Source organism: Methylobacterium sp. P3_A11, assembly GCF_056403155.1.
In genome coordinates this window covers 1-47,099 of the sequence record NZ_JBFUGA010000041.1, presented here as the reverse complement: position 1 = coordinate 47,099, position 47,099 = coordinate 1, and the positions used below count along the sequence as shown (strand labels likewise).

Sequence of the window (47,099 nt, the reverse complement as noted above, 5' to 3'; positions counted from 1 at the left end):
TGGACCAATGGCCAGGTCGAGCGCATGAACCGGACCCTCAAGGACGCGACCGTCAAGCGCTACCACTACGACAGCCACGACCAACTGCGGGAACACCTCGCCGCTTTCCTGGATGCCTACAACTTCGCCCGGCGGCTCAAGACCCTACGCGGCCTCACGCCATACGAAGCGACCTGCCGAGCCTGGGCAGACGACCCAGGCCGGTTCAGATACGACCCAACCCATCTCACCTCGGGACTGAACACCTAGAAGCTTGTTCGGTCCTGATACTGGCCCAACGCCTCAGGTCCGAACGATACGACCTCAGCGCTTAACGGCCTTTGGCTCGTTTCGGCGAACAGCTGAGGACGAGACCGGTCCAACAGCTGCTTCCATCCGTCGTTGCCTTTAATAATTAACCGGTCTATTTCTAAATCATGAAGTCCGAATCGGTATCAGCAGTCACGGCACGGAAGAGGGGGCGCCCGCCGCGGCTGGAGCCGGCCTACGGAATGTCGCGAGAGGCCTTGATCCGAGCCGGCGTCGCACTGCTGTCGGAGAAGGGGTACTCAGCCACCGGCCTCGAAGAGGTCCTACGCAGCGCCGGTGTGCCGAAGGGTTCGTTCTACCACTACTTCGCGAGCAAAGATGTCTTCGGTGCCGAGCTCGTCGACGCGTACGCGAACTATTTCGCGCGCAAGCTCGACCGCTGGTTGCTCGACGAAAGGACGGCCCCACTTCAGCGCCTGAGGAACTTCGTCGCCGACGCGCGTGTCGGTATGGCGCGCTACGAGTTCCGCCGCGGCTGCGTCGTCGGCAATCTCGGGCAAGAGATGAGCGCCCTACCGGAGTCTTTCCGGGACCGCCTGCATGGGGTTCTGCTGGACTGGCAGACGCGGACTGAGCGCTGTCTCAGAGATGCCCAGGCCGCCGGTGAGATCGCCGCGGACGCCGATTGCACGGCACTGGCAGCCTTCTTCTGGATCGGCTGGGAGGGCGCGGTCCTCCGCGCAAAACTTGAGCGCAACCCTGAGCCCCTCGACCTCTTCGCCAACCTGTTCCTGACCTGTCTGGCGCGCTGAGCGCCACCCGCGGAGTGCACCGGATGTTCAAGGCGATTGTGATCGAAAAGGATGAGGCGGGCTACCGCGCCGGCTTGCGCGAGATCGACGAGGCGCACCTGCCCGATAGCGACGTCACCGTCGATGTTGCCTACTCGACGCTGAACTACAAGGACGGACTCGCGATCACCGGCAAGGGCCAGGTGGTGCGCAAGTTCCCGCTGGCGCCGGGCATCGACCTCGCTGGCACCGTCCGCGAGTCTCGACATCCCGATTACAAGACGGGTGATCAAGTCATCCTCAACGGCTGGGGTGTCGGCGAGGCCCACTGGGGCGGGCTGGCACAGGTCGCGCGCCTAAAGGGCGACTGGCTGGTCCCGCTGCCCGAGGCGTTCACTCCGCGCCAAGCGATGTCCATCGGCACCGCCGGCTACACTGCGATGCTGTGCGTGATCGCGCTCGAACGCCACGGCGTAAGCCCGGACAAGGGCGAGGTCGTCGTCACCGGCGCGGCCGGCGGCGTCGGCAGCACCGCGGTCGCCCTCCTGTCGCGGCTCGGCTACACCGTCGTGGCGGTAAGCGGACGCTCGGAGGAGGCCAGCTACCTGCGCGGACTCGGCGCAGCTGAGGTGGTCGACCGGGCGGCGTTCTCGCAGCCGGGCAAGCCGCTCGCCCGGGAGCGCTGGGCGGGGGCTGTCGACGTGGTCGGCAGCCACACCCTCGCGAACGTCTGTGCTGCCACGAAGTACCGTGGCGTCGTCACGGCCTGCGGTCTCGCTCAGGGCATGGATCTGCCGGCGAGTGTGGCCCCGTTCATCCTGCGTGGTGTCAGCCTGATCGGCATCGACAGCGTGATGTGCCCGCGGCCTGAGCGGCTTGAAGCCTGGGGCCGGCTTGCCCGTGACCTGGACCCGGTCAAGCTCGACGCAATTACGAACGAAATCGGCCTGTCGGATGTCGTAGCCACGGCAGAGCGCCTGATGGCCGGCCAGGTGCGCGGCCGTGTGGTCGTCGACGTCAACCGCTAAAGGTCTCGATCCGACCCGGCAGTTCGACTGCTGGCGCATGTAACAAGAGCACGAGGAAAATCTGAATACAATGACTTGACGACAAGCGCGGCGCCGCCGCCGGACTGACAAAAACAATCGCAGTCCGCTCATAACAATGGAGGAACGACCATGAAGGGTGTATTCGCGCTGGCGATGCTGTTCAGCGGCACGGCTGCTGCGCACGCCGATCCTCTGCCGACCTTTCGCATCGGCGTGCTGAACGACCAGTCCGGCCTCTACGCCGACATCGCCGGCCCCGGATCGGTCGATGCCGCACGCATGGCGGTTGAAGACTTCAAGCCGGAGAACAAGGGCTTCCGTGTCGAGGTTCTATCGGCCGACCACCAGAACAAGCCCGATATCGGTGCGGCTATCGTGCGGCGCTGGTTTGACGTAGACCATGTCGACGCCATTGTCGACGTGCCGACATCGTCGGTTGCGCTTGCCGTCTCGAACATCGCGAGCGAGAGGAATAAGGCCTTTCTCATCGCCAGCGCTGGCAGCTCGGACCTGACCGGCAAGAACTGCACCCGCACGAACGTCCACTGGACCTACGACACCTGGGCGCTCGGCAACAGCACGGCCCGCGCGGTGATCAAGCAAGGCGGAAGATCTTGGTATTTTCTCACGACGGACTATGCGTTCGGCCACGCCCTTGAGCGCGATGCCACCGAGGCCGTGACGAAGGCCGGCGGCAAGTCCCTCGGCCACGTCCTCGCGCCCTTCCAGAGCACCGACTACTCCTCCTACCTTGTCCAAGCCCAGGGCAGCGGCGCGCAGGTCGTCGCGCTCGCCAATTCTGGCGGCGACACGATCAACGCCATCAAGCAGGCCTCGGAGTTCGGCCTCACCGAGGGCGGGCAGAAGCTCGTCGCACTCCTGGCCTTCATCTCCGACATCCATTCGATCGGCCTGAAGGTCGCTCAAGGTCTGACCCTGACCGAGGCGTTCTACTGGGACCTCAACGACGGCACCCGCGCCTGGGCAAAGCGGTTCGCAGCTCGCAATGGTGGCCGCTACCCGACCATGAACCAAGCCGGCACCTACGCCTCGACGCTCCACTGGATGAAGGCCATCGCCGCCATCGACAAGGACAAGGCGCATCACGGCACCGAGGTCGTCACGCAGATGAAGGCGATGCCGACCGAGGACGCGTTATTCGGGCACGGCTCGATCCGCGCCGACGGGCGCACCATCCACGACCTCTACCTGTTCCAAGTGAAGAGCCCGGCGGAGTCGAGGGGCGCGTACGATTACTATAAGCTTCTCGACACCATCCCCGGCGAGCAGGCCTTCCGGCCCATGGCCGACGGGGGCTGCCCCCTCGTGGCCAACACAGCCGCGAAGTGAGGTGGCCTGGCCATGGCGCTCCCTGACGCGGTCGAGGGCGCTGACGTCGCCGCCAAGCGGACGGCGATGGCGCTGCTGCTTCTCAGTGAGGTTGCGGCAATGGCGACGTGGTTCGCCACCACCGCCTCGATCGGCGCGATCCGCACGCACTGGACGTTGAGCCCCTTCCAGGAGGCTCTGCTCACCAACAGCGTCCAGGCCGGGTTCGTCGCCGGTACCCTAGTCAGCGCGCTGTTGGGGCTAGCGGACCGGTTCGACCTGCGCCGGCTGTTCTGCGGGTGCGCCGTGGTAGCGGGCCTCGCCAACTTGGCGATGCTGGCCTTCGAGCCTACTTCGCCGGTGGTGCCGCTGCTACGCTTCGTGACCGGGGCCTGCATGGCCGGCGTCTACCCGGTCGGCATGAAGATCGCCGCGACCTGGGCGGTGGGCGACCTGGGGCTGCTGATCGGCCTGCTGGTGGCCGCGCTCACCCTCGGCTCGGCGCTCCCGCATCTCGTGGCGGCATTCGGCCAGCTCGACTGGCACCTGCCGGTGCTCGGCGCGGCGCTGGGGGCGCTCCTGTCTGCTGCCCTGATCCGCTTCGTGCGCCTCGGGCCGCTGCGGTCGGAGGCGCCACCCCTGCGTCTGGAGAACGCGCTGGAAGCGTGGCGCAACCGCGGCGTGCGCCTGGCCAACCTCGGCTATCTCGGCCACATGTGGGAACTCTACGCCATGTGGGCCTGGATCGGTGCCTTCATGGCTGCGAGCTTCCGGGAACGCTACGGCAATGCGCCCCCGTTCCCCCCAGAACTCGCCGCCTTCGCTGTGGTCGCCGCCGGAGCTTTTGGTGCCATGCTCGGCGGCTGGGCGGCGGACCGGTTCGGACGCACCCTGGTCACCGGAGCCTCGATGCTCGCCAGCGGCTGCTGCGCCATCGCGGTCGGCTTCCTGTTCGGCGGCCCCGCCTGGGCGGTGCTGTCGGTAGGCGTGCTCTGGGGAGTAGCCGTGATCGCAGACTCGGCGCAGTTCTCCGCTGCGGTGAGCGAACTCAGCGATCGCCGGCTGATCGGCACGATGCTGACCGTCCAAACCTGTGTCGGTTTCCTGCTGACGCTCGTCAGCATCCAACTCATCGCCTTCGCGGGGACCTATTTCGGCTGGCGCTTCGCCTTCGCACTGCTCGCTATCGGGCCATTCCTGGGGCTCGCCTCGATGCTGCGGCTGCGGCGCCTGCCCGAGGCCAAGCGACTGGCGGGAGGACGCAAGTGACAGCGAGGAGAAAGCCGCCTGTGACCTTCACGACGATCACCTACGAGACGCTCGCGCCCGTGGCCCGCATCACGCTGAACCGACCGGAGCGCACCAATGCGATCAGCGCGACCATGCTCGACGAACTCGCGCAGGCGATGGACGCGGCCGAGGCCGACGCGGCGGTGCGCGCCGTGATCGTGCGCGGGGCCGGTACGGCCTTCTCCTCGGGCTTCGACCTCAAGGATCAGATGGCACTCCGCCCCGAAGGCGTGAGCCAGTGGCGCCCGATCCTGCGCAAGGACTTCGACGTGCCGATGCGTTTCTGGCACTGCCCGAAGCCGACCATCGCGGCGGTGCGCGGCCCGTGCCTTGCGGGCGCCTGCGAGCTGGCACTGGCCTGCGACCTGACCGTGGCGGCCGAGGACGCCTTCTTCGGCGAGCCGGAACTCAAGTTCGGGGCCGGAATCGTGGTGATGATCCTGCCCTGGATCGTCGGGCCGAAGGCCGCCAAGGAGATCATCCTCACGGGCGAGGACCGCATCCCGGCGCGGCGCGCCTACGAGATCGGGATGGTCAACCGGGTGGTGCCCGCCGCCGATCTCGACGACAGCGCCCTACACCTCGCCCGGCACATCGCCGCGATCGACCCGAACCTCGTTAAGGAGACGAAGCGGGCGATCAACCGCTCCATCGAGGCGCGCGGCATGCTGGAGGCCTTGGAGATGGCCCTCGACATCGACCTGCTGATCGAGGGCGAAGGGTCGCCGGACAAACGGGCCTTCATGGACATCGCCCGATCTCAAGGTCTCAAGGCGGCGCTGGAGTGGCGGGACAGCCGCTTCCCGGGAGCCAGGTCATGACCGGGGCGCTCGCGACGATCATGCGCGAGGGGCTCGCCCACCCAGGCAACCGAGTGGACGAGGCCTTCGGCCCCGGGATGTCGGGGCACGAGCTCGACGCGCACGCGGACCTCGTGGCGGGATTGCTGCGCGAGGCAGGCGTGCGTCCGCATGAGCCCGTGCATGTGAGCATCGGCAACCGAGCCCTTGATCTCGGGACGCTGCTCGGCGTCTGGCGGATAGGGGCTGTCGCAGTGCCCGTGCATCGGACCGCCGCGCCGCTCACCCGCGCGGCGGTCGAGCGGGCGACGCGCGCCCGCTTCTTGGTCGATGGGCTCACCCTAGATACGATCGTGGACGAGGCGCCGCCTGAGCGGCCACTTCTGAACGGGGCTGCGCTCGTAGTGTTCACCTCGGGCAGCACCGGAGCACCGAAGGGCGTGGTGCTCGGGCACGATGCCCTGGCGCGCAAGCTCGCGGTCCTCGATCGGTTGCTGGACTTCAGTCCGGACGATGTGGTCGTGGTGCCGCTCCAGTTGACGTTCATCTTCGGCATCTGGGCGAGCCTCCTTGCGATCCGCTCTGGGGCAACCCTCGTCCTCGTCCCGAAATTCACTCGCGCGACGCTCGCGGGCCAACTCGCCGCGCAGGCGACCGTGCTCGCCGCGGTGCCGACCATGCTGCGGGCCTTGCTTGCCGATGGTGCTCCGCCGGGTCCTAAGCTCCGTGCGGTGCTGACCGGGGGCGAGGCGCTCAGCCCGTCCCTGGCCCAAGCGGCCTGCGGCAGCTGGCCGGACGCCGAGCTCATCGACCTCTACGGATCGACCGAGACCGGCTCCTGCGATTTCTGCCACTGGCCGCGGGATGCCGCGGTGGCCGGGTCCATCGGTGTCCCGACAGAGGGCGTGTCGTTCCGCATAGTTCGAGACGACGGCACGCTGGCCCCTCCCGGCGCGGTGGGCGAGCTGCAGATTTGCACCGTGTGCGGCATGCTGGGCTACCTCGACAATGCCGAGCTGACCCAAGCCTCATTCGAGGCAAGTCACTTCAGAACGGGAGATCTCGCACGTCTGCGACCGGACGGTCAGGTTGAGCTCGTCGGACGCTCGAAGGAGATCATCTCGCGTGGCGGCAACAAGATCTCGCCGCTGGAGATCGAGAACGCCCTCTGCGCGCATCCGGACGTCGCTGCAACCTTGTGCGCCGGCGTACCCGACGAACGTCTCGGCGAGGCGATCCACGCCGTAGTCGTGCTGAAGCCCGGGCTCGCGTTGACGGTGGACGAGCTTAGGCGCTGGGCGTTGGCTAACCTCGAACGCTACAAGGTGCCGGACGTGATCGTCTTCAGCGACGTGCTGCCATGTGGCGCGACCGGTAAGGCGAGCCGTGCGATGGTCAGTACGATCACACAGGTGTCCACCGACACTTCGACAGCGAGCATGCATCGCGCGCTGCCGGGGCTTTGAGCATCAGGTACTTAATCCCGTTCAGATCCGAACTCAAAACGGAGGAAACGATGCCGGCCCAGCATGCTCCCTCGCCCCCGGCTGAAGACGAAGCCTGCCCCTGTCGCGACGGCATGTTCGCCACCCGCGGCGCCGACCGACGCCGGTTTCTCGTCGCCGCGGGTTCCGGCGTCGCCGCAGCACTTGCGGCGGGTCGGACTATGGCCGACGACGGAGTCCCAGCCGGCGCCCGCCATTTTGATGTGCCCAGTGACCCGACCAAAGAGCAGGGCCGCCCCGTCGCTGCGGACGGCGGCTATGGATCACGCTCACAGTTCGAGAAGGCTGTACGGGTACGCTACCCAACGCCCAACGAGAACACGTCCTGGTCATTGACCCCACTCGCCGCGCTGGTCGGCAACATCACGCCCTCCGGGCTACACTTTGAGCGGCACCACGGCGGCATCCCCTCCATCGATCCCAAGCGCCACAGCCTCGTCGTCCACGGTATGGTTGGCACCCCGAAGCGGTTCAGCATGGACGACCTCCAGCGCCTGCCATCGGTGACGCGCAAGCACTTCATCGAATGCTCCGGCAACGGCTTGACCGAATGGAAGAAGCCGACGCTCAAGACGGTTCAGGGCACGCACGGGCTGCTCAGCACGTCGGAGTGGACCGGCGTGCTCTTCTCGACCCTGGCCCGCGAGGTCGGCCTGCAAGAGGGAGGAGGCTGGGTTCTCGCCGAGGGYGCGGACGCCGCCGTGATGACCCGGTCCATCCCCCTGGAGAAGCTCCTCAAGGACGGGATCATCGCCTATGGCCAGAACGGCGAGGCGATCCGCCCCGAACAGGGCTACCCGGTCCGTCTGCTGCTGCCCGGCTACGAGGGCAACACCCACATCAAGTGGCTGCGGCGACTAGAGGTCAGCGACAAGCCCTTCATGACGCGGGAGGAAACCTCCAAGTACACGGACCTGATGGCGGACGGCCGTGCACGGCAATTCTCGCTCGACATGGACGCGAAGTCAGTCATCACGTTCCCATCCGGCGACATGCGTCTGCCCGGTCCCGGAGTCTACAACGTCACCGGCTTCGCTTGGTCCGGACGCGGGCGCGTACAATCGGTGGACGTATCGATCGACGCGGGCAAAACCTGGTATCCGGCCTACCTTGGCTCGGCGCCTGAGCCGATGTGCACGGTGCGCTTCACCTTCCCTTGGACCTGGGACGGCACGCCCGCCGTGCTGCAAAGCCGGTGCGTGGACGAGACCGGCTACTTTCAGCCGACGCGCCAGCAACTGCTCGCCATCCGCGGCGACCACGGGCCATCCGCCTCGATCTACCACCTGAATGCGATCCAGAGCTGGGCCGTCGCGAGCACCGGGGAGGTCAGCAATGTCCATGCGTGAGCGCGTGCGCGGCCTTGAACCGACGACGTCAGTTCTACTCGGCCTTATGCTTCTCGCGACGCCTGCGGCGTCCCAGACGGCGGCCGATACCCGCCTCGGCGTCGGCAAGCCGGTCACCGAAGCCGAGCTTGGGGCCTACTTTTCGATCCCGCCGAGCGGGAAGGGTTTGCCGCCGGGTCACGGCAATGCTCAGGAAGGCGCCACGGTCTTCCAGGAACAGTGCGCCGCCTGTCACGGTGAGAAGCTCCAGGGCAACATGGCGCCCGGCATCGGCGCCGATCGATTGGTCGGCGGTCGCGGCAGTCTTGCGTCGGATAATCCGATCAAGACGACTGAGAGCTACTGGCCGTACGCCACGACGCTGTTCGACTACGTCAAGCGCGCGATGCCGTTCAATGCGCCGGGCTCGCTCACGGACGACCAAGTCTACGCGGTCGTCGCGTACATCTTGTCGGAAGGACACGTCATCACGCCCGACGAGAATTTGGATGCGACCAGCCTACCCAAGGTGCAGATGCCCAACCGCGGCGGGTTCATCCCCGATCCTCGGCCAGAACTTAGTCTCTATCGATAGCGTATCATCGCGCGTTGGCCCTCATTCGGGATGGCGTCATAAAACGTAAAATCCTGCCTGCGATGTCTGCGCACAGGAAGCCAATATGCGCACGGTAGTGTCTGGGTTGGGCGCAAAGCCGAAGGTCCGGTTTCCGGCCGAAACTTGAGCTCCGCTGCCGGTGCAACCGCACCTTGCCGCATAACATCAGCCCGAACTCGTACGGACATGTGCCCGGCGGGGTCGTCGCTCACCTCGCGAGGGAGGCCGTTAGTCAGCGGCCAAGCGTTGGTTCGTGGACCGGTTGGGGGGATACATGGGCGAGTTCAATGTCGTGTTGCCCTCGTCCTGCCAGGCGTGATCCGGCGCTCGTTCATTGTYTCGAACAAGGGCGACCACCGCCGGCGAGGGCTCTCCACAGGATGACCCGCTAGAGCTCTCCGCCGGAACCCGCTCTCGCCGGCCTGATCTTTACTTGGCCGGCACCAACTCGGCTCTGGTAGGCCAGTTGTCGAGCAGGTCGATGATAGCGGTCTCACCGTCCTCCTTGTGCAAGGTAGACGGATCGATGTTTGTGATCCCAAGCTTCTGAAAAAAGATGCTGTTTCTCATCTTTGCGTCGGCTAGCAGCTTCGGATAGGAGATGATCTCTACAACCGCATCAGGATTGTTGAGATATCCGACAAGCCCCTGGCCATCCGGTGTTTCATGGAACCGATAACCTTCGATGGCCTCACGAAGAGAGTCCGTGATGTCTGCAATGATGTAGCAGTGAAATGTTGCGTTCTTCAGTCGTGGCGAGAGTTGTCGGCCCTTGGTGTCCTTCAAAGACGTTGATGTCTTAAAATTTTTAATATAGCCCATAATTTGCTTAAGCGGGTTCTCTTCGCCATCGTAGTCGTCTCTTGAAGGGCGCTTGAATTCTACCAATACCACCGTGTTGGCGGCTTCCTGCTCCCGCCAAGCGAAGCAGGTATCGTAGAAAAATGCGATATCAGGCCGGTCAAGGGATTTATTGTCCGTATAAGACTTTAACGGACGGTCAGATGCAAAGTGCGCGAAAAACGCCAAGCGGTCGTCGATGAGCCAGAGTTTATGGTCACCGATCTCGATGCTGGCCGAGTCGGTGCGCATCGGCACGATGAGCTTGTGCACTGCCTCTTCGAGGTAGTGCTTGGTTGTGCCCTCTTGAAATTGAGCGTAGCGGTCTAAGATGTCGATCACGCTTTTCCTCAGCAGAACGTACTCCGCGAGTACACTTTTCTGCTGGTCCTGCACAAAGTCCTGATAAGCCTCTACTTTCCGACCAAGTTCCTCGGTGAAGCTCGGACCTGCCTTAGTGACCTCTTCTATTTGCTTGAACTCGTGGTTGGTCTTCCGAAATCTGTGACGGCACATTTCCACGTAGACGGCCTCCCTGGAGGTAACGCCAGGAGCTAGCTTATTGATGAAATCTTCCATCTCGCCGTGCAAGTATAGAAATTGAGGATATTCCTCGATCACCTGCTGCACGAGCTGGTGCTTCTTCTCCTTTAATCGACTTACGTATGTGTCGAGGTAGACCATGACCGACGCCTGAAGCGCGCGCCGGATGTCGCGGTTCTCCGCACTGTCAAAGCTGAGGCCAGTTCGTTCCTGGTTGACGTGGGCGTCGAGGTGGGCGCCCGATACGCACCCGATGTAAACCTCGTTGCCATCGAGGGATTTAAGGCCAATCGCATCGTCGATGACCGTCTCCTCGACCGCTCGATCGTTGGCGGTTAGGAACAGCCAGTTGTAGGCCTTCTTGTTCGTGTCGGGCCGGACCGATTTCGCGGCGCGGATGTGACGGATCGTGAGGTCAATCGAGGCGTCCTCTCCGAGCGGGATGGTCACGCGCTGCTCGGCCGTGTTCCGAACGAGGTCGCCGAATGCCGCCTTCAAATCCACGGTCTCGATCCCATCCGCCATCTTGATGGACGGGGCGAGATCCGCTGCCAGGAGCTGCATGAAATGCCCGATCATACGTTGACGCAGCGTAGGTGCGTCGACCGGGCACTTCGTGCCGTCAGCAGTGTCGTAGGTCCGCAGCGAGATCCGAGTGCCTGGTCCGGTCGGGAATGGCTCGATCCCGGTCTTCAGCAAGACCTGCTCGTCCTCCCTGAGCACGAAGTCGAAGGCTCGCACGGCAAGTGCACCGGAGTTGTCCAAGTAAGTGCTCTCGACCTTGATGTCTCGGAATACTTTGAGCCATCCGAGCCGGCCAACGCCTTCGCCACCTCGATGGAGTTTGTGTTGCGAGTCGGGCCGCAAGAACGACGCGTAGTTCTCGTCGTTCAAGCCGATCCCATTATCCTCTATCACGAATCCGATGACGGGAGAGTCGGGCTTCTTTGGGTCTTCCCGCAAGACCTCGACCTGAATGGAACCTTGTGTCTTCGCCTTGTCGCGGTGCCGATCGTCGATTGCATGCAGCCCGTTAGATACGGCTTCGAAGAGCGGCATGAGGGCAGAAATAGCGGAGGGCTTGAGCGACAGGCGCTTAACGCGGCCAATTAGGTCGGTTGCTAGCGTTGGCATTCTCGGTCCCTGGCCGTCGCGGGAACGAGTGGTGCTATGCGTAGCCGTGCCCGCACGGGCCGGCAATCGCCTGTGCGGGGCACATCAACAAGGTTGAAGGTATCGATGGTCCGATAGATGCAGTGCATCGCCGAGGTTAAGTTTATCATCGACGGCATGACGTAGAATGCATCATGGGCACGGTAGCACACTGGCGTAACAGCCACGAGCCCTCCGCTCGGCGTTCGATGACGTCGAAGACCCCGCACAAATTGATCATCCTTTCTGTGCCAGCCCTCGGAGCCGCCATTGTTCCTGCAAAATGGGATGTCCGGTACTAGGCGTTGAGCTGGTGTCCACTTATGGCGCGAAGCCGAACGCCCGCTTCTCACTGCTCAATCGCGGCAGTTCAACGCCATGCTCGTGCCGGCCCGATTCTCTGCGCACGCCCTCCGAGTTCGCTTGCCCAATCGTCCGTCAAGTGACTCGGCATGAGTTCGGCACTCATTGCGCCGAGCTGGACCCCGGCAATAGGCCACGGCGGAGCCGGAGCAGCTTCTCGGCAGCATGGGGAACGGCGAGGAACGCCATGGGGAACATGGGGAACACCTCGGCCGCTCAGAGGACGATATATCGCAGAAGGTGCAATGGGTTAGTTGGAGCGGGCGATCGGGATCGAACCGACGACATTCAGCTTGGGAAGCTGACGTTCTACCACTGAACTACGCCCGCCGACATGGCCGGCACGGAAATGGCTTGCTCCGGATACCGAACTCCGAATGCGCTCCGTGCGCTCATGTACGGCTACGATCTAGCAGCCCGAGGACGATGGCGTCAAACGGATCCTGGCCGGTCAAAGGTGCGCTCGGACGTATCGGTGAGGAGCAATCGCCGGCACGCCGAAGATTGCCGGCGCCTACCGGCCGCGCTGCCCACGACGAGGCGCAACGGCCCGCGGGTGCGGAGCGTTGTCGGCGTTTGGTCGAGGCAGCACCTTCCGACGAACGCGACCCGTCCCATGCCGGAGTCGCTAATTCTGAGGCGATCGTCCTGGGGGCCACGACGGGCTCCGGTCGAGACTACCGTCCGTGCGCCCGCGCGGCCTCAGGCGACGCGGGAGAGGCTGCCGGACTGCGATCCGAGCGTGCCGCGCGCCGAATCGTAGGCGCGGTTGCGTAGGGCCGTCTCGCTCGGCAACTGCTCGATCACGTTCCCAGACGACGGGTCGAGCACCTGGAAGACGATCGTGCTGGTGTCCCGGTCCTGGATGTAGCGCGCCTTTCCGCCATTCGACCCGATATCGAGCTTCACCGCGGGTTCGAGGGGCGCAGCATTCGCAAGAGGTCCTGGCGCCTCCTGCGACACGGCGGGGGCGGACGTCGCTCCGAGGGCATCGAGTCCCTGAGGCCCCGGCGTCGTGGTGGTCAACGGTCGGATCTCCATCCCCGGTCTCCTGCGATCCTGTGATCGGAGGATTGAGGCGGTTCGGGGCCTAACCGTCGGTTAACGCCGGAGACCGGTCCACCGGAGGCCGATCGGCGTTCGGGGATGCGATGAAGATCGCGTTAGCGCGCGCCCACAAATGTCCCGCATCGTTCCGGTGCGGGATCGGGCAGCGCCGCCCGGGTGGCACACGAAAAACCCGCGCCCGGTGGCGGGCAGCAGGTTCGGATCGATCGGTGTCGCGCGGCGCGGCGGTCCGGCGGTTGCCGGCCCCTTCGGATCGGGAAGGAGCCGGCTTTCCTGGCGGTCGTGTTGTCGTATCAGCCGGCGGCGTCGACGTAGAGTTTCCCGCCCTCCGCCAGGAATTCCTGCGACTTCGCCCGCATGCCGGCCTCGGCCTCGGCCTTCGACATCGCGGGCGACGCGCCCACGACCTCGCCGGCCTCCTCCATCGCCAGCACCTCGGCGCGCAGGTCCTGCGTGATCTTCATCGAGCAGAACTTCGGCCCGCACATCGAGCAGAAATGCGCGACCTTGTGAGCGTCCTTCGGCAAGGTCTCGTCGTGGTAGCGCCGGGCCGTGTCCGGATCGAGCCCTAAGTTGAACTGGTCCTCCCAGCGGAAGTCGAACCGGGCGCGGCTGAGCGCGTCGTCCCGGAGCTGCGCGGCGGGATGCCCCTTGGCGAGGTCGGCGGCGTGGGCGGCGATCTTGTAGGTGATGACGCCGGTCTTCACGTCGTCCCGGTCCGGAAGGCCGAGATGCTCCTTCGGCGTGACGTAGCAGAGCATCGCGGTGCCGAACCAGCCGATCATCGCGGCGCCGATGCCCGAGGTGATGTGGTCGTAGCCCGGCGCGATGTCGGTGGTCAGCGGGCCGAGGGTGTAGAACGGCGCCTCGCCGCACTCCTTCAGCTGCTTCTCCATGTTGACCTTGATCTTGTGCATCGGCACGTGGCCGGGGCCTTCGATCATCACCTGACAACCCTTGTCCCAGGCGATCTTGGTGAGCTCGCCCAGCGTCTCCAGCTCGCCGAACTGCGCGGCGTCGTTGGCGTCGGCGATCGAGCCCGGGCGCAGGCCGTCGCCCAGCGAGAACGAGACGTCGTAGGCCCGCATGATGTCGCAGATCTCGTCGAACCGCTCGTAGAGGAACGATTCCCGGTGCCCGGCGAGGCACCAGCGGGCCATGATCGAGCCGCCGCGCGAGACAATGCCTGTGACCCGCCGGGCGGTCAGGGGCACGTGGGCGAGGCGCACGCCGGCATGGATGGTGAAGTAGTCGATGCCCTGCTCGGCCTGCTCGATCAGCGTGTCCTTGAAGACCTCCCAGTCGAGCTTGAGCGGGTCGCCGCCGACCTTCTCCAGCGCCTGGTAGATCGGCACTGTCCCGATCGGGACCGGGCTGTTGCGGATGATCCACGAGCGGATGTTGTGGATGTTGCGGCCGGTCGACAGGTCCATGACCGTGTCGGCGCCCCAGCGGATCGACCAGACGAGCTTCTCGACCTCGTCGGCGGCCGAGGATGTCACGGCCGAGTTGCCGATGTTGGCGTTGATCTTGACCAGGAAGTTCCGGCCGATCGCCATCGGCTCCAGCTCGGTGTGGTTGATGTTGGCCGGGATGATCGCCCGGCCACGGGCGATCTCGTCGCGCACGAATTCCGGGGTGATGAACGGCGGGACCGAGGCCCCGAAGCTCTGGCCGTCCGCGAGCGCGGCCTCGGCGCCCGCGAGCATCGCCTCGCGGCAGACGTTCTCGCGATGGGCGACGTAGATCATCTCCTCGGTGATGATTCCCGCGCGGGCGAACTCGTACTGGGTCACCATCTGGCCCGGGGCCGCCTTGCGGATGGTCCGCTCGGCGGGGCAGGGGGCCACGAGCTTGTCGCCCGCGAAGCCGTTATCCTCGGGCTTCACCGCCCGCGGCGCGACGGCCGCGTAGCCGCGCGCCGCGATCCAGGGCTCGCGCACGCTGGGGAGGCCGGCATTGAGGTCGATGCGGGCGTCGGTCTCGGTGTAGGGGCCCGACGGGTCGTAGACCCGCACCGGCTCCTCCTTCGGATCGGAGAGGACGATCTCGCGGTAGGGGACGCGGATGTCCGGCCGTCCGGCCGGGTTCGCGTAGGCCTTGCGCGATCCGGTCACCGGACCCGTGGTCACGGTCTCGGGGCTGCCTTTCACGTCCTTGGGGAGAACGGGTGCGTTCATCGTGGGCCTCTCCTGGCTCTGGAGCGGTCCGGTCCACGCGATGGCCGAGATGAGATCCGGTCGCGCCACGCGCGGCCGCAGGTTCCCGTCCCTCCGCCGGTATGAGCCGGATCAGGTTCAAGGGTCAGGGCAATGCGCCCAATCTCAGCCCCCTGCGGGGCTCCCCTCGGAACGTTTCCAGACTCGGTCCCGCGCCCGCCTTTGTCAATGCATCCCCGGTTGCCTTAGACAACACATCAGGAAAACCCTTCGTCCGACCCCGCGCGCGCCCGGAATTTTCCACCCCGCATGCGTCTTCTCGCCGGTCTCTTGCTCACCGAGCTCTTGTTCGGCGGCCTCGCATGTGCCGTCCTCGCGCTCGGCCAGCGACGCTTCCTCTATCCGGGCGCTCAGGGTCGGCCGATCCGCGTGGCGGTGCCTCCCGGGATCGCGGCGATCACGGTCGCGACGGTGGACGGCGAGACCCTGCACGGGCTTTGGCGTCCTCCGCGGCCGGGCTGCGGCGTGGTCGTCACCTTCCACGGCAACGGATCCCGCCCGGAACCGCACGCGGCGCGCTTCGCCGCGGGTCCGTGGCGGGCGCAGGGCTGGGGCGTCCTCAGCGTGGCCTATCGGGGCTATCCGGGCTCGACCGGGCGCCCGGACGAGGACGGGTTGATCCGCGACGGTCTGGCGGCCGCGGCGGCCGCCACGGCACGGGCGCCCGGCGCGCCGATCCTGCTGCACGGCCACTCCCTCGGTGCCGCCATCGCGGTGGCCGTTGCCGAACGGGTGTCGTCGGTCGGGCTCTACCTGGAGGCGCCATTCGATTCGATGACCCATGCCGTGCGGCTGCATGTCTCGCTGGTCCCGACCTGGCTCCTGCGCGACACGTACCGCTCGGACTTGCGCATCCGCGGCGGAAGCGAGCCGGTGCTGATCGTGCAGGGCCGTGACGATCCGGTGGTGCCGGTCAGATTGGCCTTCGGCCTCGCTGCCGCGGCCGGTTCGCGGGCGCGGATCGACGTCGTCCCGGGCGATCACGTCTCCATCCTGGGTGTGCGGGATCGCGAGGCCGCGGAGGTGTTCGGCCGGCTCGTGCGGCCGGCCTGCCCGCACCTGACCGATGGGCGGCTTTAGGGGGAGAGGCCCGTGGTCGGGCGGCGATCGCAACGCTGGCGTGAGGACGATTCGGACACTGCGGGCGGGCAGAGCCCAGCCGATCCGGTCTGCCCGCTCTGCGAGCGGCCGATCCCGCGCCGCGCCCGATCCAGCCTCCATCACCTGACACCGAAGCTGAAGGGCGGTACCCACCACGGCACCGTCCGGCTGCATCAGATCTGCCATTCGGCGATCCACGCACGCTACAGCGAGGCGGAGATCGCCAGGCGCTTGGCCGACATGGAGGCCCTCCGGAGCGATCCGGAGATCGGTCGGTTCCTCGTATGGATCCGCGGAAAGCCCGACGATTTTCACGCCGCGACCCGCATGACCCGCGACCGTCGGGCGGCGCGGCGCAAGATCTGATCGGCCGCCGTTTACCGCCCGTTCGGCACGTCCGAAGATCGCGGCTGTTGCAGGCCTTGCCGTCAACCCGAGCGGGTTCAGGATCGCCCCGGTTTCGAGGGTGTGGCGATGGCTGGGGTCGGGGATGCGGGCGGGCGGCTCGCCTGGGTCGATATCGCCAAGGGGATCTGCATCCTCCTGGTGGTGATGATGCATTCCGTCACCGGGACAGGCGAGGCTATGAGCGGCGAGGGGTTCCTCCACCCGATCGTCGCCTTCGCGAAGCCGTTCCGGATCCCCGACTTCTTCCTGTTGTCGGGCCTGTTCCTGGGCCGCGTGATCGACCGTGACTGGCGGTTGTTCTCCGATCGCCGGGTCGTCCACTTCGCCTATTTCTACTTGCTGTGGCTGGTGATCCAGTCGGTCGTCAAATACGGGAAGATCGTCGGCGATGCCGGACCCGGGGCCTTCGCGGCCCACCTCGTCCACGCCCTGATCGAGCCGTATTCCAGCCTCTGGTTCATCTACCTGCTGGCGGTGTTCTCGGTCGTCACCAAGGCCCTGCGCCGCGTGCCGGGCTCCGGGCTTCTGGTCGCGGCCGCGCTCCTGCAGATCGCCGACATCCGCAGCGAGTCCACGCTCATCGAGGAGTTCTGTGCCCGGTACGTCTATTTCGTAGCGGGCTACCTGTTCGCCGACCGGATCTTCGGCCTCGCCGACATCGCGCGGCAGCGCCCTGGCCTCGGCCTCTGCGGCCTCGCCGCCTGGGCGGCTGCGGAGGGCTGGCTCGCGCTGACCCCGACGGCTGTCCCGGATCATCCCACCCTCGCCAGCCTGCCCCTCGTGAGCCTCGCCCTCGGCGCCGCTGGCGCACTGGCGATCGTGGTGGCCGCCTCCCTGATCGGCCTGGCCGGCGGTCCGATCGCCGAGGCCGTGAGAACCTGCGGACAGCGCTCGATCGTGATCTATCTCGCCTTCTCGTTGCCCATGGCGGCCACCCGGGAATTGCTCGTGCGCACCGGCGCGGTCGCCAATATCGGCCTCGCGTGCCTCACCGTGATGGCGATGGCGGTGCTGCTGCCGCTTGTCCTGGAGCGTCTCGTGCGCGGCACGGCGCTCGACCTGCTGTTCGTGCGGCCGCGTTGGTTCCGGCTCGTGTCCTCCGCTCCGCGCCCGCGGCCGGCCCTGCGGACCACCTGACGCGCCGGCCTCAGACCTCGAACGCGATACCGATCCGGCGGCTGCGCCGCCACACCACGGTGGCCGCCCGCGGCTCGGCGTCCGCCGATACGCGCAGCGGGAAGCGGTCGGGCACTACCTGTCCGTCCTCCACCTCGATCTGCGCCCCCGTCCCAGTGGCGTCCCACACGAGGCAGCCGACCTCGCCTGCGGGAAGCAGGACGGTGCCGAAGGTGAAGGCGTTCTTCCGGAAGGCGCCGCGCCGATTTTCCGACATCAGCTCCCCCATCCGGTCTCGCGCATGCGCGGACACGGGCTCCGCCGCATTCGATGATGCGGGATGAGGGTTAACAGGGCAGATACGATTTGAGGCCTGCCCGGATGCCGGCGATCAATAATCGTCCGGAACACCCCGGTAGCGGTGCGGCCTTGGTTCATAATCGTCGTCGTAAGGCCAGGACATCGGCGGCCGGTCGTAGTCGCGGCCTTAGCGGTAGGCGTCGCGCCGCGGGCCGTCGTCCTCGTCGCTGCGATAGCCGCCACCGCCTGCCGTGATGCGCGGCGCGTACCAACAGCTCTTCGCCTGACCCGGCGCGGGATCGCCGAAGGTCTGGCTGTTGCAGGGCACCATGCCACCCTGTGGAAACGGCCTGCCGTTCGTCCGGCCGGGGACGCCGTAATAGACGTTGGTCGGATAAGGCATCCGGCAGACGCCGCCATCCCGCGCACAGCCGACCAGATTTACAGTGTCGAGCTGATAGGCGAGGGCTGGAGCGGACGCCAGCGCGCCGGCCCCCAGCGTGAGGCCCCCGAAGGCCAGAGCGATCCGAATCTGCACACCCCCGAATCTCCGAGGTCTGCGGTCGGCACGCCGAATAATCCGGCGAGCGGCTTCCGGCCAGCGGCTCAGCTCGTTAAGGCGTCGGCCATGCAGGCTCGCAGCCCGGCCCACGGTCGGCGAGGCGGCCATCGGTGCGTGTGGATCGGGCGGAGCGACTCGTCGTCGAGCGGGTGAGGGCGCCCCTGGAGGCCTTGATGAGGGATGCGTCTGCGCAGGAGCTTCTCCTGCTGAGCGCGCTGCAGCAGTGCCGGATCCAGCTCGACGCGGCGCGAAGGGACGAGGCCGCCCGCGCGACCGTTCGGGAGGACCTGGAAGCCGCCCTGCGCCGCGAGGCGGTGCTCTCGGCCGCGATCGTCGAGGAGCGCGAGCGGACCGAGGCCGTCCGCCTCGTCCTGCAGGCGCTGGTGATGAGCATCGGCCGGTTGGGTCTGCGTCGGCGCCTGTTCCTGTCGCGCATCCAACGGCTTGGCCGCGAGACGCCGGATTCCGGTCCGCAGGCCGCCCGGCATGCGGTCCTGCTCGCGGAGTCGCGCCGGGTGCTCGGCACGCCGGCTGCCGACCCGCCGACCGACGGGTGAGGGACGTCGCCCGGGATCCGGAACGGGTGCCGAACGCATCGATAACGGCCCCTTAAACCGCCGCATTTAGCGTGCGGAAACCGTCTTGCGCCGCAGCCGGGATGCGCGCCGCGACGGAACATTCGAAGACGGGATGCATGGCCAAGGGTCGGGGCAGGATTGAGCCGAATTTCGACGTGCCCGAGGGGCGCGTCCGGGATCGCGGCGAACTCGATCTGCGCCTGTCCCGGGAGGACCGGCCCGGGGCAGGAGACGGCGTGGCGAAACGATCGGGCGGGACGGCGCGGCAGCCGGGCAAGGGGCCGGCCAAGACGACACGGCCGGCGAAAGCCCGCGGCCGACGCCGGCGCTCGTGGCTCGGCCGCATCGTCTACGGGACGGTCGTCCTCGGCCTCTGGGCGGTGATCGGGCTGGCCGGGCTGATCGCCTACCACGCCTCGCAGCTGCCGCCGATTGATCAGCTCGCCGTGCCGAAGCGGCCGCCCAACATCGCGATCCTGGCGAGCGACGGCTCGCTGCTCGCCAATCGCGGCGAGACCGGCGGCCGGGTGGTGTCGATCAAGGAGCTGCCGCCCTACCTGCCGCGCGCCTTCGTGGCGATCGAGGATCGGCGCTTCTATCAGCATTTCGGCGTGGATCCGGTCGGTATCCTCCGGGCGATCGGCCAGAACCTGACGCGACGCGGCGTGGCGCAGGGCGGTTCGACGCTGACGCAGCAGCTCGCCAAGAACCTGTTCCTGACGCCGGAGCGCTCGGCCTCGCGCAAGATCCAGGAGGCGATCCTCGCACTCTGGCTTGAGCACAAGTACACCAAGGACGAGATCCTCGAACTCTACCTGAACCGCGTCTATTTCGGCGCCGGCGCGTATGGGGTCGAGGCGGCCGCGCAGCGCTATTTCGGCAAGCCCGCCAAGGAGGTCAGTCTCGCGCAGGCCGCCATGCTCGGCGGCCTCGTCCAGGCGCCCTCGCGGCTTGCGCCGAACCGCAACCTCCCGGCGGCGCAGGCCCGCGCCGCGCAGGTCCTTGCCGCGATGCAGGAACTCGGCTTCGCCTCGCAGCAGGACGTGAAGGTGGCGCTCGCCCAGCCGGCGAAGCCCGCCAATGCCCGCGGCGGCGGCTCGGCCAACTACGTCGCCGACCTCGTAATGGACGTGCTGGACGATTACGTCGGCAAATTCGACACCGACATCACCGTCCAGACCACCGTCGATACCGGCCTCCAGGCGAGCGCCGAGAAGGCCCTCACCGACGAACTCAACGCCAAGGGCGCGCGGTTCAATGTCAGCCAGGGCGCGCTGGTCTCGATGCGGCCCGACGGCGCGATCCGCGCGTTGATCGGCGGGCGCGACTATGCCCAGAGCCAGTTCAACCGGGCCACCACAGCCAAGCGCCAGCCCGGTTCCTCGTTCAAGCCCTTCGTCTACCTCGCCGCCGTCGAGCACGGCGCCACACCCGACACGGTGCGGGACGATGCACCGATCCGCATCGGGAACTGGGCTCCGGAGAACTATTCCCACCGTTACGAGGGACCGGTCACCCTGCGCACCGCGCTCGCCCACTCGCTCAACACGATCGCGGTCCGCCTCGGTCAGGAGGTCGGCCCGAAGGCCGTGGTCCAGACCGCGCAGCGGCTCGGCATCACGTCGCCGCTCCAGGCCAACGGCTCGATCGCCCTCGGTACGTCCGAAGTCACGCTCCTGGAGATGGTCGGCGCCTACGGGGCCTTCGCCAATGGCGGCACCGGGGTGATCCCCTACGTGGTCACCGCCGTGAAGGGTCAGAACGGCAAGGTGCTCTACAAGCGGGCCGACAGCGGGCTCGGCCGGGTGATGAGCGCCGATGCCGACGGCATGATGAACGCGATGATGCACGAGACCTTCGTCAGCGGCACCGGCAAGAAGGCCGACATTCCCGGGTGGGATCTGGCCGGCAAGAGCGGCACCACCCAGGATTACCGCGACGCGTGGTTCATGGGCTTCTCCGGCAGCCTCGTGACCGGGGTCTGGCTCGGTAACGACGACGGCGAGCTGACCAAGAAGGTCACGGGCGGCAACCTGCCGGCCGAGATCTGGAAGACCTACATGACCCAGGCGCTGAAGGGACAGACGCCGGTCCCGCTCCCCGGCCTGAACCGGTGGCGCCGGCCGCCGGAGACGACTGCCTCCGTGGCGAGCGCCGCACCGGCCTCGCCGGGCGGCCTCCTCGGGCAGATCCTGGGCGAACCGGAGGCTCCGTCGCCGCGCCCGGCCGCACCGGGGCGCCGCGCCCAGAAGGACGACCGCAACTTCATCGAGAAGTTGTTCGGCCTCGGAGACTGATACTTCCAAATCGTCGCAGGTTTCGTACGGCGCGGGTGGTTCGCTCCCCGCGCTGCGAACGGATGCAGGCCCGGTTTGGGGCCGCCGGGAGCGGAAGCGCCGCTGCAGCCCTTCCTACTCATTTGATGGATGGCGCGACGGATATTGTTATCAGCACCGGTATAGTGCTTTTGAATTCGGCGAATAACCAATTTTTCAATATTCAGGGACGTAATATCGGCTTGATAGAAAGTCCGGCTGCCGCACCGGTGCGGCCGTCGGCAGCCCGATCGAGCCCATGGTCCTGCGCGCGACTGCCACAGCGATCCGAGCCCACCTCGCCGATCGCGCCTCGCGTCTGATCGCAGCCGGCGGCACGTGCCTGTTGCTCAGCCTGATCCTGCTCGGCGCCTACCTGTGCCTCGATCTGCGCGCCGTCGCTTGGCAGAATGCGCGGCGCAATACCGCGAATCTCCTAGCCGTCGTCGAAGAGAGCCTCGGCCACAGCCTCCGGACCTACGACCTGGCGCTGGAGAGTTCCGCGCGCCTTGCGAGCCGCCCGGACATCGCGACCCTGGATCCCGGCCTCAAGCGCTTGGCCCTGTTCGACAACACCAGCCCGGATTCCGGTCTCGGCGCGATCACCGTCACGGATGCGGCGGGCGACGTCCAAATGACGAGCGATCCCAACCAGCAGAAGCGGCCGAACCTAGGCACGCTGCCGGAATTCCAGATCCACCGCTCCGATCCCGATGCGGGCCTGATCCTGTCGGGGCCGACCGCCTCGCGTCTGACCGGGGAGCCGATCATCCGCATGACCCGGCGTATCTGGACGCTGGACGGCACCTTCGCGGGGATCGTGTCCGGGTCGATCGCTCTGGCGCATTTTCAGGCGCTGTTCGACCGGCTGCGCTTCGAGGACGGTCTCGCCCTGAACGTCTTTCATCGAGATGGGACACTCCTGATCCGCGCCCCGGCGCGCCCGGGCACGCTCGGTCAGAGCATCAGCGCGAGTGCAGGCTATCGGATCTACAGTACGCAGGCGCGCGGCGAGTTTCTGGGGCGCTCGTTCCTGGACGACGTCGAGCGGCTCTACAGCTTCGCCAACCTCGTCGATCTGCCGCTGATCGTGACCGTGGCCACGAACGTCGACCGCATTCGCGACGTCTGGATCTACAAGGCGGCGATCGTCGGCGTCCTGATCCTCTGCCTCTGCATCCTCACCTTCGGACTGACGATCCTGCTTCACCGGGAGATGGCGCGCCATGCCGCAACAGAGGCCTCCACCCGCGCCGCGAACGCCGCCCTCGCGGTGCTCGCCCGGACCGACGGCCTGACCGGCCTGCCGAACCGGCGCAGCTACGACGAGCACTTCGCCGCGGAGTGGAGGCGGGCCGCGCAACTCCGGACGCCGCTGGCCTTGATGATTGTCGACGCAGACCACTTCAAGCAATTCAACGACCGCTTCGGGCACCAGCGCGGCGACGAGGTTCTCAAGGCCGTGGCGGATTGCCTGCACAGGGCACTCGACGCCCAGGGCCTCAGCTTTCGGATCGGTGGTGAGGAATTCGTGGTGCTGCTGCCCGGTCTCGATGCGACGGCTGCGGTTATGACGGCCGAGCGTCTCCGCCGGGCGGTGGCCAATCTCCGGATCCCGCCTGCAGCCGATGTCGGGGGCCTCGCCACGGTGAGCATCGGGGTCGCCTGCGCCGATCCGGGCGCGGGACATCCCCCCGAGGCCCTGTTCGTCGCAGCCGACGCCGCCCTCTACGCGGCGAAGAAGGCTGGCCGCAACCGCGTGCGGGCCGCCCCCTCGGCCGACCCGATGACCCTGGCGCGGCGGGCCTGATCAGGCGGACGCCTCACAGCATGGGCAGGATGCGCGGCTGCGGGCCGCGCGGGAAATGGGCGTCGATCAGGGCGATCTCGGCCGTCCCGAGATGCAGATCTGCCGCTCCGGCATTCTCGACGGCCCGGTCCGGCCGGCCGGTCTTTGGGATCGTGAAGGTGCCCGGCAGACGGGTCAGGAAGGCGAGGGCCACGGCGTAGGGCGTGGTCGCGTGGGCCTGGGCGATGCCCTCCAGAACACGGCCTCCGGCGCTCGCGGGATCGGGGAAGTCACCGCTGCCGAAGGGCGAGTAGCCGACCATGGCGACGCCGTGCTTCTCGCACCAGGGCAGCACGGCATGTTCGATCGCCCGCTCGTTCAGGTGGTAGAGCACCTGATTGCAGGCGATCCGATCCGGCCCCGCGATGGCGAGGGCGCGGTCGAGGTTCGCGACGTCGAAATTGCTGACGCCCCAGGAGAGGATCTTGCCCGCCCGGCGCAGGTCCTCGAAACCACCGATCGTCTCCTCGAGGGGATGCTGTCCCGGCCAGTGCAGCAGGTAGCTGTCCAGTCGATCCGTCCGCAGGCGCCGGAGCGAGGCCTCGCATGCGCGCGCAACGCCGCGGCGCGTTGCGTTGCCCGGGACGACCTTCGAGACGAGGAAGACCTCCTCGCGGCAATCCGCGATGGCAGCGGCGACGATCGCTTCCGCATCGCCATACATCTCGGCCGTATCGATATGGGTCATGCCGGCATCGATTCCGGCCCGCAGCGCCCGGATCGCATCAGTCCGGTCCGAACTGTCGATGTGCCACGTGCCCTGGCCGATCACCGGGACCGGGACGCGCGTCGCTCCGAAGCTCCTGGCGTACATGGCAGCGCTCCCTCTTCGCTGTCGCAACGGTCGCTGGCGGCGATCCGGTCGGGTTCCGGGCGGCTTGCATGTCACGCTCGGCCGCGCCGCAACCCGGCACGCCTTACTCGCGCCATCTTGGGGCGTTGAGCAATGGGCGGCGGCTTTTCGCGGCGCTGAACTTTAGGCCGAAGCCTGAAAGCCTGCGGCGCGCCGCGCCTGGGCGTCCCCGCGCGGGGACGCTGCGCCGGGCCTCGGAAACCCGGTCCGGGGCGGGGTCCATCGGTTGGCCATGCTGGAGACGCGCCGATGCTGCCGGCCCACCGGATGTTCTGGGGTCTGATCCTGCTGGCGGCGGCCGGGGCGGGCCTCCTCTACAACATCATCTTCGCGGCCGGCGCATCGCCGCTCGCCGGGTTCACCTACGGCTTGTGCATGGGCGCCACGGTGCTGGCCTTCGACCGCGGGCTGATCCTGGCCGGCCTTCAGGCGCGGATCCGGCGGCTGCCGGCCTGGCTCTACGTTCCGGCCGCGGAACTCGCCTACGTGCTGATGATCATGGCGGGCAACGCCCTGGGCGGGCTAGTCGTGTGGGCCTTCGCCCTGACGCCGGACGATCTCACCTCGGCGACCCGGATGACCGCAAGGGTCCTCGCCTACGCCCTGGCCGTGTCGGGCCTGCTCGTCTTCGTGATCCGGATGCGCGACCTCGTCGGCGGCGAGGTGTTCGTGAATTTCATGATCGGCCGCTACCACAAGCCGGTGGCGGAGGAGCGCATCTTCCTGTTCCTCGACGTAGTCGGCTCGACCGCCTTCGCGGAGGCGCATGGTGACCTGCGCGCCCAGGAATATCTCGGCGCCGTGTTCGCGGCACTGGCCGAACCGGTCCGCCGCAACGGCGGCTCGGTGGACGATTACGTCGGCGACCTCGCCATGGTGACGTGGCCGATGGCGCGCGGGCTCAAGGACGCGCGCTGTGTCACTTGCCTGTTCGATGTGATCGACCGGATCGAGGCGGATTCCGGAGCCTGGACGGCCCGGTTCGGGACGGTCCCGCGTCTCCGCGCAGCCCTGCACGGCGGCTCGGTCGTCACGGCCGAAGTGGGCGTGGACCGGCACAAGATCGCGTATTTTGGCGATGCCGTGAACGTCACGTCGCGGATCGAGGCCCTGTGCCGGCCCCTCGGCGTCGGGATTCTGATCTCCCAGGATCTCCTCGGCCGATTGCCCCGTCTGCCCGCCGGGGTCCGGGCACGCTCACTCGGTGCCCATGCGCTCCGCGGGCGCGGCGCGCCACTGTCTGTGGCCACCCTCGAACGTGGTCCGGCCGAGAGCGCTCCAGTGGCGGATCTGGCGCCCCGGCGCGCCGCGGTCGCCCGCTGATGGCCGGGACCGATGGTGTAGGCGCCGGCATTCTGGTCGCCGCGAAGTTGGCGCTGCGTTTCGGGTTGCCGCTGCTGGGGCTCGTGGTCTTCGGCCGCGCCGTCGTGCTGTCGGTGGGGGGCGATATCGAGCGCTGGCAGTTCGGTCTGGGGGTGCTCCTGATCCTGGCGGGCTTCACGTCGAAGCTCGTGCCCCGGCCATGAGCGCCGGGCCGGCGGGACCGCCGATCTATCTCGATGCCGATGCCTGTCCGGTCAAGGACGAGACCTACCGGGTCGCCGCGCGGTACGGGCTAACCGTCCACGTCGTCGCCAACAGCGTGCTGAACCTGCCGCGCGAACCCTGGATCGAGCGCATCGTGGTCTGCTCGGAACTCGATGCCGCAGACGACTGGATCGCGGCGCGGGCCGGACCCGGGAGCATCGTACTCACCGCCGACGTGCCGCTGGCCGCCCGCTGCGTGAAGGCCGGCGCGACGGTCCTGGCCTTCACCGGCAAGCCGTTCAGCGAGTCATCGATTGGCCTCGCCCTCGCCACACGGGACCTGATGCAGTCGCTGCGAGAGGCCGGGACGATCACGGGCGGTCCGAAGCCGTTCTCCCGCGCCGACCGCTCGGCCTTCCTGTCGGCCCTCGATCGCGCCATCAACCGGATCCTGCGGGAACGGCCGAAACCGACCTGAGGCGCGATCGTGGTCGCCGACCTGTCGGTGGATCAGCCCTCGGTCGCTGGCACCAGCGCCTTGAGCGCCTCGTTGATGCGGTCCTGCCAGCCCGGCCCGTCCTTCTGGAAATGGGCCAGCACGGCGCTGTCGAGGCGCAGGCTCACGACCTCCCGCGAGCCCGGGATCGTCGCGGTGGGCCGTGCGACGGGCGGCGCCGGCGGCGGAGCGGCCGGCTTCGGTGTGGTGGCGGCCCGGAAAGCCGCCTCGGCCGTTGCGCGGGGATCGGTGAAGCGGCGGCGGTTGCGGTCGTCGGACATCGACCCCTAATCCTTCGCGGTCGTCTTCTTCGGTGCGGCCTTCTTCGCAGCACTCTTGGCGGTGCCCTTGGAGGCACTCTTGGAGGCGCCCTTGGCCGCCGCCTTGGCTTCCTTCTCGGCCGCCTTGGTCTGTGCGTCCGCGGCCTCCTTGGCGAGGCGGAGCGAACGCAGCTTCAGGGTTCGTTCGTCCACCGCCTTGATGGCCGCGTGATGCTCGGCCATCGCCTGGGCACCCTCGCGGGCCATGCGCTCCGCGCGTTCCGCGCGCTCGGCGCGGTTATCGGCACGCGTCTTGGCTTCCGCCTCCGCGTCGCGGGTGGCATTCACCTCGTCGAGGTCGTACTCGGTGTCGTCGCTCATCCTGTCCCTTTCAGCCCGGCTCAGAAGTCCCAACCCTGCGCATCCTGCCTGGGACGGGGACTGAGCGGGTCCGGCCTGTTCGAGGGGAGGGGGATAGGCCGGATGGTCGGCCATTCTGCGCAGTCACGGGACGCGCATGAAGTGCCAGTTCACCGAGGCTTTAGCATGCCCGGCGCGCCAATGGCGAATCGTGATCGCGGGCCGGGACTGACGACCCACACTATTCGTATCCGGCGTGAGACTGTGCCGGCCAGATGGGAGGTCAGTCGAGACTGACGGGTGGCTGCCCTCGCTCACCGGACTCGGAAGTTGAGCGGAATGGAGACGGACAGACTCGACTGCGTCACCCCGGGCGGCGCCGCCGGCAGGCTGCCGCGCACCGCCGCGAGGGCGGCGCTGTCGATCTGGCCGACGCCGCTGGAGCGGGCCACACCCGCGCCCGTGACCTGACCCGAGCGCATCACGGTAAAGCGGACCACGGCCGTTCCACCGCTGGTGCCGGCGGCGGCGTTCGCGTTCATCCGGCCATGGATCGCCGCGCTGATCGCGCCCTGCCATTGACGCATGGCGCCGGGATCGCTGCCTGCGGCTGCCCGACCGGCGTTGTTCTGGCGGGAGGCCGAGGCCGAACTGCGCTCGGCGCCCTGCTGGGCTTTGGCCTCGCGAGCCTTGGCCTCCCGGGCCGCCTTGGCCTTCGCCTCCCGGATCTCCTCGAGGCGCTCCTGCCGCGCCTCCTCGCGCTTCTGCTCTCGGAGCTTCTCCTCGCGGATCTTGCGCAGCTTGGCCTCCCGCTCGGCCTTGAGCTTGGCCGGGTCCGGTGCCGGCTTCGGCGGCTCCTCAGTCTTGGCGACCTCGGCGGGCGGCGGAGCCTGGGGCTCCGCGGCTTCGGAGGTGGAGGTGATGACCTGGCTCTGCGCCTCGACCGGCTGGGCCTCCGGTGGTGCCTCGACTGCCTGGGTCTCTTCCGGCTTCACCTCGGTCATCTGCGGGGGCGGCGGCTGGACGGCCTCGTCCGGTGGGGCGTCCACCGGCTTGGTCTCCGGAGGCGCCTCCTGGCTCATCTGCTGCTCTGCCGGCGCTTCGGTCGCCGCGTCGGTCATGAGCGGCGCCAGATCGACGGTGATCTGCTGCTCGCCCGTGGGCGCGGGGGGCGCGAGCCGCAGGACCATCACCGCAGCCAGCACGGCGGCGTGCAGGGTCAGGGCGACCAGGAAGGCGGCGACCAGCCCGGACGGCCGATGCTCGCCGAGACCGGCCGGCAGATCCGTCGACGTGGAGATGTTCATCGGATCAGCGTGCGGTCCCTGCGGGGGCGGCGGGCGATGCCGACGGGGCGCCGCCGGGCGACTGGGCGATCAGCGACACCTTGGTGAAGCCAGCCTGACCGACTAGGCCCATCACCTCCATCACCTTGCCGTAGGGGACGTCGCGGTCGCCGCGCACGAGGATCACCTGATCCTTGTCGGCGGCCGCCATCTCGCGCAGGCGCGGCACGATGCTGTCCATCGTGAACACCTCCTTGGCGATGGACGGGTTGCCGTCCTTGTCGACCGTCACCTCGGCGGGCTTCTTCGACTGCGCGACCTTGGGTGCTGCAGTCTTCGGCAACTGTACCGGTACGCCGGTCGTCATCAGGGGCGCCGCCACCATGAAGATGATCAGCAGGACGAGCATCACGTCGACCATCGGCGTGACGTTGATCTCGGACATCGGCATGTCGTCGAAGTCGTCGTCGTCGCTCGTGCGAAGGGATCCCATCGCCATGGGGCGTCTCCGGTACCGTTGCGTTGGGCTCTGTGCGGGCTGGCGCCGGCGGCTCTACTCGGCGGCGGCGCGGTGTGCGCCGGCTCGGTCGCGGGCGAGGCGGTTGCCCAGTACCGAGATGTAGGAGGCGAAGGTGCTCTGGATGCCGCCCACGTCGCTCGAGAGCTTGTTGTAGGCCATCACCGCCGGGATCGCGACGACGAGGCCGATCGCGGTCGCGAACAGCGCCTCGGCGATGCCGGGCGCCACCACGGCGAGGGACGTGTCCTGGCTCCGGGCGATCGACGAAAACGAATTCATGATGCCCCAGACGGTGCCGAACAACCCGACGAACGGGGCCGTGGAGCCCGACGTCGCGAGTAGCGACAGGCCGGTGCGCAGGCGCTTCACCTCGAGGGTGAGAGCGCCCTTCATCGCCCGCTCGATCCGTTCGCGGCGCTCCGCCCGCGTTTCGGAGGAATCCTGGTCGCGCCAGGCGTCGATGGCGGCCTTGACCACGTGGCCCGCGATGCCGCGGTGCTCGCCGTCGAGGCTTCCGCCGGAGCGCACGAGCGTGGCGAACGCCTTGGCCTGGCGCCGCGCCGCGGCGAGCCGGATGACCTTCTCGAACACCACCGTCCAGCAGGCGATCGAGGCGATCACCAGCAGGATCATCACACCCTTCACAATCGGGTCGGCCTGCAGGAACAGGCCGAGGAACGAGAAGTCGTGCGCCGCCTCGATCGGGGCTTGTGTCGGGTCCATCGCGGGCTCCTGGCGTCCTGGTCTGGTGCGGCCCTGCGCCGCCGTCGTGTTGTGTGCGGTGAAAGCCGCAGGCCGCCCGGCGGCCGTCGCCGCCGGGCGGTTTGGTTTCGTCGACCGTCAGATCGTCCGCATCAGCGGTCGAACTGGATGCCGGCCTTGCTCTCCGTCTCGGTCCGCTCCAGGCAGCCCTCCCGGGCCGCGTCGCCGCCGTCACAGGCCAGCACGTCGTTCAGGAGCACGCGCCCGACCTTGTTGCAGGCGATCCCGGGGAAATCGAAGATCTTCACGGTGGTCTTGCGCGGCGGAAGCGGCCCGAGTTCGACCGCCACACGCTTCTGCGCGACGCCCTCCGTATCGAAGGCGAAGAGGTCGACCTTGTAGGACTTCAGGCCGGTCCCCTTGGCGTTGTCGATCACCATGGTGATCCGGCAGGCCTCGCCGGCGGTCTCGAGCTTGTTGAGCTGGAGCTTGAGCGGCGCGGCCTTCTCGGACGCGTCCTGCGCAAGGGCCGATACGACCAAGAGTGCGGAGAGTGCGAAACAGGCCGCCGTGTCGAGGGCGACACGCCCGATCCGCCGGCGGTAGAGGGGAGCACGCAGGGCAAGCACCGTACCAGAGTCCTCTTCGACTTCGAGCCGGCCGACGACACCTGCCGCCCCGGCCAGTGTGATGGATCGCCGGCGGCCGATCAGTGCAGCACGGCGCGCGCGGGGCATTGGCTCGGCGCGAGGCGCCGGGCCGCCGCGTCGAGCGGACCGACTGCCGCCCGGACCGCCGCCACGAGGCGCGGCGCCGCGTCCTGCCCGGTGATCTCGGCCGCGGCCGTCTCGAGATCCGTCCAGAGACGCTGCCGTCCCCGGTTGATCAGGTTCACCAGCGCGCATTCATGGCCGGTCACCCGGCAGCAGCTCGCCGGCATGAACGACCAGTCGCCATCGCGTTCCGCCCGCAGGGCGCGGACGATCGCGACCATGCAGGCCACGAACTGGCACCCCTCCGCGGGGCCGAGCAACTGTTCGGCGCCGTCGAAGGCGGCGTTCCAACAGGCGACGTCGCTCGTCATGTATCCGGCCGCCACGAAACGGGCCACCGACAACGCCAGGATGTCGGCCTCGTCGCCGCACACCTCGGCGACGCGTCGGGTCGCCGCGTGGTCCGACAGGGTCAAGGGCGCGCTCATGGACTGCGGTGCCTCGCGTCGCAGGAAGGATGGCGTCGGACCGACCGTTTCGGTCGGGGCATCGCCTGTCGCGGCAGTATCCACGCCCGCGGCCGGGATCAAGGCCCGGGGAGAAAATCAGAGCAGTTCCAAATTGTTAGAGGAAAGCGTGGCCGTTGCGGTCATTGCCTGACACTCCCGGTTATATTTGCCGAAACGTCCTGGATGTCCGCGATCGGTCGTGGCCGCATGACACCGGCGCCCGCCCTTGATGGCCCCGGTGGGCTCGGCCATATCTATCGGTTGCCGGCGGCGTCTCGTCCGGCGGAGCGCTGCCCACGGTGGGCTCCCTGTCGACGAGGTGCTCAGGCATCCCGGGGGCGCGGCACGTCCCGGGGTCGGAGGCCTCGCTTTGTGGATGACGGCCGCGATGACGCGAACCTCGCCCTTCGGGCACCCGTTCCTGCTCGGCTTCGACGAGATCGAGCAGGCCCTCGACCGGGTCTCCAAAGCCGCCAACGACGGCTACCCGCCCTACAACATCGAGCGTCTGCCCCGCACCGACAGCGAGCCTGAGCGCCTGCGCATTACGCTCGCGGTGGCCGGGTTCACCCGCGATCAGCTGGACGTGATGCTCGAGGAGAGCCAGCTCGTCGTCCGGGGCCGGCAGGTCGACGAGCGCGAGCGCCACTTCCTCCACCGCGGCATCGCGGCGCGCCAATTCCAGCGGACGTTCCTGCTCGCCGACGGCATGGAGGTTCTCGGGGCGGACCTCGCACACGGCCTGCTGTCGATCGACCTTGTGCGGCCGGAGCCGGACCGCATCGTGCGCAAGATCGATATCGGTGCGCGGGGCTGACCAATTGATTGGGAGGCCGGGCTCCCCACATCAGTGTGGAGCCGCCGGTGCCTTCTGGATCGGCGGCAGACGCTCTGCCACCCTAGGAGGGCTTGATGTTCGCTTCCAATCCGTCTCCCTTGACCCCTGCCGATCTCGACCCGGCTGATTTCCAGCCGGCCGATCTGGCGGCACTCGGTGAGGGCCACATCGCCTATGTCCGGCCGATACGGTCCGACGAGGTGCATCGCTTCTTCCCGCAGGCCCCCGATCTGTCGCCCGGCCTCGACCTGTTCGCCCTGCTCTCGGCAAGCGGCGCGCCGATCATGCTCGCCGATTCCCGCGACGTCGTGCTGGCCAACGCCTTCGCGCACGATCTCCAGCCGGTGAGCCTGCACTGAACGGCCCGCCTCGATCGTCCGGTCAACGGGATCCGCGGACGCGGATCCCGGCGACGCGGGCTTTCATCCTCACGCAGCAAAGATCCGGGCGGACGCCGCGTCGGCGCATCTGAGCCCCAGCGGCGCCGGTCAGGCGATGGTGTCCACCGCGTCCACGAGCCGCGCGATATCCTGCGGTCGCGACAGGCGATGGTCGCCATCTGCGATGAGGGTCAGGACGGTGCCTTCGGCTGGAAGCCGGCCGAGGATCTTCAGCGCATGGGTGTAGGGGACATCGGTGTCCCGCATCCCTTGCAGGATATGAACCGGACAGCCCGGCTCGACCGGTCCGCCCAGCATGCAGTGCTGCCGGCCATCGTCGATGAGCGCCCGGGTGATCGGAGTCGGTTCCGGCGCGTACTCGCTGGGTTTCCGGAGGACGCCGTCGCGAAGGAGCATGGCCCGGGCAGCCTCGCTGAGACGGTTCCAGATCAGCTCTTCGGTGAAATCCAGGGCCGGCGCGATGAGCACGAGCCCCGCGGTCGTCTGCCCCCGGGCGGCCCGGTCGCGGGCGACCAGGCAGGCGATCCAGCCGCCCATCGACGAGCCGACGAGGATCGGCGCCGTCCCGGCATAGGCGTCGAGAACTGCCCGCGCGTCTTCCAGCCACCAGGAGATGGTGCAATCCGTGAACGTGCCCTCCGAGGCGCCATGCGCCGTATAGTCGAACCGGACGAGTCCGCGGCCTGTCTCGGACGCCCAGGCGTCCAGGGCGGTCGCCTTCGTGGCGGTCATGTCCGAGCGGAAGCCGCCGAGCCAGACGACCGGAGGACCGGCGCCGTCGCGCACCCGAACGGCGATGCGCCGGGCGGCGTCGTCCGTCCCGACGGTGAGGAATTCGGGGGTCGTGTCCATCATCGTCCGCTCCGATATCCCTCTCCGCGAGTGGAAGAAGTCCGGCCCTGAACGGTACGGCTTCAACCTCCGTTTACCAGACCGTAAAGCGCACCGGCGATGCTGGATCAATGGCAGCGAGCATTTGGCAGATACCGGCCGGGGGCATGCGTGTCCTCGCCGAAGGACCACGGACGAGCGACGTGTCCCACGCTCTGTCGGGCTTTCCGGCGGAGATCGGCGCCCTGGCGGGCGCGCGCATCCTGCAGATCATCCCCGAACTCGAAGCGGGCGGCGCCGAGCGCACAACGGTCGACGTGGCCGGTGCCCTCGCGGCCGTCGGCGCACGCGCGCTCGTCGCGACGGAAGGCGGGCGACTCGTCGGGGAGTTGCAGGCCAAGGGCGGCCACTGGCACCGCTTCCCAGCGGCCTCGAAGAATCCGGCGCGGATGGCCGTGAACGTGCTGCGGCTGATGGCGCTCTGCCGCCGCGAGGGCGTGCAGATCATTCATGCCCGCTCGCGCGCCCCCGCCTGGGTCGCCCTCGGCGCGGCCCGCCGCCTCGGGATCCCGTTCGTGACCACCTATCACGGCAGCTATTCCGGCCGCTCCAACGTGAAGGTGCTGTACAATTCGGTGATGGCCCGCGGCGACGTCGTGATCGCGAACTCGCATTACACCGCCGACCTGATCCACCGGCTGCACGCCGAGCAGGCGGGCGACCGGGTCCGGGTCATCCATCGCGGCACGGACCTCACCGTGTTCAATCCCGTGGCGGTCGGGGCGGCCCGGGTCGAGGCCCTGCGCCGGAGCTGGGCCGTAGCCCCGCACGAGCGCGTGATCCTGCTGGCGGCGCGCCTCACCGCCTGGAAGGGCCATCGCGTCCTGATCGAGGCCGCCGCGCAGATGCGCGACCGCGGCGTCCCCGACCTCGCCGTCGTGCTGGCGGGGGATCCCCAGGGCCGCGTATCCTACGAGCGCGAACTCGACGCGCTGATCGCCGCGCGGGGGCTCGGCGGCATCGTCCGCCGAGTCGGGCATTGCACTGACATGCCGGCCGCCTTCCGGGGCGCCTCCGTCGTGGCCGTTCCGTCCGTGGAACCGGAGGCGTTCGGGCGCTCGGCCGTGGAGGCGCAGGCGCTCGGCACGCCCGTCGTGGTGTCCGACCTCGGGGCCGTGCCGGAAACGGTGCTCGCCCCGCCGCAGGTATCCGGGAGCCAGCGCACCGGATGGCACGTGCCGGCCGGAGACGCGGCCGCACTCGCCGCCGCGCTCACCGAAGCCCTGTCCCTCGGCGCCAGCGCCCGCGACGCCCTCGGCCGCCGGAGCCGCGCCCATGTCGAGGCGCACTTTTCCCTCGAGCGGATGGTCGGCGACACGCTGGCGGTCTATGCAGGGTTGCTCGGTCGGTCCCAGTGAGCGGCCCGGGATTTCCGAGTTCGGTCTCCGCACGCGGCCGCCGATTATTTTCGGCCGCGCCGGGCTAGCCCGTTGACTCTGGCCGTGGTTCCACCAACGTAGTAAGTCCGGATGAGACCGGAGCGGCTGGCGGTCAGGTGGTCCTTCCGGGGATCGTCCGTTCCGCCGATTCGCCGTTGCAGCAGGAGACTGAAGCCATTCGTAGACCGATGAGAGCCATGCCGGCCCCGCAGAAGGACGGGCCGCGCGCGAACCGCGACATTCGCGGTGTGCGGGAAGTGCAGCTGATCGACGATACCGGGCAGAACCGCGGCGTCGTCCCCTTCTTCGACGCCCTCACTCTTGCTGAGGAAGCCGGTCTCGATCTCGTGGAGATCGCGCCGAATTCCGTGCCGCCCGTCTGCAAGCTGCTCGATTACGGGCGCTTCCGCTTCAACGAGCAGAAGAAGCAGAACGAGGCCCGCAAGCGGCAGAAGACGGTCGAGGTGAAGGAGATCAAGCTCCGCCCCGGCATCGACAAGCACGATTACGACACGAAGATGAAGTCGGTGCACCGCTTCTTCGAGGAGGGCGACAAGGTCAAGGTGACCCTGCGCTTCCGCGGTCGTGAGATGGCTCACCAGGACATCGGCTTGCGCCTCCTAGAGCGCGTGAAGAGCGAGACCGCGGAGATCGCCAAGGTCGAGAGCGAGCCCATGCTCGAAGGCCGCCAGATGATCATGATCCTCGCGCCGCGCTGACGGCAGGATCTTCGGATTTCGGACCCGCGCCGCCTCCTCACCGGGGCGGCGTTTTCATGTTGGCGCTTCCGATAAGCGTCGCCGCGGATTATGGGCAGCCATGGCCCTCGCCCCCGACGAGATCGAACGCTACGCCCGCCACCTCGTCCTCGCCGAGGTGGGCGGACCGGGTCAGGCCCGGATCAAGGCCGCGCGGATCCTGGTCGTCGGGGCAGGGGGGCTTGGTGCGCCGCTCATCCAGTATCTGGCGGCAGCTGGAATCGGCACGATCGGCCTCGTCGACGACGACACCGTCTCCCTGTCCAATCTCCAGCGCCAGGTCATCCACGGCACGCCGGATCTCGGCCGGCCGAAGGTCGAGAGCGCCGCCGACGCGGTGGCGCGCCTCAACCCGCACGTGGCGGTGATCCGGCATCCGTTCCGGATCGATCCCGACAACGCGGTCGATCTCATCGGCGGCTACGACGTCGTCGCCGACGGGTCCGACAACTTCGCCACGCGCTACGCGGTGTCCGACGCCTGCTTCCACGCGCGGCGGCCTCTGGTGACGGCAGCGCTCGGCCGCTTCGACGGCACGTTGACCACGATCCGCGCGCACGAAGCGTCGCCCGACGGGACTCCGAACCCGACCTATCGCTGCCTCTTCCCGAACCCGCCGCCCGCCGGCAGCGTGCCCGCCTGCGCGGAGGCCGGAATCCTGGGGGCCTTGGCCGGCGTGATGGGCTCGCTGATGGCCCTGGAGGTGATCCGCGCCGTGGCGGGCTTCGGAGAGCCCCTGGTCGGACGCCTGCTAATGGTCGATGCCCGCGCCATGCGGTTCGAGACGTTGCGCTACGGGTGGGATCCCGAGAATCCGCTCAGCGGCACCGGCGCCTCAGCCGCCTAGCGGGACCGGCGGCATCCAGGGGCCTTCGGCCTCCACCTTGCCGAGGCAGCATTTCTTGAACTTCTTGCCCGAGCCGCAGGGACAGGGATCGTTGCGGCCGACATCCTTGAACGGATTGCGCTGCGGCTCACCGGCCCCTTCCTCGGTCCAGTCGAGGGCCTCGACCGGATCGTCGAGGTAGCCGTACTGGTACGGTCCGAGGCGATCCCGGTCGTCAGGCTTCGCCTCTGCCTTGCGCAGCGTTTCCTTGAACCAGTCGGCGTCGCTCACCTCGTCGGTGAGGCGGCCATCGGCGCGGGCCGCGGCCGCCCGAGGGGCCAGATCCCGGAAGCCCAGATGCGCAATCGTCTCCTCCCAACCGACCCAGACCGGCGCCTCCTCGACGGCGGCCTGCGCATCGTCGAACCGGACCAGCAGGTCGTGCATCGCAGCCCGGTCGATCCGGCCTTCCAGGGTCAGGAAGGTGCAGGCGCTGAGCAGGGCCATGCGGGCGAAATCGTCGACGGTGCTGTCGAGGATGAGCCGGAACAGCGGCTGCGGATCGCCGTCGAACAGGCTCGCCAGAACCTTGGCGAGGGTCGCGGTCAAGGCATCGCCGATGACGGCGTCGAGGGTCTCCTCATCCTGCCGGAGCAGCCTGAGGAGCGGCGCCAGGGCGCGGGTGTCCCGGGCATGCGCCAGGACGTGCAGGCCCCAGAACAGGAGATTTGCCTCATCGGGCGCGAGTTCGCGCCCGTCCGCGGCCGCCTCGAGCAGCGGCAGGGTTGCCTCGGCCACGGCGGCGGGATGCTGAAGCGCCTCCCGCAGCGCCGCCTTCGGCCGGTACTCGGCCGCCGCGAGATCCGCGATAAGTAGGGCGATCCGGTCCATGGCGTTCCTCAGGTCCGGAGGGTCGCGCCCGTCCGGCGGGAGACCTCGGCGACGATCCGGGCGCTCACGGCCTCGATCTCAGCGTCGGTCAGGGTCCGCTCCACCGGCTGAAGGCGCACGGCGATCGCCACCGACTTGGAGCCCTCGGGCACGCCGGGTCCCTCGTAGAGGTCGAACACGTCGACCCCGGTGACGAGCTTGCGCTCGGCATTCTGGGCGGCCTTCACGAGGTCGCCCGCCGGCACGTCGCGGCCGACCACGAAGGCGAAGTCCCGGGACAGGGGCTGGAATTCCGAGAGCGCCAGTGTCGGCTTGGCCTTGGTCGGCTTGTGCTTGGGCAGCGGGAGGGCGTCGAGCACGATCTCGAAGGCCACGAGGTTGCCCTTGAGATCGAGGGCCTGCAGCGTCCGCGGATGCACCTCGCCGAACCAGCCGATCTCGGTCTTCGGGCCGAAGCGCAGGGTGCCGGAGCGGCCGGGATGCAGCCAGGACGGGCCACCCGCCGTGATCTGGAGGCCGCCCGTCGGCACACCGAGGCTGCCGAGCAGGGCCAGGGCATCGGCCTTGGCATCGAAGGCATCCACGGTCTGGCCTGCACCATCCCAGTGCCGTCCTGCGCCGGCCAGGGTCGCGCCTCCGCGGCGGACCGCTGCCGCACGGATGCTCTGGCCCTCCGGCTCGTCCGAGGCGAAGCACTGGCCGACCTCGAACAGGGCTGCGTCCGGATAGCCGCGGTCGGCATTGCGCTGGGCCGCGCGCAGGAGGCCCGGCAGCAGGCTCGGCCGCATGTCCGACAGCTCCGAGGCGATGGGGTTGGCCAGGACGAGATCGGCGCCGCCGCCGCCGAACAGCTCGGCATCCGCGTGCGGGACGAAGGACCACGTCACCGCCTCCATCAGGCCCCGGCTGGCCAGCGCCCGCTTCGCGGTCCGGGTGCGCTTCTGCATCACCGTGAGGAGAGGCCGGCCGATCCCGGCGAGCCGGGGCAGCGGCTTGGCCTCGATCCGATCCAGACCGGCGATGCGAACCACCTCCTCGACGAGGTCGGCCTTGCCTTCGACGTCGGGCCGCCAGGACGGCGTCAGAACCTTCACCCGGTCCCCGGTGCCCGAGACGTGGAAGCCCAACGTCTCCAGGATCAGCTTCATCTCGATGCGAGGCACCTCGATGCCGGCGAGGCGACGGACCTCGGTCCAGGGGAAGTCGATGATGTGCTCCGAATCCGGCGGCTCACCGGCGATCCGCGCCTGGGTCGGCGTGCCGCCGCAGAGATCCACCACCAGACGGGACGCGAGGTCGAGGCCCGGGAGCGTGAAGGCCGGATCGACGCCGCGCTCGAACCGGTATCGCGCATCGGTGATGATGCCGAGGCGACGGCCCGACTGGGCGATGTTGGCCGGGTCCCAGAGCGCCGATTCGATCAGGACGTCCGTCGTACCGGCGTCGCAACCGGAGTGCTGGCCGCCCATGATGCCGGCGATGGATTCCACGCCGTTCCGGTCGGCGATCACCACGGTCTCGTCGGTGAGCGCGTGGGTGCGCCCATCGAGGGCGAGGAGGCTCTCGCCGCTCTGCGCCCGCCGCACGGTAAGCGGTCCCGAGACCTTCGCCGCATCGAAGACGTGCAGCGGTCGGCCGCGGTCGAAGGTGACGTAGTTGGTGATGTCCACCAGGGCGTTGATCGGGCGCAGGCCGATCGCCCGCAGCCGGGCCTGCATCCAGGCCGGCGACGGGCCGTTCCTGACCCCTCGCACCAGCCGCACGGCGAACAGCGGGGCGAGATGACGGTCGTCCGGCGCGAAGGCCAGCTCGACCTCGACGGGACAGGCGCCTTCGCCGCGCACACCCGGCAGGGTCTCGCGCTTGAGTGTGCCGATGCCGGCGGCGGCGAGGTCGCGGGCGATGCCGTGGACGGAGGTGCAGTCCGGGCGATTCGGCGTGAGGTTGATCTCGATCACCGGATCGTCGAGCCCGGCATAGAGCGCGTAGGGCTGCCCGATCGGCGCGTCGGTCGGCAGTTCCATGATGCCGTCATGGTCGTCGCCGAGGCCGAGTTCCGCGCCCGAGCAGAGCATGCCGCGGCTCTCGACGCCGCGGATCGTGCCCACGGACAGGGTGATGGCCTTGCCCGGGACGTAGGTGCCCGGCGGTGCGAAGACCGAAACGAGGTCGGCCCGGGCATTCGGCGCGCCGCAGACCACCTGCACCGGCTCGCCGGCGCCGGTATCGACGGTGCAGACCCGCAGGCGGTCGGCGTTGGGATGCTGCTCGGCCGTAAGGATGCGGGCGATAACGTAGGGCTTGAGCGCGGCGGCCTTGTCGTCGACGCCCTCCACCTCCAGGCCGATCCGCGTCAGCGTATCGGCGATGGTGTCGAGGCTGGCCTCGGTGTCGAGGTGATCCTTGAGCCAGGAGAGGGTGAATTTCATGATGGACCTTCGAGAGCCTGACGTCGGCTCGACCGTCGGAGGAACAGGATCACGGGGCCTTCATCGGAGCCGGACGGCGGCGGCGAGGGCGTAGGCGGCTCAGCCGGACAGGCCGCCCACCAAGCTCGGCACGTCGAGCGGTCGGAAGCCGTAATGGTCGAGCCAGCGGACGTCGGCCTCGAAGAACGGCCGGAGGTCGGGCATGCCGTATTTCAGCATGGCGATCCGGTCGATGCCGACGCCGAAGGCGAAGCCCTGGACGGCGTCCGGATCGAGGCCGCAATTGCGCAGCACGTTCGGGTGCACCATCCCGCAGCCGAGGATCTCCAGCCAGTCGTCGCCCTCGCCGAAGCGGATCTCGCCGCCCTTGCGCGAGCACTGGATGTCGACCTCCGCGGAGGGCTCGGTGAAGGGGAAGAAGGACGGGCGGAAGCGCATCTTGACGCCTTCCACCTCGAAGAACGCCTTGCAGAACTCCTCCAGCACCCATTTCAGGTTGGCGATGTTGGCGGCCTTGTCGATCACCAACCCTTCGACTTGGTGGAACATCGGCGTGTGTGTCTGATCGGAATCGTGCCGGTAGGTCCGGCCCGGGATGATCACTCGGATCGGCGGCGTCTGAGACCGCATCGTCCGCACCTGAACCGGCGACGTGTGAGTGCGCAGCACCTTGCGCTTCCCGTCCTTGTCGGGCGCCAGGAAGAACGTGTCGTGCATCTCACGGGCCGGATGGCCGGGCGGAAAGTTGAGGGCGGTGAAGTTCAACTCGTCCGTCTCGATGTCCGGACCCTCGGCGACCGAGAAGCCCATATCGGCGAAGATCGCGGTGATCTCGTCGATCACCTGGGAGATCGGGTGGATCCGGCCACGCACCTCCGGCGCCTCGCGGACCGGCAGGGTCACGTCCACCCGTTCGGAGGCGAGGCGGGCCTCCAGGGCAGCCTCGGCGAGGGCGGTCTTGCGGGCCGTGACGGCGCCCTGGACCCTGTCGCGCAGGCCGTTGATGAGCGGGCCGCGTTCCTTGCGCTCCTCGGGCGTCATGGAGCCGAGGGTCTTCAGCAAATCCGAGACGCTGCCCTTCTTGCCGAGCGCGGCGACGCGGACCGCGTCGAGGGCCGCCTCGTCGGATGCCGCGCCCACCTGGGCCAGGAGATCGCGTTCGAGGGTGTCGAGATCGGTCATCGCTGTCTTCGAACAGGGTTGGCTGAGTCGGCCGTCGCGGCCGTGCTCTGGCGCGTTGTGCGCCCGGGCGCAAGCGCGGGACCAAGCCCACGACCGCGCAAACGACGAAGGCGCGGCTCCCCCGGGGAACCGCGCCTTCCGTACGTCTCGCTTCAGGCCTGGATCAGGCGGCCTTGGCGGTGGTCTGCGGTAGCGCGGCCTTCGCCTTCTCGACGACGGCGGCAAAGCTCGCCGGCTCGTGGATCGCCAGCTCGGACAGGGCCTTGCGGTCGACGACGATGCCGGATTTCGCGAGACCGTCGATGAAGCGCGAATAGGTCAGTCCGTGCTCGCGGACCGCCGCGTTGAGGCGCTGGATCCAGAGGGCGCGGAACGTGCGCTTCTTGTTCTTGCGGTCGCGGTAGGCATACTGCATGCCCTTCTCGACCGCCTGCTTGGCGATCCGGATCGTATTCTTGCGCCGGCCGTAATAGCCCTTGGCGGCCTTCAGAACTTTCTTGTGCTTCGCGTGACTGGTCACGCCGCGCTTGACGCGGGCCATCGGTTATCTCCTGGATTCGACGAAAGACAGTGGCAACGGGTGTCGAAGGACTTACCGCGCGTTCGGCAGGAAGTACTTCTTCACGTTGGCGGCATCGCCCTCGAACAGGGTCGTGGTGCCGCGCAGGTTGCGGATCTGCTTGGTCGTCCGCTTGATCATCCCGTGGCGCTTGCCGGCCTGGGCGTACATCACCTTGCCGGTGCCGGTGATCTTGAAGCGCTTCTTCGCGCCCGATTTCGTCTTCAACTTGGGCATTTGGCTCTCCGTTGCGCGAAAGTCCCGCAGGCCGACCCGCGAGGGTCGGTTCAGGTTCGCGCGCTGATGCTTCTGGTGGAGCAGCACGAGCCGCCACGGCAGCCCTATCGGCCGGGCGGTTCGACGCGGGGCGGCTTATGACAGAAAGCTGACGCGACGGCAACGTCCATGCCGCTGCCGGCGCCCCAGCCTTGCGGCGGCGCCGAGCCCGGAGCGGCACCCTCTGAGTCGGAGGAATTCGGGGACAGCTTGCGCGGTGCACAAAACGGTGAGCGACAGCGGGGGGCCAGGAACCATAACCTTGGCCGTCCGTTTCATTCATGTCCCGCTCAGGCCGGCAGGGGTAGACCCCCCGTCAAAATCGGCCAACCAGGAGACACTTCGTGCGCATTGCCCAGATCGCTCCGTTGTCGGAGGCCGTCCCTCCGAAGTTCTACGGCGGCACCGAGCGCGTCGTCAGCTGGATTACAGAAGAACTCGTCCGCCAGGGTCATGAAGTCACGCTCTTCGCCAGCGGAGACTCCGAGACGACTGCCAAGCTCGCGGCCTGCACGCCGGAGGGCCTGCGCTTGCTCGGCTACCGGGATCACACCGCCAGCCACTTGGCGATGCTCCATCAGGTGCACCGCCGCGCGCACGAATTCGACATCCTTCACTTCCACATCGACCTGCTTCAGTACCCGATGTTCGAGGATCTGAACCACAAGTGCATCACCACGATGCACGGTCGCCTCGACGTGCCGGATTTCATGCCGGTCTATCGCACCTTCACGGGCATGCCGCTGGTCTCGATCTCCGACAACCAGCGCCTGCCGATGCCGTCGACCTCTAACTGGCTGGCGACGATCCATCATGGCCTGCCGGCCGAGAACTGCCCGTACTTCCCGGAGGCCAAGGGCGGCTACCTCGCCTTCCTCGGCCGGATCTCGCCCGAGAAGCGGCCCGACCGTGCGATCGAGATGGCGATCCGGTCCGGTACGCCGCTGAAGATCGCCGCGAAGGTCGACAAGGCCGACCAGGATTACTGGGACGAGGTCATCGAGCCGATGACCCACCACCCGCTGATTGAGTACATCGGCGAGATCAACGAGGAGCAGAAGAAGGATTTCCTCGGCAACGCGCTCGCACTCGCCTTCCCGATCGACTGGCCGGAGCCCTTCGGCCTCGTGATGATCGAGGCGATGTCGGCCGGAACGCCGGTGATCGCCTTCCGCAACGGCTCCGTGCCGGAGGTCATCAAGGATGGCGTCGGCGGCGTGCTCTGCACCACGATGGACGACGCCGTCGCCGCGGTCGCCCAGGTCAAGGCCATGAGCCGCGCCGGTGTCCGCCGCCACTTCGAGAGCCAGTTCACTGCCGAGTGCATGGTCAAGAAGTACGTCGCCGCCTACCAGGACCTGCTGGCCCGGGGCGCGGACGTGATCAAGCTGCCGACCTCCGGCTTCAAGCCGCAATATGGTGAGGTGAATGGCTCCGCCCGGCCGGCGATTCCGGTCGCCGCGATGCCGGCTTGAAACCCGGCACCGGGCTTGCGAGGCGGGACCGGGTCGGCCTAGCGTCTTAAAGGCGACTCATCCGTAGGGTGAACAAGGGCTGCTGCATCGCAAGGATGCGGCAGCCCTCTCGATTCGTACCTCTCTCTTGCACCTGGAGATGCCCTGCATGGCGGCGGACAACACGGCAGCGGCCCACGATGCGAAGGCCCGGACCGCGGCGAGCGCCGGAAGCGTGGCGCACGGCTTCCAGGACGCGGACGACGTGCTCCCGACCTATCACATCGAGGCCCAGACCTCCCTGGTCGAACGTCCTCTGCGCGCCCTGAAATTCGGCGAAGCCTTCGGGGTCCTCGATTCCTACGGCGACATCGGTGTCCAGCCCGGTCCCGAGGGCCTCTATTTCCAGGACACGCGCTACCTCTCGCGCCTGGAACTGACCGTGGAAGGCCAGCGCCCGCTGATGCTCTCCTCGGTGATGCAAGATGACAACGGTGCGCTCAGCGTCGACATGACGACGCCCGACATCCGCCTCGACGCGCATGACGAGACGGCGATCCCCCGCGAGACGATCGCGATCGAGCGCACCAAATTCCTGTTCCGCGGCACCTGCTACGATAGGATCGGCCTGCGCTCCTTCGATTCGAAGCATCGCCGCCTGCGCATCGCCGTGACCTTCGACGCCGACTTCCGCGACCTGTTCGAGGTGCGCGGCACGGATCGGCCGCAGCGCGGCAAGCGTGGGGTCCTCGTGGCGAGCGACCGGGAAGTCCAGTTCCGCTATGTCGGCCTCGACGAGATCGTGCGGACCACGGCCCTGCATTTCGGGCCGACCCCGGACCTGATCGAGCCGGGCCGCGTCGCCTTCGACGTGTCGCTGCCTCCGGGCGGCCGCGCGTCGCTGTTCATCCGCGTCGCCTTCGAGGCGCATCGCGCCTTCACCAAGCCGCCCGGCGACACGATGGTCGGCGAGGATGCGGCCGCCAAGCTGACCCTCGCGGCCAATGTCGGGGGGGCGCGCCGCGAGTCGAAGGACCTCGGTGAAGGGATGATCTTCGCCCGCGCCTACCGCGACGCGCGGCGCGATCTGCGGGCGCTGACCGCTGGCATCACCACGATCATCTCGTCGAACGATCAGTTCAACGAGGGCCTGTGCCGCGCCACCGCCGACCTCTACATGCTGGCGAGCCGCACCCCGGAGGGCATCTACCCGTTCGCCGGCATCCCCTGGTACTCCACGGTGTTCGGCCGGGACGGCATCATCACGGCGTTGATGGCCCTGTGGATCGATCCGAAATTCGCCCGCGGCGTGCTGCGCTACCTCGCCGCGACGCAGGCCAAGGCGGTCGACCCGGCGGCCGACGCACAGCCCGGGAAGGTCCTGCACGAGACCCGCCGCGGCGAGATGGCGATGCTCGGAGAGGTGCCGTTCCGCCACTATTACGGAACGATCGACGGCACGCCGCTCTTTGTGATGCTCGCCTGGGAGTATTATGCGGTCACCGGAGATCTGGAGACTGTCCGGGCGATCTGGCCGGCGCTGGAACTCGCCCTCGAATGGATGGACCGCTACGGCGACCGCGACGGCGACGGCTTCGTGGAATACGCCCGCGATACCGACAAGGGGCTGGAGAACCAGGGCTGGAAGGACAGCCACGATTCGATCTTCCATGCCGACGGCCAGCTCGCCAAGGGTCCGATCGCCCTCTGCGAGGTGCAGGGTTACGTCTACGCGGCCAAGCACGGCATGGCGAAGCTCGCCGCCCTCCTCGGGCACGATCCGATGGCCGAGCGCCTGACCCAGGAGGCGGCGCGCCTGCGCGAGCGGTTCGACGCGGCCTTCTGGAACGAGGAGATCGGCACCTACGCGCTCGCCCTCGACGGCGCGAAGAAGCAGTGCGCGGTGCGCTCGTCCAATGCCGGCCATGCCCTGTTCACCGGCATCGCCAAGCCCGAGCGGGCGTCGCGTGTCGCCGAGACGCTGCTGGGCAAGGACGGATTCAACGGCTGGGGGGTGCGGACCATCGCCAAGGGCGAGGCGCGCTACAATCCGATGTCCTACCACAACGGCTCGATCTGGCCGCACGACAACGCGCTGATCGCGATGGGTCTGGCGCGCTACGACCGCAAACACGAGGCCGCGCGCATCTTCCAGGGGATGTTCGACACCTCGCTCTACCAGGACCAGAAGCGGCTCCCGGAGCTGTTCTGCGGCTTCATGCGTCGCAAGCAGCGCGGGCCGGTCTCGTACCCGGTGGCCTGCAGTCCGCAGGCCTGGGCGGCGGCGGCGCCGTTCGCGTTCCTCGCGGCCTGCCTCGGCCTCGAGCTCGACCACAACCGCAACCGCGTCCGCCTGAAGAACCCGATCCTGCCGTCCTTCCTCGACGGCGTGACCCTCTACAACGTCAGGCTCGGCGGCTCGCGCCTAGACATCCGCTTCCAGCGCTACGACGACGACGTCACGGTCTCTGTGCTGCGCCGACACGGCGACGTGCAACTGGTGGTGACCAAGTAGGGCACCGCGCGGGGCTCCCGGGACGGCCCGCTTCGGGGTAAGCGGGCCGTGCGGCGCGTCACGCCGCCGAGGACGGGTTCATGCCGGCTGATCATCACGCTCCCGACGCGGCCCTGCGCCTCGCACAGGACCTGATCCGCTGTCCCTCCGTCACCCCGGAAGATCGCGGCGCCCTCGACGTGGTCGCCGACGTACTCCGGGCCGCCGGCTTCACCGTCGAGCGCCCGGTCTTCTCGGAGCCCGGCTATCCCGATACGCCGAATCTCTACGCGCGCGTCGGGCACGCAAGCCCATGCCTGGTCTTTGCCGGACACACCGACGTCGTGCCGGAGGGCGACGGCACCTGGCAGCACGGCCCGTTCGATGGCGCGGTCGCCGACGGGAAGCTCTACGGCCGGGGCGCCGCCGACATGAAGGGCGGGATCGCCTGCATGCTGGCCGCGACGCTTTCCTTCCTGGAGCGGCGAGACGCCGACGTCCCAGGCTCCATCGCCTTCCTGATCACCGGCGACGAGGAAGGGCCGGCGGTGAACGGCACCGTGAAACTGCTCGCCTGGGCGCGGGCACGGGGCGAGCGGTTCGACCATTGCGTGCTCGGGGAGCCGACCAATCCGGGCCGGCTCGGCGAGATGATCAAGATCGGCCGGCGCGGCTCGCTCACCGGCAAGCTGACGGTTCTCGGCCGTCAGGGCCACGTCGCCTATCCCCACAAGGCCGAGAACCCGATCCCGGGCCTGCTGCGCCTCGCCTCGGCACTGATCGCCGAGCCGCTGGACGGCGGGACCTCGCATTTCGATGCGTCGAACCTGGAATTCACCACGATCGACGTGGGCAACCCCGCCACCAACGTGATCCCGGCGACCGCGCGGGCGACGTTCAACGTGCGCTTCAACGATGACTGGACCGCGGAGAGCCTGGGTGCCGAGATCCGCCGGCGCCTGGAACTGGCAGCCGGAAACGCCGTGCGCTTCAGCCTCGACCTTCAGCCGTCGAACGCCCCGGCCTTCCTCACCCAGCCGGACGCCTTCGTCGATCTCGTGTCCGAGGCGATCCGGGCGGAGACCGGCCTGACACCCACGCTCTCGACCACGGGCGGCACGTCGGATGCCCGCTTCATCAAGGATGCCTGCCCGGTGATCGAGTTCGGCCTCGTCGGCGAAACCATGCATCAGGTCGACGAGTGCGTGGCGGTCGCCGATCTGGAGCGGTTGACGGCGATCTACGGGCGGGTGCTGGAGGCCTATTTCACGGGCTCGTAATCCACGCCCACGAAGGTCAGTCCCGCCGCCGGAGCCAGCGGTCCGCACCGGCGCTTCTCGCCCGAGGCGAGGATGTCGGCCACGTCGTCCGCCGAGAGGCGCCCGCAGCCCGCGAGCATCAGGGTCCCTACCATCGCCCGCACCTGATGGTGCAGGAAGGAGCGCGCCGAGGTCGCCACCACGATCTCGTCGTGCAGCGCCATCCGGGCACGGGTCACGTCGAGCTGCTCCAGCGTCCGCACCGGGCTGTTCGCTTGGCATTCGGCGGCCCGGAAGGCCGAGAAGTCATGGTGTCCGACGAGGTGCTGGGCGGCGGCGTGCATCAAATCCGCATCCAGAGGCCAGGGCACGTGCCAGACATGAGCCCGCGTCAGCGCCGCCGGGCTGCGCCGGTTGAGGATGCGGTAGCGGTAGTGCCGCCGGATGGCCGAGTGGCGGGCGTCGAAACTCTCCCGCACGATCTCGGCGGAGAGGATCGCCACCGGCTGCGGCCGCAGGTGGGCGTTCAGGGCGTCTCGAACCGTGTCGGTCCGCCAGTCCCTGGAAAGATCGAGATGGGCCACCTGATGGATGGCGTGTACGCCGGCATCGGTGCGGCCGGCGCAGGTGAGCCGCGCATCCTCTCCGGAGAAGCGCGTGACCGCCGCCTCGATCGCGCCCTGGACCGTCGGTTCGTCGGCCTGCCGCTGCCAGCCGCAGAATGGGCCGCCGTCGTATTCGATGACGAGCTTGTAGCGGGGCATCAGCCGAGGCGGGCGCCGGCCGTCAGGCGGGCGCCGCGGACGAACTCGGCGCCGCTCGCGCTGCCGCCCTTGCCGGCGCGGCGCAGCTCAGTCAGCCGCAC

The 47,099-nt window shown here is 68.1% G+C and carries 46 protein-coding genes, 1 tRNA gene and 1 riboswitch; of the genes, 26 read left to right on the top strand and 21 right to left on the bottom strand.

Annotated features, from left to right (window positions below; genetic code table 11):
- From AC1DXK_RS14630 to AC1DXK_RS14590, 9 genes are all read left to right on the top strand, one after another.
- Window positions 1–249, top strand: a 249-nt coding sequence (locus AC1DXK_RS14630) for an integrase core domain-containing protein (RefSeq protein ID WP_457107527.1), incomplete at its 5' end; no start/stop codon positions are given.
- A 167-nt stretch (window positions 250–416) separates the two neighbouring features.
- A complete protein-coding gene (gene acuR / locus AC1DXK_RS14625) occupies window positions 417–1,061 on the top strand; it encodes an acrylate utilization transcriptional regulator AcuR (RefSeq protein ID WP_457105202.1) in 645 nt (214 codons plus the stop codon).
- A gap of 23 nt (window positions 1,062–1,084) precedes the next feature.
- Window positions 1,085–2,068: an acrylyl-CoA reductase (NADPH) gene (acuI, locus tag AC1DXK_RS14620; protein WP_457105203.1), complete on the top strand. Its 984-nt coding sequence runs from the start codon at window positions 1,085–1,087 to the stop codon at window positions 2,066–2,068.
- Between the two features lie 150 nt (window positions 2,069–2,218).
- Entirely contained in the window at window positions 2,219–3,439 is a 1,221-nt protein-coding gene (locus AC1DXK_RS14615) for an ABC transporter substrate-binding protein (RefSeq protein ID WP_457105204.1), read from the top strand.
- Between the two features lie 12 nt (window positions 3,440–3,451).
- On the top strand, window positions 3,452–4,687 hold the full coding sequence (locus AC1DXK_RS14610) for an MFS transporter (protein ID WP_457105205.1): 1,236 nt from the start codon (window positions 3,452–3,454) through the stop codon (window positions 4,685–4,687).
- A gap of 20 nt (window positions 4,688–4,707) precedes the next feature.
- A complete protein-coding gene (locus tag AC1DXK_RS14605; RefSeq protein ID WP_457105206.1) occupies window positions 4,708–5,529 on the top strand; it encodes an enoyl-CoA hydratase-related protein in 822 nt (273 codons plus the stop codon).
- On the top strand, window positions 5,526–6,974 hold the full coding sequence (locus tag AC1DXK_RS14600) for a class I adenylate-forming enzyme family protein (RefSeq protein WP_457105207.1): 1,449 nt from the start codon (window positions 5,526–5,528) through the stop codon (window positions 6,972–6,974). Before AC1DXK_RS14605 ends, AC1DXK_RS14600 begins: the two co-directional genes overlap by 4 nt.
- Before the next feature lie 113 nt (window positions 6,975–7,087).
- Complete coding sequence (soxC, locus tag AC1DXK_RS14595; protein WP_457105306.1) at window positions 7,088–8,362, top strand: sulfite dehydrogenase; 1,275 nt, start codon at window positions 7,088–7,090, stop codon at window positions 8,360–8,362.
- Window positions 8,349–8,936, top strand: coding sequence for a c-type cytochrome (locus AC1DXK_RS14590; RefSeq protein ID WP_457105208.1), 588 nt, complete (start codon window positions 8,349–8,351; stop codon window positions 8,934–8,936). The genes soxC and AC1DXK_RS14590 overlap by 14 nt, the downstream gene beginning before the upstream one ends.
- A 450-nt stretch (window positions 8,937–9,386) precedes the next feature.
- Here the strand turns inward: AC1DXK_RS14590 and AC1DXK_RS14585 are convergent, their stop codons facing one another.
- From AC1DXK_RS14585 to thiC, 4 genes are all read right to left on the bottom strand, one after another.
- Window positions 9,387–11,474, bottom strand: a complete 2,088-nt coding sequence (locus AC1DXK_RS14585; RefSeq protein ID WP_477298127.1) for an ATP-binding protein — start codon at window positions 11,472–11,474, stop codon at window positions 9,387–9,389.
- A 636-nt stretch (window positions 11,475–12,110) separates the two neighbouring features.
- A tRNA-Gly gene (locus AC1DXK_RS14580) sits at window positions 12,111–12,185 on the bottom strand.
- A 372-nt stretch (window positions 12,186–12,557) separates the two neighbouring features.
- On the bottom strand, window positions 12,558–12,896 hold the full coding sequence (locus AC1DXK_RS14575; protein ID WP_457105210.1) for a hypothetical protein: 339 nt from the start codon (window positions 12,894–12,896) through the stop codon (window positions 12,558–12,560).
- A gap of 320 nt (window positions 12,897–13,216) precedes the next feature.
- Window positions 13,217–15,103 (bottom strand): phosphomethylpyrimidine synthase ThiC, encoded by a 1,887-nt coding sequence (thiC, locus tag AC1DXK_RS14570; RefSeq protein ID WP_457105211.1) that lies wholly within the window; start codon window positions 15,101–15,103, stop codon window positions 13,217–13,219.
- A gap of 71 nt (window positions 15,104–15,174) precedes the next feature.
- Window positions 15,175–15,280: riboswitch (TPP riboswitch) on the bottom strand.
- Between the two features lie 111 nt (window positions 15,281–15,391).
- Between thiC and AC1DXK_RS14565 the strand changes: the two genes are divergently transcribed.
- The 3 genes from AC1DXK_RS14565 (at window position 15,392) to AC1DXK_RS14555 (ending at window position 17,788) form a co-directional block, all read left to right on the top strand.
- A complete protein-coding gene (locus AC1DXK_RS14565; protein ID WP_457105212.1) occupies window positions 15,392–16,222 on the top strand; it encodes an alpha/beta hydrolase in 831 nt (276 codons plus the stop codon).
- Window positions 16,223–16,234: 12 nt separating this feature from the next.
- Entirely contained in the window at window positions 16,235–16,609 is a 375-nt protein-coding gene (locus AC1DXK_RS14560; RefSeq protein ID WP_457105213.1) for an HNH endonuclease family protein, read from the top strand.
- Window positions 16,610–16,717: 108 nt separating this feature from the next.
- Entirely contained in the window at window positions 16,718–17,788 is a 1,071-nt protein-coding gene (locus AC1DXK_RS14555; RefSeq protein WP_457105214.1) for an acyltransferase family protein, read from the top strand.
- 10 nt (window positions 17,789–17,798) lie between these two features.
- On the opposite strand, the gene AC1DXK_RS14550 is transcribed toward AC1DXK_RS14555, so the two are convergent.
- Together AC1DXK_RS14550 and AC1DXK_RS14545 are read right to left on the bottom strand one after the other, a co-directional pair.
- Window positions 17,799–18,044 (bottom strand): pilus assembly protein PilZ, encoded by a 246-nt coding sequence (locus AC1DXK_RS14550; RefSeq protein ID WP_457105215.1) that lies wholly within the window; start codon window positions 18,042–18,044, stop codon window positions 17,799–17,801.
- 210 nt (window positions 18,045–18,254) lie between these two features.
- Window positions 18,255–18,605, bottom strand: coding sequence for a hypothetical protein (locus AC1DXK_RS14545; RefSeq protein WP_457105216.1), 351 nt, complete (start codon window positions 18,603–18,605; stop codon window positions 18,255–18,257).
- A 197-nt stretch (window positions 18,606–18,802) separates the two neighbouring features.
- Between AC1DXK_RS14545 and AC1DXK_RS14540 the strand changes: the two genes are divergently transcribed.
- The 3 genes from AC1DXK_RS14540 to AC1DXK_RS14530 all read left to right on the top strand — a co-directional run bounded on the left by AC1DXK_RS14540 (window position 18,803) and on the right by AC1DXK_RS14530 (window position 23,332).
- Complete coding sequence (locus AC1DXK_RS14540; protein WP_457105217.1) at window positions 18,803–19,186, top strand: ATP-dependent helicase; 384 nt, start codon at window positions 18,803–18,805, stop codon at window positions 19,184–19,186.
- A 137-nt stretch (window positions 19,187–19,323) separates the two neighbouring features.
- Window positions 19,324–21,504 carry a transglycosylase domain-containing protein gene (locus tag AC1DXK_RS14535; RefSeq protein WP_457105218.1) on the top strand — a complete coding sequence of 727 codons (2,181 nt, stop codon included), beginning with the start codon at window positions 19,324–19,326 and terminating at the stop codon, window positions 21,502–21,504.
- A gap of 277 nt (window positions 21,505–21,781) precedes the next feature.
- Complete coding sequence (locus AC1DXK_RS14530) at window positions 21,782–23,332, top strand: diguanylate cyclase (protein WP_457105219.1); 1,551 nt, start codon at window positions 21,782–21,784, stop codon at window positions 23,330–23,332.
- 13 nt (window positions 23,333–23,345) lie between these two features.
- Here AC1DXK_RS14530 and AC1DXK_RS14525 read toward each other — a convergent pair whose 3' ends face one another.
- Complete coding sequence (locus AC1DXK_RS14525; RefSeq protein ID WP_457105220.1) at window positions 23,346–24,185, bottom strand: aldo/keto reductase; 840 nt, start codon at window positions 24,183–24,185, stop codon at window positions 23,346–23,348.
- A gap of 288 nt (window positions 24,186–24,473) precedes the next feature.
- Between AC1DXK_RS14525 and AC1DXK_RS14520 the strand changes: the two genes are divergently transcribed.
- The 3 genes from AC1DXK_RS14520 to AC1DXK_RS14510 are packed head-to-tail and all read left to right on the top strand — an operon-like array spanning window position 24,474 to window position 26,229.
- Entirely contained in the window at window positions 24,474–25,547 is a 1,074-nt protein-coding gene (locus tag AC1DXK_RS14520) for an adenylate/guanylate cyclase domain-containing protein (protein WP_457105221.1), read from the top strand.
- Window positions 25,547–25,750 carry a hypothetical protein gene (locus tag AC1DXK_RS14515; RefSeq protein WP_457105222.1) on the top strand — a complete coding sequence of 68 codons (204 nt, stop codon included), beginning with the start codon at window positions 25,547–25,549 and terminating at the stop codon, window positions 25,748–25,750. The genes AC1DXK_RS14520 and AC1DXK_RS14515 overlap by 1 nt, the downstream gene beginning before the upstream one ends.
- Window positions 25,747–26,229: a YaiI/YqxD family protein gene (locus tag AC1DXK_RS14510; protein WP_457105223.1), complete on the top strand. Its 483-nt coding sequence runs from the start codon at window positions 25,747–25,749 to the stop codon at window positions 26,227–26,229. Before AC1DXK_RS14515 ends, AC1DXK_RS14510 begins: the two co-directional genes overlap by 4 nt.
- A 32-nt stretch (window positions 26,230–26,261) precedes the next feature.
- On the opposite strand, the gene AC1DXK_RS14505 is transcribed toward AC1DXK_RS14510, so the two are convergent.
- The 7 genes from AC1DXK_RS14505 to AC1DXK_RS14475 all read right to left on the bottom strand — a co-directional run bounded on the left by AC1DXK_RS14505 (window position 26,262) and on the right by AC1DXK_RS14475 (window position 30,576).
- Window positions 26,262–26,528 carry a BrnA antitoxin family protein gene (locus tag AC1DXK_RS14505; protein WP_457105224.1) on the bottom strand — a complete coding sequence of 89 codons (267 nt, stop codon included), beginning with the start codon at window positions 26,526–26,528 and terminating at the stop codon, window positions 26,262–26,264.
- Window positions 26,529–26,534: 6 nt separating this feature from the next.
- Window positions 26,535–26,888 (bottom strand): hypothetical protein, encoded by a 354-nt coding sequence (locus AC1DXK_RS14500; RefSeq protein WP_457105225.1) that lies wholly within the window; start codon window positions 26,886–26,888, stop codon window positions 26,535–26,537.
- Between the two features lie 293 nt (window positions 26,889–27,181).
- Window positions 27,182–28,174 (bottom strand): energy transducer TonB family protein, encoded by a 993-nt coding sequence (locus AC1DXK_RS14495; RefSeq protein ID WP_457105226.1) that lies wholly within the window; start codon window positions 28,172–28,174, stop codon window positions 27,182–27,184.
- 4 nt (window positions 28,175–28,178) lie between these two features.
- Window positions 28,179–28,652, bottom strand: coding sequence for an ExbD/TolR family protein (locus tag AC1DXK_RS14490; protein ID WP_457105227.1), 474 nt, complete (start codon window positions 28,650–28,652; stop codon window positions 28,179–28,181).
- 54 nt (window positions 28,653–28,706) lie between these two features.
- A complete protein-coding gene (locus AC1DXK_RS14485) occupies window positions 28,707–29,396 on the bottom strand; it encodes a MotA/TolQ/ExbB proton channel family protein (RefSeq protein WP_457105228.1) in 690 nt (229 codons plus the stop codon).
- Window positions 29,397–29,527: 131 nt separating this feature from the next.
- Window positions 29,528–30,004 carry a Tat pathway signal protein gene (locus AC1DXK_RS14480; RefSeq protein ID WP_457105229.1) on the bottom strand — a complete coding sequence of 159 codons (477 nt, stop codon included), beginning with the start codon at window positions 30,002–30,004 and terminating at the stop codon, window positions 29,528–29,530.
- A gap of 80 nt (window positions 30,005–30,084) precedes the next feature.
- Entirely contained in the window at window positions 30,085–30,576 is a 492-nt protein-coding gene (locus tag AC1DXK_RS14475; protein ID WP_457105230.1) for a hypothetical protein, read from the bottom strand.
- A 409-nt stretch (window positions 30,577–30,985) separates the two neighbouring features.
- Here AC1DXK_RS14475 and AC1DXK_RS14470 point away from each other — a divergent pair, with 409 nt between their 5' ends.
- Window positions 30,986–31,414, top strand: a complete 429-nt coding sequence (locus tag AC1DXK_RS14470; protein ID WP_457105231.1) for an Hsp20 family protein — start codon at window positions 30,986–30,988, stop codon at window positions 31,412–31,414.
- 95 nt (window positions 31,415–31,509) lie between these two features.
- Entirely contained in the window at window positions 31,510–31,794 is a 285-nt protein-coding gene (locus tag AC1DXK_RS14465) for a BQ00720 family protein (RefSeq protein ID WP_457105232.1), read from the top strand.
- A 129-nt stretch (window positions 31,795–31,923) separates the two neighbouring features.
- Here AC1DXK_RS14465 and AC1DXK_RS14460 read toward each other — a convergent pair whose 3' ends face one another.
- A complete protein-coding gene (locus tag AC1DXK_RS14460) occupies window positions 31,924–32,691 on the bottom strand; it encodes an alpha/beta hydrolase (protein WP_457105233.1) in 768 nt (255 codons plus the stop codon).
- A gap of 143 nt (window positions 32,692–32,834) precedes the next feature.
- Between AC1DXK_RS14460 and AC1DXK_RS14455 the strand changes: the two genes are divergently transcribed.
- From AC1DXK_RS14455 to AC1DXK_RS14445, 3 genes are all read left to right on the top strand, one after another.
- A complete protein-coding gene (locus AC1DXK_RS14455; RefSeq protein WP_457105234.1) occupies window positions 32,835–34,085 on the top strand; it encodes a glycosyltransferase family 4 protein in 1,251 nt (416 codons plus the stop codon).
- 218 nt (window positions 34,086–34,303) lie between these two features.
- Window positions 34,304–34,825, top strand: a complete 522-nt coding sequence (gene infC / locus AC1DXK_RS14450) for a translation initiation factor IF-3 (protein ID WP_243908558.1) — start codon at window positions 34,304–34,306, stop codon at window positions 34,823–34,825.
- 100 nt (window positions 34,826–34,925) lie between these two features.
- Entirely contained in the window at window positions 34,926–35,711 is a 786-nt protein-coding gene (locus AC1DXK_RS14445; RefSeq protein ID WP_457105235.1) for a HesA/MoeB/ThiF family protein, read from the top strand.
- On the opposite strand, the gene AC1DXK_RS14440 is transcribed toward AC1DXK_RS14445, so the two are convergent.
- The 5 genes from AC1DXK_RS14440 to rpmI form a co-directional block, all read right to left on the bottom strand.
- Window positions 35,700–36,581 carry a DUF1186 domain-containing protein gene (locus AC1DXK_RS14440; protein ID WP_457105236.1) on the bottom strand — a complete coding sequence of 294 codons (882 nt, stop codon included), beginning with the start codon at window positions 36,579–36,581 and terminating at the stop codon, window positions 35,700–35,702. The genes AC1DXK_RS14445 and AC1DXK_RS14440 overlap by 12 nt on opposite strands.
- A gap of 8 nt (window positions 36,582–36,589) precedes the next feature.
- A complete protein-coding gene (gene pheT, locus AC1DXK_RS14435) occupies window positions 36,590–39,010 on the bottom strand; it encodes a phenylalanine--tRNA ligase subunit beta (RefSeq protein WP_477298117.1) in 2,421 nt (806 codons plus the stop codon).
- Between the two features lie 99 nt (window positions 39,011–39,109).
- Window positions 39,110–40,192 carry a phenylalanine--tRNA ligase subunit alpha gene (gene pheS / locus AC1DXK_RS14430; RefSeq protein WP_457105238.1) on the bottom strand — a complete coding sequence of 361 codons (1,083 nt, stop codon included), beginning with the start codon at window positions 40,190–40,192 and terminating at the stop codon, window positions 39,110–39,112.
- A gap of 163 nt (window positions 40,193–40,355) precedes the next feature.
- The gene (gene rplT, locus AC1DXK_RS14425) at window positions 40,356–40,733 is read right to left on the bottom strand and encodes a 50S ribosomal protein L20 (protein ID WP_043355811.1); all 378 of its coding nucleotides are present in this window, start codon (window positions 40,731–40,733) and stop codon (window positions 40,356–40,358) included.
- 51 nt (window positions 40,734–40,784) lie between these two features.
- Window positions 40,785–40,988: a 50S ribosomal protein L35 gene (rpmI, locus tag AC1DXK_RS14420; protein WP_007561407.1), complete on the bottom strand. Its 204-nt coding sequence runs from the start codon at window positions 40,986–40,988 to the stop codon at window positions 40,785–40,787.
- Between the two features lie 383 nt (window positions 40,989–41,371).
- Here rpmI and AC1DXK_RS14415 point away from each other — a divergent pair, with 383 nt between their 5' ends.
- From AC1DXK_RS14415 to dapE, 3 genes are all read left to right on the top strand, one after another.
- Complete coding sequence (locus AC1DXK_RS14415) at window positions 41,372–42,502, top strand: glycosyltransferase family 4 protein (RefSeq protein ID WP_457105239.1); 1,131 nt, start codon at window positions 41,372–41,374, stop codon at window positions 42,500–42,502.
- Window positions 42,503–42,650: 148 nt separating this feature from the next.
- Complete coding sequence (locus AC1DXK_RS14410) at window positions 42,651–44,996, top strand: amylo-alpha-1,6-glucosidase (protein WP_457105240.1); 2,346 nt, start codon at window positions 42,651–42,653, stop codon at window positions 44,994–44,996.
- Window positions 44,997–45,076: 80 nt separating this feature from the next.
- Window positions 45,077–46,255, top strand: coding sequence for a succinyl-diaminopimelate desuccinylase (gene dapE / locus AC1DXK_RS14405; protein ID WP_457105241.1), 1,179 nt, complete (start codon window positions 45,077–45,079; stop codon window positions 46,253–46,255).
- Here dapE and truA read toward each other — a convergent pair.
- Entirely contained in the window at window positions 46,237–46,998 is a 762-nt protein-coding gene (gene truA, locus AC1DXK_RS14400; RefSeq protein WP_457105242.1) for a tRNA pseudouridine(38-40) synthase TruA, read from the bottom strand. The genes dapE and truA overlap by 19 nt on opposite strands.
- Window positions 46,999–47,099 lie beyond the last annotated feature (101 nt).

Bases quoted from the DNA above. Each gene is read 5' to 3' on its own strand.
- acuR (WP_457105202.1), top strand. From the start codon at position 417: ATGAAGTCCGAATCGGTATCAGCAGTCACGGCACGGAAGAGGGGGCGC.
- acuI (WP_457105203.1), top strand. From the start codon at position 1,085: ATGTTCAAGGCGATTGTGATCGAAAAGGATGAGGCGGGCTACCGCGCC.
- AC1DXK_RS14615 (WP_457105204.1), top strand. From the start codon at position 2,219: ATGAAGGGTGTATTCGCGCTGGCGATGCTGTTCAGCGGCACGGCTGCT.
- AC1DXK_RS14610 (WP_457105205.1), top strand. From the start codon at position 3,452: ATGGCGCTCCCTGACGCGGTCGAGGGCGCTGACGTCGCCGCCAAGCGG.
- AC1DXK_RS14600 (WP_457105207.1), top strand. From the start codon at position 5,526: ATGACCGGGGCGCTCGCGACGATCATGCGCGAGGGGCTCGCCCACCCA.
- AC1DXK_RS14590 (WP_457105208.1), top strand. From the start codon at position 8,349: ATGTCCATGCGTGAGCGCGTGCGCGGCCTTGAACCGACGACGTCAGTT.
- AC1DXK_RS14585 (WP_477298127.1), bottom strand. From the start codon at position 11,474: ATGCCAACGCTAGCAACCGACCTAATTGGCCGCGTTAAGCGCCTGTCG.
- AC1DXK_RS14575 (WP_457105210.1), bottom strand. From the start codon at position 12,896: ATGGAGATCCGACCGTTGACCACCACGACGCCGGGGCCTCAGGGACTC.
- thiC (WP_457105211.1), bottom strand. From the start codon at position 15,103: ATGAACGCACCCGTTCTCCCCAAGGACGTGAAAGGCAGCCCCGAGACC.
- AC1DXK_RS14565 (WP_457105212.1), top strand. From the start codon at position 15,392: ATGCGTCTTCTCGCCGGTCTCTTGCTCACCGAGCTCTTGTTCGGCGGC.
- AC1DXK_RS14555 (WP_457105214.1), top strand. From the start codon at position 16,718: ATGGCTGGGGTCGGGGATGCGGGCGGGCGGCTCGCCTGGGTCGATATC.
- AC1DXK_RS14550 (WP_457105215.1), bottom strand. From the start codon at position 18,044: ATGTCGGAAAATCGGCGCGGCGCCTTCCGGAAGAACGCCTTCACCTTC.
- AC1DXK_RS14540 (WP_457105217.1), top strand. From the start codon at position 18,803: ATGAGGGATGCGTCTGCGCAGGAGCTTCTCCTGCTGAGCGCGCTGCAG.
- AC1DXK_RS14535 (WP_457105218.1), top strand. From the start codon at position 19,324: ATGGCCAAGGGTCGGGGCAGGATTGAGCCGAATTTCGACGTGCCCGAG.
- AC1DXK_RS14530 (WP_457105219.1), top strand. From the start codon at position 21,782: ATGGTCCTGCGCGCGACTGCCACAGCGATCCGAGCCCACCTCGCCGAT.
- AC1DXK_RS14525 (WP_457105220.1), bottom strand. From the start codon at position 24,185: ATGTACGCCAGGAGCTTCGGAGCGACGCGCGTCCCGGTCCCGGTGATC.
- AC1DXK_RS14520 (WP_457105221.1), top strand. From the start codon at position 24,474: ATGCTGCCGGCCCACCGGATGTTCTGGGGTCTGATCCTGCTGGCGGCG.
- AC1DXK_RS14515 (WP_457105222.1), top strand. From the start codon at position 25,547: ATGGCCGGGACCGATGGTGTAGGCGCCGGCATTCTGGTCGCCGCGAAG.
- AC1DXK_RS14510 (WP_457105223.1), top strand. From the start codon at position 25,747: ATGAGCGCCGGGCCGGCGGGACCGCCGATCTATCTCGATGCCGATGCC.
- AC1DXK_RS14505 (WP_457105224.1), bottom strand. From the start codon at position 26,528: ATGTCCGACGACCGCAACCGCCGCCGCTTCACCGATCCCCGCGCAACG.
- AC1DXK_RS14500 (WP_457105225.1), bottom strand. From the start codon at position 26,888: ATGAGCGACGACACCGAGTACGACCTCGACGAGGTGAATGCCACCCGC.
- AC1DXK_RS14495 (WP_457105226.1), bottom strand. From the start codon at position 28,174: ATGAACATCTCCACGTCGACGGATCTGCCGGCCGGTCTCGGCGAGCAT.
- AC1DXK_RS14490 (WP_457105227.1), bottom strand. From the start codon at position 28,652: ATGGCGATGGGATCCCTTCGCACGAGCGACGACGACGACTTCGACGAC.
- AC1DXK_RS14485 (WP_457105228.1), bottom strand. From the start codon at position 29,396: ATGGACCCGACACAAGCCCCGATCGAGGCGGCGCACGACTTCTCGTTC.
- AC1DXK_RS14475 (WP_457105230.1), bottom strand. From the start codon at position 30,576: ATGAGCGCGCCCTTGACCCTGTCGGACCACGCGGCGACCCGACGCGTC.
- AC1DXK_RS14470 (WP_457105231.1), top strand. From the start codon at position 30,986: ATGACGCGAACCTCGCCCTTCGGGCACCCGTTCCTGCTCGGCTTCGAC.
- AC1DXK_RS14465 (WP_457105232.1), top strand. From the start codon at position 31,510: ATGTTCGCTTCCAATCCGTCTCCCTTGACCCCTGCCGATCTCGACCCG.
- AC1DXK_RS14460 (WP_457105233.1), bottom strand. From the start codon at position 32,691: ATGATGGACACGACCCCCGAATTCCTCACCGTCGGGACGGACGACGCC.
- AC1DXK_RS14455 (WP_457105234.1), top strand. From the start codon at position 32,835: ATGCGTGTCCTCGCCGAAGGACCACGGACGAGCGACGTGTCCCACGCT.
- infC (WP_243908558.1), top strand. From the start codon at position 34,304: ATGCCGGCCCCGCAGAAGGACGGGCCGCGCGCGAACCGCGACATTCGC.
- AC1DXK_RS14445 (WP_457105235.1), top strand. From the start codon at position 34,926: ATGGCCCTCGCCCCCGACGAGATCGAACGCTACGCCCGCCACCTCGTC.
- AC1DXK_RS14440 (WP_457105236.1), bottom strand. From the start codon at position 36,581: ATGGACCGGATCGCCCTACTTATCGCGGATCTCGCGGCGGCCGAGTAC.
- pheT (WP_477298117.1), bottom strand. From the start codon at position 39,010: ATGAAATTCACCCTCTCCTGGCTCAAGGATCACCTCGACACCGAGGCC.
- pheS (WP_457105238.1), bottom strand. From the start codon at position 40,192: ATGACCGATCTCGACACCCTCGAACGCGATCTCCTGGCCCAGGTGGGC.
- rplT (WP_043355811.1), bottom strand. From the start codon at position 40,733: ATGGCCCGCGTCAAGCGCGGCGTGACCAGTCACGCGAAGCACAAGAAA.
- rpmI (WP_007561407.1), bottom strand. From the start codon at position 40,988: ATGCCCAAGTTGAAGACGAAATCGGGCGCGAAGAAGCGCTTCAAGATC.
- AC1DXK_RS14410 (WP_457105240.1), top strand. From the start codon at position 42,651: ATGGCGGCGGACAACACGGCAGCGGCCCACGATGCGAAGGCCCGGACC.
- dapE (WP_457105241.1), top strand. From the start codon at position 45,077: ATGCCGGCTGATCATCACGCTCCCGACGCGGCCCTGCGCCTCGCACAG.
- truA (WP_457105242.1), bottom strand. From the start codon at position 46,998: ATGCCCCGCTACAAGCTCGTCATCGAATACGACGGCGGCCCATTCTGC.